The organism is Variovorax sp. LG9.2 (genome assembly GCF_035018885.1).
In the GTDB taxonomy this organism is placed as follows: domain Bacteria; phylum Pseudomonadota; class Gammaproteobacteria; order Burkholderiales; family Burkholderiaceae_C; genus Variovorax.
On the sequence record NZ_JASJXB010000013.1, the window covers coordinates 1 to 56,282 of the forward strand.

At 62.1% G+C, this 56,282-nt stretch carries 59 protein-coding genes and 1 other RNA gene (1 of these 60 running past the window's edge); 33 read left to right on the forward strand and 27 right to left on the reverse strand.

Translation table 11 applies throughout. From position 1 onward, the window contains the following. From QN413_RS14680 to QN413_RS14700, 5 genes are all read left to right on the forward strand, one after another. A partial coding sequence (locus QN413_RS14680) for an Hsp70 family protein (protein WP_323497326.1) occupies positions 1-1,053 on the forward strand: 1,053 nt, incomplete at its 5' end. A 116-nt stretch (positions 1,054-1,169) separates the two neighbouring features. Continuing rightward, complete coding sequence (gene dnaJ, locus QN413_RS14685; RefSeq protein ID WP_323497327.1) at positions 1,170-2,306, forward strand: molecular chaperone DnaJ; 1,137 nt, start codon at positions 1,170-1,172, stop codon at positions 2,304-2,306. A 309-nt stretch (positions 2,307-2,615) separates the two neighbouring features. Then, positions 2,616-4,538 (forward strand): PrkA family serine protein kinase, encoded by a 1,923-nt coding sequence (locus QN413_RS14690; protein WP_323497328.1) that lies wholly within the window; start codon positions 2,616-2,618, stop codon positions 4,536-4,538. Between the two features lie 36 nt (positions 4,539-4,574). Further along, the gene (locus tag QN413_RS14695) at positions 4,575-5,867 is read left to right on the forward strand and encodes a YeaH/YhbH family protein (RefSeq protein WP_323497329.1); all 1,293 of its coding nucleotides are present in this window, start codon (positions 4,575-4,577) and stop codon (positions 5,865-5,867) included. Then, positions 5,864-7,405, forward strand: a complete 1,542-nt coding sequence (locus QN413_RS14700; RefSeq protein ID WP_323497330.1) for a SpoVR family protein — start codon at positions 5,864-5,866, stop codon at positions 7,403-7,405. The genes QN413_RS14695 and QN413_RS14700 overlap by 4 nt, the downstream gene beginning before the upstream one ends. A 23-nt stretch (positions 7,406-7,428) precedes the next feature. Here QN413_RS14700 and QN413_RS14705 read toward each other — a convergent pair whose 3' ends face one another. From QN413_RS14705 to aroQ, 3 genes are all read right to left on the reverse strand, one after another. After that, the gene (locus QN413_RS14705) at positions 7,429-8,229 is read right to left on the reverse strand and encodes a hypothetical protein (protein ID WP_323497331.1); all 801 of its coding nucleotides are present in this window, start codon (positions 8,227-8,229) and stop codon (positions 7,429-7,431) included. Between the two features lie 114 nt (positions 8,230-8,343). Continuing rightward, positions 8,344-8,712: a hypothetical protein gene (locus QN413_RS14710; RefSeq protein WP_323497332.1), complete on the reverse strand. Its 369-nt coding sequence runs from the start codon at positions 8,710-8,712 to the stop codon at positions 8,344-8,346. Positions 8,713-8,832: 120 nt separating this feature from the next. Then, positions 8,833-9,282 (reverse strand): type II 3-dehydroquinate dehydratase, encoded by a 450-nt coding sequence (gene aroQ, locus QN413_RS14715; RefSeq protein ID WP_323497333.1) that lies wholly within the window; start codon positions 9,280-9,282, stop codon positions 8,833-8,835. A 99-nt stretch (positions 9,283-9,381) separates the two neighbouring features. Here aroQ and QN413_RS14720 point away from each other — a divergent pair, with 99 nt between their 5' ends. The 8 genes from QN413_RS14720 to QN413_RS14755 all read left to right on the forward strand — a co-directional run bounded on the left by QN413_RS14720 (position 9,382) and on the right by QN413_RS14755 (position 15,955). Next, a complete protein-coding gene (locus QN413_RS14720; RefSeq protein ID WP_323497334.1) occupies positions 9,382-10,500 on the forward strand; it encodes an S-(hydroxymethyl)glutathione dehydrogenase/class III alcohol dehydrogenase in 1,119 nt (372 codons plus the stop codon). A gap of 77 nt (positions 10,501-10,577) precedes the next feature. Beyond that, positions 10,578-11,480 (forward strand): alpha/beta hydrolase, encoded by a 903-nt coding sequence (locus tag QN413_RS14725; protein ID WP_323497440.1) that lies wholly within the window; start codon positions 10,578-10,580, stop codon positions 11,478-11,480. Next, the gene (fghA, locus tag QN413_RS14730; protein ID WP_323497335.1) at positions 11,477-12,364 is read left to right on the forward strand and encodes an S-formylglutathione hydrolase; all 888 of its coding nucleotides are present in this window, start codon (positions 11,477-11,479) and stop codon (positions 12,362-12,364) included. The genes QN413_RS14725 and fghA overlap by 4 nt, the downstream gene beginning before the upstream one ends. A 23-nt stretch (positions 12,365-12,387) precedes the next feature. Further along, on the forward strand, positions 12,388-12,885 hold the full coding sequence (locus QN413_RS14735; protein ID WP_323497336.1) for a GNAT family N-acetyltransferase: 498 nt from the start codon (positions 12,388-12,390) through the stop codon (positions 12,883-12,885). Between the two features lie 7 nt (positions 12,886-12,892). Beyond that, on the forward strand, positions 12,893-13,069 hold the full coding sequence (locus tag QN413_RS14740; protein ID WP_323497337.1) for a hypothetical protein: 177 nt from the start codon (positions 12,893-12,895) through the stop codon (positions 13,067-13,069). Next, positions 13,066-13,695, forward strand: a complete 630-nt coding sequence (locus tag QN413_RS14745) for a 3'-5' exonuclease (RefSeq protein ID WP_323497338.1) — start codon at positions 13,066-13,068, stop codon at positions 13,693-13,695. The genes QN413_RS14740 and QN413_RS14745 overlap by 4 nt, the downstream gene beginning before the upstream one ends. Positions 13,696-13,941: 246 nt before the next feature. Further along, positions 13,942-15,360: an NADP-dependent phosphogluconate dehydrogenase gene (gene gndA / locus QN413_RS14750; protein WP_416352190.1), complete on the forward strand. Its 1,419-nt coding sequence runs from the start codon at positions 13,942-13,944 to the stop codon at positions 15,358-15,360. Between the two features lie 43 nt (positions 15,361-15,403). Next, positions 15,404-15,955 (forward strand): GNAT family N-acetyltransferase, encoded by a 552-nt coding sequence (locus tag QN413_RS14755; protein WP_323497340.1) that lies wholly within the window; start codon positions 15,404-15,406, stop codon positions 15,953-15,955. Between the two features lies 1 nt (position 15,956). Here the strand turns inward: QN413_RS14755 and QN413_RS14760 are convergent, their stop codons facing one another. Together QN413_RS14760 and QN413_RS14765 are read right to left on the reverse strand one after the other, a co-directional pair. Next, entirely contained in the window at positions 15,957-17,045 is a 1,089-nt protein-coding gene (locus QN413_RS14760; protein WP_323497341.1) for a PA0069 family radical SAM protein, read from the reverse strand. Between the two features lie 95 nt (positions 17,046-17,140). Further along, positions 17,141-17,797: a glutathione S-transferase family protein gene (locus QN413_RS14765; protein WP_323497342.1), complete on the reverse strand. Its 657-nt coding sequence runs from the start codon at positions 17,795-17,797 to the stop codon at positions 17,141-17,143. A gap of 87 nt (positions 17,798-17,884) precedes the next feature. On the opposite strand from QN413_RS14765, the gene QN413_RS14770 reads away from it, so the two are divergent. Beyond that, on the forward strand, positions 17,885-19,102 hold the full coding sequence (locus QN413_RS14770) for a polyhydroxyalkanoate depolymerase (RefSeq protein WP_323497441.1): 1,218 nt from the start codon (positions 17,885-17,887) through the stop codon (positions 19,100-19,102). 30 nt (positions 19,103-19,132) lie between these two features. Here the strand turns inward: QN413_RS14770 and QN413_RS14775 are convergent, their stop codons facing one another. After that, a complete protein-coding gene (locus tag QN413_RS14775; protein ID WP_187051114.1) occupies positions 19,133-19,582 on the reverse strand; it encodes a CBS domain-containing protein in 450 nt (149 codons plus the stop codon). 98 nt (positions 19,583-19,680) lie between these two features. On the opposite strand from QN413_RS14775, the gene QN413_RS14780 reads away from it, so the two are divergent. Continuing rightward, a complete protein-coding gene (locus tag QN413_RS14780; protein ID WP_323497343.1) occupies positions 19,681-20,991 on the forward strand; it encodes an O-acetylhomoserine aminocarboxypropyltransferase in 1,311 nt (436 codons plus the stop codon). Between the two features lies 1 nt (position 20,992). After that, positions 20,993-21,799: an alpha/beta hydrolase gene (locus QN413_RS14785; protein ID WP_323497344.1), complete on the forward strand. Its 807-nt coding sequence runs from the start codon at positions 20,993-20,995 to the stop codon at positions 21,797-21,799. A 28-nt stretch (positions 21,800-21,827) separates the two neighbouring features. On the opposite strand, the gene QN413_RS14790 is transcribed toward QN413_RS14785, so the two are convergent. Both QN413_RS14790 and QN413_RS14795 read right to left on the reverse strand, forming a co-directional pair. Next, positions 21,828-22,220, reverse strand: coding sequence for a thioredoxin family protein (locus QN413_RS14790; protein WP_323497442.1), 393 nt, complete (start codon positions 22,218-22,220; stop codon positions 21,828-21,830). 19 nt (positions 22,221-22,239) lie between these two features. Then, positions 22,240-23,511: a YihY family inner membrane protein gene (locus tag QN413_RS14795; RefSeq protein WP_323497345.1), complete on the reverse strand. Its 1,272-nt coding sequence runs from the start codon at positions 23,509-23,511 to the stop codon at positions 22,240-22,242. 65 nt (positions 23,512-23,576) lie between these two features. Between QN413_RS14795 and QN413_RS14800 the strand changes: the two genes are divergently transcribed. Together QN413_RS14800 and QN413_RS14805 are read left to right on the forward strand one after the other, a co-directional pair. Continuing rightward, positions 23,577-24,038 carry a DUF2069 domain-containing protein gene (locus QN413_RS14800; RefSeq protein WP_323497346.1) on the forward strand — a complete coding sequence of 154 codons (462 nt, stop codon included), beginning with the start codon at positions 23,577-23,579 and terminating at the stop codon, positions 24,036-24,038. Further along, positions 24,035-25,453: an FAD-binding oxidoreductase gene (locus tag QN413_RS14805; protein ID WP_323497347.1), complete on the forward strand. Its 1,419-nt coding sequence runs from the start codon at positions 24,035-24,037 to the stop codon at positions 25,451-25,453. Before QN413_RS14800 ends, QN413_RS14805 begins: the two co-directional genes overlap by 4 nt. Positions 25,454-25,495: 42 nt before the next feature. Here QN413_RS14805 and QN413_RS14810 read toward each other — a convergent pair whose 3' ends face one another. From QN413_RS14810 to nthA, 3 genes are read right to left on the reverse strand one after another with little or no spacing between them, the layout of a single operon-like run. Beyond that, a complete protein-coding gene (locus QN413_RS14810) occupies positions 25,496-25,858 on the reverse strand; it encodes a nitrile hydratase accessory protein (protein WP_323497348.1) in 363 nt (120 codons plus the stop codon). Next, positions 25,855-26,562, reverse strand: a complete 708-nt coding sequence (nthB, locus tag QN413_RS14815; protein ID WP_323497349.1) for a nitrile hydratase subunit beta — start codon at positions 26,560-26,562, stop codon at positions 25,855-25,857. The genes QN413_RS14810 and nthB overlap by 4 nt, the downstream gene beginning before the upstream one ends. Then, a complete protein-coding gene (nthA, locus tag QN413_RS14820; RefSeq protein WP_323497350.1) occupies positions 26,559-27,203 on the reverse strand; it encodes a nitrile hydratase subunit alpha in 645 nt (214 codons plus the stop codon). The genes nthB and nthA overlap by 4 nt, the downstream gene beginning before the upstream one ends. A 110-nt stretch (positions 27,204-27,313) precedes the next feature. Here nthA and QN413_RS14825 point away from each other — a divergent pair, with 110 nt between their 5' ends. From QN413_RS14825 to QN413_RS14875, 11 genes are all read left to right on the forward strand, one after another. Beyond that, positions 27,314-27,583, forward strand: coding sequence for a type II toxin-antitoxin system CcdA family antitoxin (locus tag QN413_RS14825; protein ID WP_323497351.1), 270 nt, complete (start codon positions 27,314-27,316; stop codon positions 27,581-27,583). Further along, on the forward strand, positions 27,583-27,897 hold the full coding sequence (locus tag QN413_RS14830) for a CcdB family protein (RefSeq protein ID WP_323497352.1): 315 nt from the start codon (positions 27,583-27,585) through the stop codon (positions 27,895-27,897). Before QN413_RS14825 ends, QN413_RS14830 begins: the two co-directional genes overlap by 1 nt. A gap of 1 nt (position 27,898) precedes the next feature. Then, entirely contained in the window at positions 27,899-28,735 is an 837-nt protein-coding gene (locus QN413_RS14835; RefSeq protein ID WP_323497353.1) for a thymidylate synthase, read from the forward strand. Then, the gene (locus QN413_RS14840; RefSeq protein WP_323497443.1) at positions 28,735-29,226 is read left to right on the forward strand and encodes a dihydrofolate reductase; all 492 of its coding nucleotides are present in this window, start codon (positions 28,735-28,737) and stop codon (positions 29,224-29,226) included. The genes QN413_RS14835 and QN413_RS14840 overlap by 1 nt, the downstream gene beginning before the upstream one ends. Further along, complete coding sequence (gene xth, locus QN413_RS14845) at positions 29,223-30,002, forward strand: exodeoxyribonuclease III (protein ID WP_323497354.1); 780 nt, start codon at positions 29,223-29,225, stop codon at positions 30,000-30,002. Before QN413_RS14840 ends, xth begins: the two co-directional genes overlap by 4 nt. Continuing rightward, positions 29,995-30,528, forward strand: coding sequence for a hypothetical protein (locus QN413_RS14850; RefSeq protein ID WP_323497355.1), 534 nt, complete (start codon positions 29,995-29,997; stop codon positions 30,526-30,528). Before xth ends, QN413_RS14850 begins: the two co-directional genes overlap by 8 nt. A gap of 180 nt (positions 30,529-30,708) precedes the next feature. Further along, complete coding sequence (locus QN413_RS14855; protein WP_323497356.1) at positions 30,709-31,575, forward strand: branched-chain amino acid ABC transporter permease; 867 nt, start codon at positions 30,709-30,711, stop codon at positions 31,573-31,575. Then, positions 31,575-32,588: a branched-chain amino acid ABC transporter permease gene (locus QN413_RS14860; protein WP_323497357.1), complete on the forward strand. Its 1,014-nt coding sequence runs from the start codon at positions 31,575-31,577 to the stop codon at positions 32,586-32,588. The genes QN413_RS14855 and QN413_RS14860 overlap by 1 nt, the downstream gene beginning before the upstream one ends. Then, positions 32,581-33,369 carry an ABC transporter ATP-binding protein gene (locus QN413_RS14865; protein ID WP_187051093.1) on the forward strand — a complete coding sequence of 263 codons (789 nt, stop codon included), beginning with the start codon at positions 32,581-32,583 and terminating at the stop codon, positions 33,367-33,369. Before QN413_RS14860 ends, QN413_RS14865 begins: the two co-directional genes overlap by 8 nt. After that, positions 33,356-34,063, forward strand: coding sequence for an ABC transporter ATP-binding protein (locus QN413_RS14870; protein ID WP_187051092.1), 708 nt, complete (start codon positions 33,356-33,358; stop codon positions 34,061-34,063). The genes QN413_RS14865 and QN413_RS14870 overlap by 14 nt, the downstream gene beginning before the upstream one ends. 117 nt (positions 34,064-34,180) lie before the next feature. Then, complete coding sequence (locus QN413_RS14875) at positions 34,181-35,371, forward strand: ABC transporter substrate-binding protein (RefSeq protein ID WP_323497358.1); 1,191 nt, start codon at positions 34,181-34,183, stop codon at positions 35,369-35,371. Between the two features lie 39 nt (positions 35,372-35,410). Here the strand turns inward: QN413_RS14875 and ntrC are convergent, their stop codons facing one another. The 16 genes from ntrC to ompA all read right to left on the reverse strand — a co-directional run bounded on the left by ntrC (position 35,411) and on the right by ompA (position 51,643). Next, on the reverse strand, positions 35,411-36,931 hold the full coding sequence (gene ntrC, locus QN413_RS14880; protein WP_323497359.1) for a nitrogen regulation protein NR(I): 1,521 nt from the start codon (positions 36,929-36,931) through the stop codon (positions 35,411-35,413). A 25-nt stretch (positions 36,932-36,956) separates the two neighbouring features. Beyond that, a complete protein-coding gene (glnL, locus tag QN413_RS14885) occupies positions 36,957-38,033 on the reverse strand; it encodes a nitrogen regulation protein NR(II) (protein ID WP_323497360.1) in 1,077 nt (358 codons plus the stop codon). Between the two features lie 2 nt (positions 38,034-38,035). Further along, a complete protein-coding gene (locus tag QN413_RS14890; RefSeq protein WP_323497361.1) occupies positions 38,036-38,551 on the reverse strand; it encodes a hypothetical protein in 516 nt (171 codons plus the stop codon). A 132-nt stretch (positions 38,552-38,683) separates the two neighbouring features. Then, positions 38,684-40,099: a type I glutamate--ammonia ligase gene (gene glnA / locus QN413_RS14895; RefSeq protein WP_323497362.1), complete on the reverse strand. Its 1,416-nt coding sequence runs from the start codon at positions 40,097-40,099 to the stop codon at positions 38,684-38,686. Between the two features lie 142 nt (positions 40,100-40,241). Continuing rightward, entirely contained in the window at positions 40,242-41,066 is an 825-nt protein-coding gene (locus QN413_RS14900; protein ID WP_323497363.1) for a competence/damage-inducible protein A, read from the reverse strand. Next, positions 41,063-41,938, reverse strand: a complete 876-nt coding sequence (locus QN413_RS14905) for an EI24 domain-containing protein (protein ID WP_323497364.1) — start codon at positions 41,936-41,938, stop codon at positions 41,063-41,065. Before QN413_RS14905 ends, QN413_RS14900 begins: the two co-directional genes overlap by 4 nt. Positions 41,939-41,975: 37 nt before the next feature. Continuing rightward, positions 41,976-42,950, reverse strand: a complete 975-nt coding sequence (locus QN413_RS14910; RefSeq protein WP_323497366.1) for a sterol desaturase family protein — start codon at positions 42,948-42,950, stop codon at positions 41,976-41,978. A gap of 12 nt (positions 42,951-42,962) precedes the next feature. Then, positions 42,963-43,784, reverse strand: a complete 822-nt coding sequence (locus tag QN413_RS14915) for a polysaccharide deacetylase family protein (RefSeq protein ID WP_323497367.1) — start codon at positions 43,782-43,784, stop codon at positions 42,963-42,965. Next, positions 43,768-44,730, reverse strand: coding sequence for a YncE family protein (locus tag QN413_RS14920; RefSeq protein WP_323497444.1), 963 nt, complete (start codon positions 44,728-44,730; stop codon positions 43,768-43,770). Before QN413_RS14920 ends, QN413_RS14915 begins: the two co-directional genes overlap by 17 nt. A gap of 105 nt (positions 44,731-44,835) precedes the next feature. Then, positions 44,836-45,564: a 16S rRNA pseudouridine(516) synthase gene (locus QN413_RS14925; RefSeq protein ID WP_323497368.1), complete on the reverse strand. Its 729-nt coding sequence runs from the start codon at positions 45,562-45,564 to the stop codon at positions 44,836-44,838. A 3-nt stretch (positions 45,565-45,567) separates the two neighbouring features. After that, positions 45,568-47,343 carry a gamma-glutamyltransferase gene (gene ggt, locus QN413_RS14930; RefSeq protein WP_416352187.1) on the reverse strand — a complete coding sequence of 592 codons (1,776 nt, stop codon included), beginning with the start codon at positions 47,341-47,343 and terminating at the stop codon, positions 45,568-45,570. Next, the gene (locus tag QN413_RS14935; RefSeq protein ID WP_323497370.1) at positions 47,340-48,935 is read right to left on the reverse strand and encodes a class I SAM-dependent methyltransferase; all 1,596 of its coding nucleotides are present in this window, start codon (positions 48,933-48,935) and stop codon (positions 47,340-47,342) included. The genes ggt and QN413_RS14935 overlap by 4 nt, the downstream gene beginning before the upstream one ends. Positions 48,936-49,099: 164 nt before the next feature. Continuing rightward, positions 49,100-49,486, reverse strand: a transfer-messenger RNA (tmRNA) gene (gene ssrA, locus QN413_RS14940). 12 nt (positions 49,487-49,498) lie between these two features. Further along, on the reverse strand, positions 49,499-50,176 hold the full coding sequence (locus QN413_RS14945) for an HAD-IA family hydrolase (RefSeq protein WP_323497371.1): 678 nt from the start codon (positions 50,174-50,176) through the stop codon (positions 49,499-49,501). Further along, a complete protein-coding gene (ubiG, locus tag QN413_RS14950; protein WP_323497372.1) occupies positions 50,176-50,898 on the reverse strand; it encodes a bifunctional 2-polyprenyl-6-hydroxyphenol methylase/3-demethylubiquinol 3-O-methyltransferase UbiG in 723 nt (240 codons plus the stop codon). Before ubiG ends, QN413_RS14945 begins: the two co-directional genes overlap by 1 nt. Before the next feature lie 91 nt (positions 50,899-50,989). Beyond that, the gene (gene ompA, locus QN413_RS14955) at positions 50,990-51,643 is read right to left on the reverse strand and encodes an outer membrane protein OmpA (protein WP_323497373.1); all 654 of its coding nucleotides are present in this window, start codon (positions 51,641-51,643) and stop codon (positions 50,990-50,992) included. Between the two features lie 224 nt (positions 51,644-51,867). On the opposite strand from ompA, the gene gyrA reads away from it, so the two are divergent. The 4 genes in view from gyrA to pheA are tightly spaced (at most 21 nt apart) and all read left to right on the forward strand, a layout consistent with a single transcriptional unit that may run on beyond the window. Next, entirely contained in the window at positions 51,868-54,516 is a 2,649-nt protein-coding gene (gene gyrA, locus QN413_RS14960) for a DNA gyrase subunit A (protein WP_323497374.1), read from the forward strand. Continuing rightward, positions 54,509-55,096, forward strand: coding sequence for a hypothetical protein (locus QN413_RS14965; RefSeq protein WP_323497375.1), 588 nt, complete (start codon positions 54,509-54,511; stop codon positions 55,094-55,096). Before gyrA ends, QN413_RS14965 begins: the two co-directional genes overlap by 8 nt. A 20-nt stretch (positions 55,097-55,116) precedes the next feature. Further along, positions 55,117-56,223, forward strand: coding sequence for a 3-phosphoserine/phosphohydroxythreonine transaminase (serC, locus tag QN413_RS14970; RefSeq protein WP_323497376.1), 1,107 nt, complete (start codon positions 55,117-55,119; stop codon positions 56,221-56,223). Between the two features lie 21 nt (positions 56,224-56,244). After that, positions 56,245-56,282: the 5' end (the start) of a prephenate dehydratase gene (pheA, locus tag QN413_RS14975; protein WP_323497377.1), read on the forward strand. It continues 1,084 nt past the right edge of the window; only the first 38 of its 1,122 coding nucleotides appear in the window; it begins with the start codon at positions 56,245-56,247; its stop codon lies off the right edge, out of view.

Consider the following 56,282-nt stretch of genomic DNA (forward strand, 5'->3'; position numbering starts at 1 on the left):
CCAAAGCACCTGAACATCAAGCTCAGCCGTGCCAAGCTCGAAAGCCTGGTCGATGAGCTGATCGAACGCACCATCGCACCGTGCCGCCTTGCCATCAAGGACGCCGGCATCAGCGTGAGCGACATCAACGACGTGATTCTGGTCGGCGGCATGACCCGCATGCCGAAGGTGCAGGAGAAGGTCAAGGAGTTCTTCGGCAAGGAGCCGCGCAAGGACGTGAACCCCGATGAAGCCGTGGCCGTCGGCGCCGCCATTCAGGGCCAGGTGCTGTCCGGCGACCGCAAGGACGTGCTGCTGCTCGACGTGACCCCGCTGTCGCTCGGCATCGAAACCATGGGCGGTGTCATGACCAAGATGATCGTGAAGAACACGACCATCCCAACCAAGTTTGCGCAGACCTTCTCCACGGCAGAAGACAACCAGCCGGCAGTGACCATCAAGGTGTTCCAGGGCGAACGCGAGATCGCTTCGGGCAACAAGGCGCTGGGCGAGTTCAACCTCGAAGGCATCCCGTCCGCCGCACGCGGCACGCCGCAGATCGAGGTGAGCTTCGACATCGACGCCAACGGCATCCTGCATGTCGGCGCCAAGGACAAGGGCACCGGCAAGGAAAACAAGATCACCATCAAGGCGAACTCGGGCTTGAGCGAAGACGAGATCCAGAAGATGGTGAAGGACGCCGAGCTCAATGCGGCCGACGACAAGAAAAAGCTGGAGATCGTTCAGGCCCGCAACCAGGGCGAAGCGATGGCGCACAGCGTGAAGAAGTCGCTGGCCGAGCATGGCGACAAGCTCGAAGCCGGCGAAAAGGAATCGATCGAAGCTGCGATCAAGGACGTCGAAGAAGCGCTCAAGGGCGAAGACAAGACGTTGATCGAAGAGAAGACCAACACGCTGATGACCGTGAGCCAGAAGCTCGGTGAAAAGATGTACGCCGATGCGCAAGCCGCAGCCGGTGCTGCCGGCGGCGCAGCGGCTGGCCCGCAAGCGGCAAGCGCGCCGGCCGACGACAACGTCGTCGACGCCGAAGTCAAGGAAGTGAAGAAGGGCTGATCTTGTTGCCCTGATCTGCGCGGAAACCGGGCTGGATCACCTTTGCGGGTGGTCCAGCCTTTTCCGCTTCAAGCCGCCTGCACCGACCGAACCCGCGAACCCTGCGAACTCCGCCCATGGCCACCAAACGCGACTACTACGAAACCCTCGGCGTTCCCAAGAATGCCAGCGAGGAAGAAATCAAGAAGTCTTATCGCAAGCTTGCGATGAAGCACCACCCTGACCGAAATCACGGCGACACCACCAAGGCCGCCGAGGACAAGTTCAAGGAGGTCAAGGAAGCCTACGAAATGCTGTCGGACAGCCAGAAGCGCGCGGCCTACGACCAGCATGGTTTTGCCGGCGTCGACCCCAACATGCGCGGCGGTCCCGGCGCAGAAGGCTTCGGCGGCTTCGCAGAGGCCTTTGGCGACATCTTTGGCGACGTCTTCGGTGGTGCGCGTGGGCGCACCAGTGGCGGGCGCCAGGTATTCCGCGGCGGTGACTTGAGCTACGCCATGGAAGTCACTCTCGAAGAAGCAGCCGAAGGCAAGGAAGCCCAGATCCGCATCCCGAGCTGGGACGAGTGCGGCACTTGCCATGGCAGCGGCGCCAAGGCCGGCACCAAGCCGATCGTGTGCACAACCTGCCATGGAGCAGGCGCGGTGCAGATGCGGCAAGGCTTTTTCAGCGTGCAGCAAACCTGCCCGACCTGCCACGGCACGGGCAAGCTCATCCCGGAACCCTGTGCGGTGTGCCATGGCCAGGGCAAGATCAAGAACAACAAGACGCTCGAGGTCAAGATCCCTTCAGGGATCGATGACGGCATGCGCATCCGCAGTACCGGCAACGGCGAACCCGGCACCAACGGCGGTCCGCCAGGTGACCTGTACATCGAGATCCGCTTGAAGAAGCACGAGCTCTTCGAACGCGATGGCGATGACCTGCATTGCGTCGTGCCCGTTGCGGTGACCACGGCAGCGCTCGGCGGCGAGATCAAGGTGCCGACCTTGAAGGGTGCAGCCGCCATCGACATCCCCGACGGCACGCAAAGCGGCAAGCAGTTTCGGCTGCGCGGCAAGGGCATCAAGGGCGTGCGTTCCAGTTACCCGGGGGACTTGTACTGCCATGTGCGTGTCGAGACGCCGGTCAAGCTCACCGAGCACCAGCGCAAGTTGCTCAAGGAGCTCGACGAGTCGCTCAAAAACGGAGGCGACAAGCACAGCCCGACAGACAAGGGCTGGATCGACAAGGCAAAGGAGTTCTTTAGTTAATCGAGCGGAAGCAAGCGGCCCCAGAGGCCGCTTTTTTTATGTGCTCATAGCAAACTAGGCTGTCTCGTTTCAGAGACGCTCTCCTGCGCCAACGAGGAACTTTTCACAACACAGTACCTTCTTAAAAAGGGTGTCTGCGAAGGCCGCCTACTGCAGGCGCGCTCTTTGCTTTAAGCTAATTGAACGGATTTGGCGACGAAGTTTTTTCTGCGCAGCCCCGCATTTCGGACCACCGGTAGCCCGATTGACGCGTTATGTGCAGTACGGTAAGTCCGTGCAGTGTTTTCGCTCACTCGATGGAGGTGTTCTATGGATGTGATCAGCAGTTATGCCGCCCGCTACGAACGCACACGCGAGGAAGTCCTTTCGCTATCGGACTACCTCGACATATGCAAACGCGAGCCTGTTGCGTATGCCACCGCCGCAGAGCGGATGCTCAAGGCGATCGGCGAGCCCGAGATGGTCGACACGCGAAATGACTCGCGTCTGTCGCGGATCTTTGCCAACAAGGTTCTGAAGATATACCCGGCTTTCAAAGAGTTCTACGGCATGGAGGAGGCCATCGAGCAGGTGGTGTCGTACTTCCGCCATGCCGCACAAGGGCTCGAAGAAAAGAAGCAGATCCTGTACCTGCTCGGCCCCGTTGGCGGCGGCAAGAGTTCCATCGCAGAGCGGCTCAAGCAGCTCATGGAGCACGTGCCGTTCTATGCCATTCAAGGCTCGCCAGTCAACGAGACCCCGCTCGGCCTTTTCGATGCAGCCGAAGACGGCGAGATCCTCGAAAAAGAATACGGCATTCCGCGCCGCTACCTGAACCGCATCCTGTCGCCATGGGCTGTGAAGCGCCTCGAAGAATTCGGTGGCGACATCCGTAAGTTCAAGGTGGTCAAGCGGTACCCATCGGTGCTGAGGCAAGTGGCTGTTGCCAAGACCGAGCCAGGCGACGAAAACAACCAGGACATCTCGTCATTGGTGGGCAAGGTAGACATCCGCAAGCTCGAAACATTCGCGCAGGACGACACCGATGCGTACGCGTATTCAGGCGGCCTGTGCCTGGCCAACCAGGGCCTGCTCGAGTTCGTGGAAATGTTCAAGGCGCCCATCAAGGTGCTGCATCCGCTGCTCACCGCGACGCAAGAAGGCAACTTCAAGGGCACTGAAGGTTTCGGCGCTATTCCGTTCGACGGCATCGTGCTGGCGCACAGCAACGAGAGCGAGTGGAAGGCCTTCCGCAACAACAAGAACAACGAGGCTTTTCTCGACCGGATCTACATCGTCAAGGTGCCCTACTGCCTGCGCGCCTCCGAAGAAATCAAGATCTACGAAAAGCTCGTGCGCAACTCGTCGCTGGCTGCGGCGCCCTGCGCGCCCGGCACGCTTCGAATGATGGCGCAGCTGTCGGTGCTCACGCGCTTGAAAGAGCCCGAGAACTCCAGCATCTTCAGCAAGATGCAGATCTACGACGGCGACAACCTGAAGGACACCGATCCCAAGGCCAAGTCGTTGCAGGAGTACCGCGACTACGCCGGCGTCGACGAAGGCATGAGTGGCGTGTCGACACGTTTCGCCTTCAAGATCATCTCCAAGGTCTTCAATTTCGACAGCACCGAAGTCGCGGCCAACCCGGTGCACTTGATGTATGTGCTGGAGCAACAGATCGAGCGCGAACAGTTCGCACCCGAGGTCGAGCAAAAGTACATCAGCTATATCAAGGAGCTGTTGGCACCGCGCTATGCCGAGTTCATCGGCAAGGAAATCCAGACGGCGTACCTCGAGAGCTACAGCGAGTACGGGCAAAACATCTTCGACCGCTACGTGACTTACGCCGACTACTGGATTCAGGACCAGGAGTACCGCGACGTCGACACGGGCGAAGTGTTCGATCGTGCGTCGCTCAACGGCGAGCTCGAGAAGATCGAGCGGCCGGCCGGCATCGGCAACCCGAAAGATTTCCGCAACGAGATCGTCAACTTCGTGCTGCGTGCACGGGCCGGCAATGCAGGGCGCAATCCGGCATGGACCAGCTATGAAAAGCTGCGCGCGGTCATCGAGAAGAAGATGTTCTCCAACACCGAAGAACTCTTGCCCGTTATCAGCTTCAACACCAAGAGCAGTGCAGACGAGCAGAAGAAGCACGAGGACTTCGTCGATCGCATGGTGGCCAAGGGATACACCGCGAAGCAGGTCCGGCTGCTGTGCGAATGGTATTTAAGGGTACGCAAGAGTTCCTAGAGTCCCCGATTTCACCGCACAAGGAGTTGCGAAACAGTGGCCATCCTGCAGCAGATCATCGATCGGCGTTTGTCGGGAAAGAACAAGTCGATCGGCAATCGCGAGCGCTTCCTTCGGCGTTATCGCGGGCAAATCCAGGAGGCCGTGCGCAAGGCGGTCAGTGGCCGAAACATCCGCGATCTTGCGCAGGGTGAAGACGTCACCCTGCCGCGTCGCGACGTGTCCGAGCCGGCCTTCGGGCATGCGCCAGGCGGCAACCGCGAATACGTACACCCCGGCAATCAGGAGTACCTGAAGGGTGATCGCATCAAGCGGCCGCCGGGCCAATCGGGCGGCGGCAGTGGGAGCGGTGAAGCGGGCGACGGCGGCGAAGGCGAAGACGACTTCGTGTTCCGCCTTACCCGCGAAGAATTCATGCACGCATTCTTCGAAGACCTGGCGTTGCCGCACCTGATCCGAACGCAAATTGCCGAAGTGCCGGAGTGGAAGAGCCATCGCGCCGGCTTTACCAGCGACGGCTCACCGACCAACCTGCATGTCGTGCGCTCCATGCGCGGCGCCCTCGCCCGCCGCATCGCGCTCGGTGGCGAGCCACGCAAAGAGTTGCGCCGGCTCGAAGCGCACTTGTTGGCGTTGCGGGCGCATCCGCACGCGGTACCGTCCCTGGTGCAAAAAGAGATCGAAGAAACCGAAGCGCAAATCGAAGAGCTGCGCCGTACCGCGCGTCATGTGCCGTACATCGACCCGATCGACCTGCGTTACCGCAATCGCGTAAAGACGCCGGTGCCGAGTGCCAAAGCGGTCATGTTTTGTTTGATGGACGTTTCGGGCTCGATGGACGAATCGCGCAAGGACATGTCCAAGCGCTTCTTCATGCTGCTCTATTTGTTCCTGACCCGGCATTACGAAAAGATTGATCTGGTCTTTTTGCGGCATCACACGCAGGCCGAAGAAGTGTCCGAGGACGAGTTCTTTCATGCGACCGAAACGGGCGGTACGGTCGTATCGAGCGCTTTGGTGCTGATGGACGAAATCATTCGGGCGCGCTACCCGAGCGGCGAGTGGAATATCTATGGCGCGCAGGCAAGCGATGGCGACAACTGGCATCAGGACAGTGGGCGCTGCCGCCAATTGCTCGACGAAAAGATCTTGCCGATGGTGCGCTACTACGCCTACGTGCAAGTGGCACAGGCCGAGCAGAACCTGTGGCAGGAGTACACGCAGCTGCAAGGCATGCGGCCCAACTTCGCGATGCGCAAAGTGGCTGACGCGCAAGACATCTATCCCGTCTTTCGCGAACTGTTCAAGAAGGAAGGAATCGCCAGATGACCGACCTGCTGATCGAGCCCAACCTCGAACGCGCGGACCAGCCGCTGCCGAGCCCTTCTGACTGGACCTTCGAGCTCATCGAGCTCTATCACACCGAGATCGCGCGCACGGCGCGAGGCTACGGGCTCGACGTGTACCCCAACCAGCTCGAGGTGATCAGTTCAGAGCAGATGATGGACGCCTACTCCAGCGTCGGCATGCCGATGCTCTACCGGCACTGGTCGTACGGCAAGCAGTTCATCCTCACCGAGAAGAACTACCGCCGCGGCCACATGGGGCTGGCGTACGAAATCGTCATCAACTCCGACCCGTGCATTGCCTATCTCATGGAAGAGAACACCATGGCGATGCAAGCCCTGGTGATCGCGCACGCGGCATATGGACACAACAGCTTCTTCAAGGGCAACTACCTCTTCCGGATGTGGACCGACGCGTCGTCCATCATCGACTACCTTGTCTACGCGCGGCACTACATCGCCGAATGCGAGCAGCGTCATGGCGTCGACTCGGTCGAAGAGCTGCTCGACTCTTGCCATGCGCTGATGAACTACGGTGTGGATCGTTATCGCCGCCCGCAGCGCCGTTCGCTCGCGCAAGAGAGCCTGCAGCGCGCCGAGCGCGAGCAGCACATGCAGCAGCAGATCAACGACCTGTGGCGCACGCTGCCGCGCCGTGAAGGCCAGGCCGCGGAGGCGGCGGCCGCCAAGCGCTTCCCGGACGAGCCGCAAGAAAATCTGCTGTACTTCATCGAGAAAAACGCGGCGCTGCTGGAACCATGGCAACGCGAGGTCGTGCGCATCGTTCGCAAGGTTGCGCAGTATTTCTATCCGCAGCGTCAGACCCAGGTGATGAACGAGGGCTGGGCCACCTTCTGGCACTACACCCTGCTCAACACCATGTACGACCGCGGCTTGCTGGCCGACGGGTTCATGATCGAGTGGCTGAGTTCGCACACCGGCGTGATCTACCAACCGCCGGTCGGACACCGTGCGTACAGCGGGATCAACCCGTATGCACTCGGCTTCGCGATGTTTACAGACCTGCGGCGCATCTGCGAGAAGCCGACCGAAGAAGACCGTCGCTGGTTCCCCGACATCGCGGGCAGCGACTGGGTCAAGACGCTCGACTATGCGATGCGCAACTTCAAGGACGAGAGCTTCATCGGCCAGTTCTTGAGCCCGAAGGTGATGCGCGACTTTCGTCTCTTCGCGATTCGCGATCATGAGAAAGACAGCGAGCTCGAGGTCGCCGCGATCCACGACGACAGCGGCTACCAAGCGCTGCGTGAGTCGTTGGCGCGGCAGTACGACATCAGCTGCCGCGAGCCGGACATCCAGGTCTGGAACGTGAACACCCGCGGCGACCGGTCACTGACCCTGCGCCACACGCAGCGCAATGGCTTGCCGCTGAACGACGGAGCCGAAGAAGTGCTCAAGCACGTCGCGCGGCTGTGGGGTTTCGACGTCCAGTTGGAGAGCGTCGACGGCCAGGGCAAAGTGAGCCGCAGCTGGAAAGCCGTCGCGCCTCGCCAGACCTGAAAAGAAGCCCGCAGGCGGACCGCTCAGTTCGCCATCGTCGGGTTGCGCTTCTCTTCCATCAGACGTTGTTGCTGAAGCACCGCTGTACAGGCCGGGTGCGCGCTGTGCTCGGCCTTCGCACATTGCGCTGCCATGCACCTCGATGCTGCAAAAAAACCCAGGCCGGTGCACTGCGCCTTAGGGTCGGTTGCCGCGGTTGCGGTGGCTGCCCGACTGCCCGGCGCTGTCAATGACACGGACGCCTTGGCTGGTGTGCGGGTCGCCGCGGGCGCAACCGCTGTGGCTGGCGGCGTCGTGGTCACTGCTGATCTGGATGTTGCGCGGTTGCCCGAAGCGGCACCGACAGCGGAGGTCGGAGGTACGACCTGAGCGGAAGGAGTTGCGGTCGTTGGCTCCGTCTGAGTCAAGGGGTTGAACGGAGACAACGGAGACAACGGAGTCATCGGAGCCAGCGGCACAACCGGCGCAGTCGCTACCGCAACCTCTGGTTCTCCGCCCACGCCCGAATGCCCGAACGCGTAGATGTACAACCCACCCGCACCGGCGACCAGCCAGCCGGCGGCGCCGATGACGAGCGCGATCGCGAAGGCCGCCACGCTGACCCACAGGCCCTTGCGTCCTTCGACGGTGCGTCGCGGACCGCTCGACAGTGGAGGTGTCTGCGACGCTGATGCGTTGGCTGAGGTGGCGGAGGTGGCGGAGGCGGCCGGCGTGGCTGATATCGCACCGGTCGCTGCAACAAACCCGGAAGCCCGAGGCAGCGCAGTGTCGGCGCGAATGTCAGGCTCCCTAAGGAACGTGCCGCGATGCGCAGCGTGCGGCATATGCGGCAATATTTCAGTCGCCGCAAAAACCGTCGGCAGCGATTCGATGCACTCGATGCAGAATTTCGCGACCGAACGGTTTTCAGTCCCGCATGCGGGACAGGTCACGCCCATTCAGTGCGCCACCTGGCAGATGCGCGGAGTTTCGATAAAAACACCGCCGCTTTGGGCGGACGACAGGTTCTTCTCAGCAGACAACACCAACGCTGCCTGATGCGCCGAGCGGCTGGCGGTCTTGACGTGCGAGATCAGTACCCGCCACTCCTGGGTGAGCTGATCGGACGAATCGTCTTCGGGTGAGCGCAGCAGCGTCTGGCCGGCGTCGACCAAATTTGCAGCGGCTGTCAGGCAGATGGTCAGTGCTTGCTGGGCGGCAGTGGATGCCGGGCGGAGCGCGTCGGGCCCACCGTCTACACGTGCCAATACTTCTTCGATGGCGATCAGGGCGCGTTCGAGCAATGCACGGTCGGATAGGGTTGTCATCAATTTGTCCCGGAATGTTTCCGAATTCAAACTCGATGGTGCCAGCCCTCTCTCAAAACGCATGTGCACTTTGCCACAAGCAGATACAAAAGTTTCTAAATGTGTCGACGGTTCGATCGCTCAACTGTTCAGCCGGACCAACGCCTCGATCGCCAAGGGATACCCTTTCACGCCCAGCCCCACGATGATCCCGCGGGCGGCCGGTGAAATATAGGAGTGATGGCGAAATTCCTCGCGCGCATGCACGTTCGAAATATGCAGCTCGATCAAGGTCACGTTCGCGCCCTTGATGGCATCGTGCAGCGCGATCGATGTGTGCGTGTAAGCACCCGGATTCATCACCACGCCGATCATGTCGCCAGCAGAAATCTCGCGGCCGGCCTCGTGAATCCAGTCGATCAGCTGGCCCTCGTGATTGGACTGGCGGCACTCGACCGCCACGCCGAGCTTGTCGCCCGTTTCCTTGCACATGCGCTCGACATCGGCGAGCGTTTCATAGCCATATTGCGCGGGCTCTCGCGTGCCCAGCAAGTTGAGATTGGGGCCGTTCAAAACGAGGATTTTTTTCATGGGATGCAGCTCCGGTCGCGGGCATCTTATAGTGACCGGCTGCCTCATCGCATCCGCACGAATTCCTTCCTCAATCTCGATCACTTCTCTTCTTCTGACATGAAAACCAAAGCCGCCGTCGCCTGGAAATCCGGAGCCCCGCTCACCATCGAAACCGTCGACCTCGACGGCCCGAAATTCGGCGAAGTGCTGGTCGAGATCAAGGCCACCGGCATCTGCCACACCGACTACTACACGCTGTCGGGTGCCGACCCGGAAGGCATCTTCCCGGCAATCCTCGGCCATGAAGGCGCGGGCATCGTGGTCGACGTCGGCCCCGGCGTGACCACGCTCAAAAAGGGTGATCACGTCATCCCGCTCTACACGCCCGAGTGCCGCCACTGCAAGTTCTGCCTGTCGCGCAAGACCAACCTGTGCCAGCAGATCCGCACCACGCAGGGCAAGGGCCTGATGCCCGATGCGACGAGCCGCTTCAGCATGGACGGCAAGCCGATCTTTCACTACATGGGCACCTCGACCTTCAGCAACTACACGGTCGTGCCTGAGATTTCGTTGGCGAAGATCCGCGAAGACGCGCCGTTCGACAAGGTCTGCTACATCGGCTGCGGCGTGACCACCGGCATCGGCGCGGTGATCTTCACGGCCAAGGTGGAAGCTGGCGCCAATGTCGTCGTGTTCGGCTTGGGCGGCATCGGCCTGAACGTGATTCAGGGCGCAAGGATGGTGGGCGCCGACAAGATCATCGGCGTCGACCTGAACCCGGAGCGCGAGGCGATGGCTCGCAAGTTCGGCATGACTCACTTTCTGAACCCGAAAGACGTCGAAGCGGCCGGCGGCAACATCGTCGACGCCATCGTTCAGCTGACCGACGGCGGCGCGGACTACAGCTTCGAGTGCATCGGCAACACCAAGGTGATGCGTCAGGCGCTCGAGTGCACGCACAAAGGCTGGGGTCGCAGCATCATCATCGGCGTGGCCGAAGCGGGCGCCGAGATCAGCACGCGGCCGTTCCAGCTGGTCACCGGGCGCAAGTGGGAAGGCTCTGCCTTCGGCGGCGCGCGTGGACGGACAGACGTGCCGAAGATCGTCGACTGGTACATGGAGAACAAGATCAACATCGATGACCTGATCACTCACACCATGCCGCTCGAAGACATCAACAAGGGCTTCGAGTTGATGAAGAGCGGGGAGTCGATTCGGGGTGTGGTTCTGTACTAGCTCACCCATGTGTCCGCTTGGAAAGACAACTGGCACCCCGCCGCGACAAAAACGGAAATAACCCTGTGGCCCGACCCATGCATCCGTTGAAGCACATCGAGGCCGGAGTACTCGACATCGCCTACTTCGAAACCGGCCCTGCCGACGGACCGCCGGTGTTCCTGATGCACGGCTTTCCGTACGACATTCACACTTACGCCGAGGTCGCACCGTTGCTGGCCGACGCAGGTTGCCGCGTGATCGTTCCGTACCTGCGCGGCTACGGCGCCACGCGTTTTCTCGATGCGGCGACACCGCGATCGGGTGAGCAAGCCGCGTTAGGCGCCGACCTGCTGGCGCTGATGAACGCGTTGCACGTTCCACGCGCCGTGCTCGCTGGCTACGACTGGGGCGGCCGCGCTGCGTGCGTCGTCGCGGCGCTGTGGCCTGAGCGTTGCGCCGGCCTCGTCTCCTTCAACAGCTACAACATCCAGAACATTGCCAAAGGCATGGAGCCTGAGAAAGCGGAGAACGAACATCGGTATTGGTACCAGTACTACTTTCACAACGAGCGCGGTCGTGCCGGGCTTGAAAAAGACCGCCGCGGCATCACGCGGCTGTTGTGGAAGCTCTGGTCGCCGACCTGGACCTTCGACGATGCGACCTTCGAGCGCAGCGCGGCCGCGTTCGACCATCCTGATTTCATCGACGTCGTGGTCCACTCGTATCGGCATCGCTTCGGCCTGGTGCCGGGCGATCCGGCTTACGACTACATCGAACGCCAACTCGCAGCGCAGCCTCCGATCGCGGTGCCGACCATCACCTTCGACGGCATCGACGATGGCGTGCGTGAGCCCGCCGATGCCTCGGCGCACGCCGCCAAATTTACCGGGCAGCGCTCACACCGCTTGGTGCCGGGCGTCGGCCACAACATGCCGCAAGAAGTGCCGCGCTTATTCGCCGATGCGGTACTCGAACTGACGCCCAACCTCCATTCATGAACGACTCGACCCACTCTGCTTCAGCGCTGCGCAACCTGTCCGAACACCGCTGCTTCGGCGGCACACAGCGCTTCTATGAACACGCATCGACAGAAATCGGCTTGGCGATGCGTTTCTCGATCTTCCTGCCGCCGCATTCGAACCACGGCAAGGTGCCCGCGGTGATGTACCTCGCCGGCCTCACCTGCAATGAAGAAACATTCATGGTCAAGGCCGGCGCGCAGCGCATGGCAGCCGAACTCGGCATCGCATTGATCGCGCCCGACACCAGCCCGCGTGGCGCCAACGTCGAAGGTGATAGTGCAAGCTGGGACTTCGGCGTGGGCGCCGGCTTCTATCTCGATGCAACCGAAGCACCTTGGTCGACGCACTGGCGCATGGAGAGCTACCTCATCAACGAGCTGCTTCCACTCATCACCCTGACGCAGCCGATCGACGGCGAGCGCATCGGCATCTTCGGCCACTCGATGGGCGGCCATGGCGCACTCACGCTGGCATTGCGGCATCCGGGCGTGTTCAAGTCGCTGTCGGCGCTGGCACCGATCTGCGCGCCGAGCCGTTGCCCATGGGGCGAAAAGGCTTTCACAGGCTATCTCGGCAGCAGCCGCGAGACATGGTCTTCGCACGACGCTACCGAGCTGATGGAAGCGTTGGCCGGCGCAAAAGAGAAAGCGCCGTACCCGGACGGCATCCTGATCGACCAGGGCCTGGCAGACAAATTCCTGACTGATCAATTGCATCCGCACCTGTTCGAAGCCGCATGCGCCGATGCCGGGCAGCCGCTCGACCTGCGCCGCCACGAAGGCTACGACCATGGCTACTACTTCATTCAAAGCTTCATCGAAGACCACCTCGCGCACCACGCACGCAGCTTGCGGGCCTGAGCCGATTTGCTCTGACGTCACCCATGTCCACCTCAGAGACACCCACGCTCCGTCTTCGACCGCGCGACTACGCACCGGGTGAAAACGCAGTGCTCGCCGGCATCTGGCGGCGCGCGTGGATCTCGGCACAGCGTGGCGAAAAGACGGTGGCGCCGATCGGGCTTTGGCTGTCTCGCGTACAGGCCGAGTTCGTGCCGCCGGCCGATGTGCTGCTCGCCGAGCGCGACGAACAGATCATCGGCTTCATGATGGTGCTTACGCAGCGCAACTATGTGGCGCAACTGTTCATCGAGCCGCACCTGCAACGCGAAGGGCTGGGCCAGTCGCTGCTCGGTGAAGCATGCGTGCGCATGCCGACAGGCTGGAGGCTGCACGTCGCCACGGCCAACATTGCGGCGCAACGTTTCTACGAGCGCTACGGACTGGAGCGCGGCGTGGTCGACCGGCATCCGTCCAACGGCCGCGAGCGCGTGGTCTACCACTGGGCACCGCGCACTGGGCGCTCGATGAACCGGCCATGAACAGACCATGAGCGGTCTCGCCGAAAGCCTGCCCGAAGTGTTCGAAAAGCCCGGCCGCATCCAGGCGCGCCGTATGTTGCGCTGGGGGAGGCTCGGATGGGAGGCGGTCGTACGATCGGGCAAGCCATCCCGCATGAAATCAGCGCAGCCCCCGCCAAAGAAAAAGAAAGCACCCGCCCGTTGATCGACGCCCAACACCCTCACGTCCTGCCGATCTCGGAGTTGCCCGAGCGCGAGCAGATCGCGCTACTGGCGCCCTTCGACGGACTCGACCTGCAAGACATCGTGGTGGTCGGAACGGTCGACGATGCGGCCCGCGCAGCAGCAGATTTGCTGGCCGCGCGCATCGTCGGATTCGATACAGAATCCAAGCCCACCTTCGCCAAGAACGAAGTCAACACCGGCCCCCACCTCGTCCAGTTCTCGACGATGACGACCGCCTATCTGTTCCAGTTGCATCGCACCGATTGCATCCCGACCATACAGATGCTCATCGACTCAACGGCATTGCTGAAGGTCGGGTTCGGCCTGTCGACCGATCTCACACTGATCCGCAATCGCCTCGGCACCGAGCCGCGCGCAGTGTTCGACATCGACAACGAATTTCGGCGGCGAGGGTATAGGAAATCGGTTGGCGTGAAGACGGCTGTCGCGCTGGTGTTCGACCGACGCTTCATGAAGTCGCGCAAGGCGACGACGTCGAACTGGGCGAACAAGCAACTGACCGACTCGCAGATTCGCTACGCTGCGAACGACGCGTATGCATCGATCCGTGTGTACGACGCGCTGGGCTTGCGACAGCCCCCGTGACGGTGACGGTGACGGTGACGGTGCGATCGATGAACCGTTGCATGTGAATGTTCCCCTGTGAATTGCGACGACTGACAAGGCCGCAAGCCTTGCGCAGCGCATCGGCGTCCTACGTCAGCCATGCGCCGTTGCGGCGGCAGTGCGCGTTTTCTGCATGCGCGGCAAAATGGCCGACAGAACACCAACCGCCAAGCACCCTCCGTGCCCCGCATGAAAGACACCATGAGCAGCAGCACCTCCGCGGAAATCAAAAAGAGCGATTTCGGTTTGATCGGCTTGGCCGTGATGGGCCAGAACCTGGTGCTGAACGTCGAGAGCCGCGGTTTTCAGGTCAGCGTGTTCAATCGCACGACCGACAAGACCGACGAGTTCGTCGCGAAGAACCCGGGTAAGAAGCTGGTCGGCTGCGACACGCTAGAAGCTTTCGTGCAGAGCCTCGCGCTGCCGCGCAAGATTCAGATCATGGTGAAGGCTGGTGCGCCGGTCGACCAGGTGATCGAGCAGCTCATTCCCTTGCTCGCCAAGGACGACATCGTGATCGACGGGGGCAATAGCCTCTACACCGACACCGAGCGGCGCGATGCCTACCTGGCCGGCAAAGGCCTTCGCTTCGTCGGCGCGGGCGTGTCGGGTGGTGAAGAAGGCGCGCGCAAGGGCCCGGCCATCATGCCCGGCGGCCCCGCGTCGACTTGGGAAGTAATGAAGCCGATCTTCGAGAGCATCGCAGCCAAGGTCGATGGCGAGCCTTGCGTGATCCACATCGGCCCCGGCGGCGCCGGCCACTACGTGAAGATGATCCACAACGGCATTGAGTATGGCGACATGCAGCTGATCTGCGAGGCTTACAGCCTGTTCAAGGCGGCCGGTTTCACCACCGACGAGATGGCTGCGATCTTCACCGAGTGGAACGAAGGCGACCTGCAGAGCTACCTGATCCAGATCACCGGCAAGGCGCTCGAGCAGAAAGACCCCGAGACTGGCAACGCGCTGGTCGACATGATCCTCGACAAGGCCGGGCAAAAAGGCACCGGGCAATGGACGCTCATCAACGCGGCCGAGCAGGCGATCGTCATCAGCACCATCAACGCTGCCGTCGAGGCGCGCGTGCTGTCGTCGCAGAAAAAGCAGCGCGTGGTGGCGAGTAAGCTTTTGCAGGGGCCCAAGCCGGCCTTCAGCATCGAGAAGAAAGCGCTGGTCGACAAGGTGCACGACGCGCTCTATGCATCGAAAGTCGTGAGCTACACGCAGGGCTTCGACCTCATCAAGACGATGGGCGAGAAGAAGCAATGGGGGCTCGACCTCGGTGGCATCGCATCGATCTGGCGCGGCGGCTGCATCATTCGCGCGCGATTTTTGAACCGCATCACCGACGCCTATCGCACGGACAAGGCGCTCACCAATCTGATGCTCGACCCCTTCTTCAAGGACCTGCTCAACAGCACGCAGCAGAACTGGCGCGAAGTGGTTGCAATGGCGGTGAGCAACGGCATTCCGGTGCCGGCCTTCAGCGCGTCGCTGGCGTACTACGACAGCTACCGCGCCGAGCGTTTGCCGGCAAATTTGCTGCAGGCGCAGCGCGACTTTTTCGGGGCTCACACCTACGAGCGCGTCGACAAGCCCGAAGGCCAGTTCTTCCACACCGCCTGGCCTGAAGTCATCGGCTGAGCCCAGCGCACGCGTACTCCCGCGATACCAACGCGTCACGACAATGACCCAGCCTTTCAGCCGCTATCCCGCCCATCTGGTCGAGGACTGGCAGCTGAAAGATGGAACACCAGTGCGCATCCGGCCGATTCGGTCCGACGATCTGGCCATGCACACGCACTTCGTGCACGGCCTGTTACCGCACACCGGCTATGCGCGGCTGCTGTCTCCACGCATGCCGCAAGAGGCCGAGCTGCGGCACATGACCGACATCGACTACGAGCGCGAATTGGCGTTGATCGCCACGACGCCCGTCAACGGTCACGAGCATCAGATAGGTGTAGTGCGTTACGTGCGCGGCGATACGCCTGAAACCAGTGGCATCGCCGAGTTCGCGATCGTTATCGGCGATGCGTGGCAGCGCCGTGGACTGGCCGAGAAACTGTTGCAACGCCTGATCGATGCGGCGCGCAGCGCGGGTGTCAGCACGCTGGACGACATCACGCTCTACGACAACCGCGGCATGCTGATGCTGGCGCGCAAGCTGGGATTCACGCTGCAGCGCGATGCGGGCAACCCCAACGTGACGAAGCTGCGGCTGTCACTGACGGCATGACTTAGAACAGATCGCCCTGACCCACCACACCCGGCGGCCGGAACGCCGACAGATCGAGCTCGACGCGTTGCCGATTGAAGCCGATGCGGTTCGTCGCCTTCTCGAAGCGCTGGCGAATCAGGTCGGCCCACAAGCCAGTGCCTTTCATGCGCGTCGCGAAGTCGGCGTCGTAGTCCTTGCCGCCCCGCATCTCGCGGATGCGCGCCATGACGCGCGCGGCACGGTCCGGGTAATGCACTTCGAGCCATTGCTTGAAGAGCGGCGCGACTTCCCACGGCAACCGAATCACTGTGTAGAACGCGCTGCGTGCGCCCGCCTCCCAAGCGGCTTCGAGCACGTGCTCCATGTCTTCGTTGATGAACGGGATCTGCGGCGCTACGCTCACGCCCACCGGCACACCGGCATCGACCAAGGTCTTGATGGTGCGTAACCGCCGGTGCGGCGCGGCGGCGCGCGGCTCGAGCTTGCGCGCCAGTTCGCCATCGAGCGTCGTCACTGTGATGTACACCGCGGCCAGCCGATCGGCCGCCATCGGCGCGATCAAATCCAGGTCTTGCTCGACCGCGCTCGACTTGGTCACAAGGCCGAACGGATGCCGCGTTTCCTTGAACACTTCGATGGCCGAGCGCGTCAGCCGCAGCTCGCGTTCGATCGGTTGGTAGCAATCGGTCGCGGTGCCGATCGCGATGTGGCTCGGCTTGTAGCTCTTGCGGCCGAGCTCGGTGCGCAGCACCTCGGCGATGTTGCGCTTGGCGATGAGTTTGGTTTCGAAGTCGAGCCCCGGCGACAGGTTGAGGTAGCTGTGCGTCGGTCGTGCGAAGCAATAGATGCAGCCGTGCTCGCAGCCCCGATACGGATTGATGGAGCGATCGAACGGGATGTCCGGCGAGTCGTTCTGGTTGATGACCGACTTGACGTCTTCGAAGCGCACTTCGGTTTCGATGCGCGCCGGCGGCTCACCGTACTCTTCCTCAAGCGTACCCCACCCGTCGTCCCACGCTTCGCGCGTGTCGCGCTCGAAGCGGTGCGCGAGACGGCTGGCGGCGCCGCGGCCTTTGAGGGCGGAGAGGGGAATGAAGGCTTCGGACACGGTGGCCTCGGATACTGTGATTGCATCCAGTATTCCACCGACACGCGTTCAGCGCAACCTGTCATTCGGCTGCTCATTCGACCAGCGCGAAAACGTCAGAACTCGGCGTCCAGCTCGTCGATTTCTTCGGGCTCGAGCTTGGCGTCGGCCACCCACTCTTTCATCGCGGGCAGCTCCATCACGCGCTTGCAATACGACATGCAGGCGCTGTCGAGCGGCACGTCGTAGCTCAAAAAGCGCGTGACGACCGGCGCGTACATTGCGTCGGCGATGCACGGCTGCTTGCCGAAGAGAAACGGACCGCCATAAGACTTGAAGCACTCGCGCCAGATCGCGACCACGCGGTCGATGTCCGACTGCGCTCGCGACCACACCTTGAAGCCCTTGAAATGGGCCTTGATGTTCATCGGCAACGCGCCGCGCATCGAGGCGAAGCCAGAGTGCATTTCGCCGCAGATGGCGCGGCAGTGGGCGCGCGCCGCAGCGTCGGCAGGCAGCAGGCCGGCCTTGGGCTTGATCTCGTTCAAGTACTCGCCGATGGCCAGCGTGTCCCATACCTTGATGCCGCCATGTTGCAACGAAGGCACCAGCATCGACGACGAGAGCAGCAGCATCTCGGCCTTCATGGCCGGATCGTCCGGCGGGATGATCGTCTCGCTGAAATCGAGCCCGGCTAACTTGCACATGAGCCAGCCACGCAGAGACCACGCGCCGTAGTTTTTGCTGCTGATCGTGAGAACGGGTTTGGCCATGCGATGACACTCCTTGGGACTGTAGGACTTCGTTCTGCAAGGCCCATGCCACCACCGCATGGCCCGCAACTTGCCTGCAGCAGCGTCATGCTCTACCGGCTCTATCAAACCCAGGCCGACATGATGTCGCCCGCCCGTCTCTTCGCCCAGTTCACTGGAAGCGCGTTGTGGCAAGACGGCTCCGAGCGAACCATGGCCCGCAAGATGGCCGCCAAGCTCGAAGTCTTTTCGCGCATGCGCCTCACGCATTCGCGGCCCGACTACAACATCAAGAGTGTGCTGGTCGACGGCGTCGAAACGGCCGTCACCGAAGAGAAAACGCTGGTGGCAGACTTCGGCACGCTGCTGCACTTTCGCAAAGACACTAAAGCGGTGCACCCGCCTGTGTTGCTGGCCGCACCGTTGTCGGGCCATTTCGCGACACTGCTGCGTGAAACCGTGCGCACTCTGCTGCGCGACCACGACGTGTACATCACCGACTGGCACAACGCACGCGATGTGCCGCTGTACAAGGGCGGCTTCGGCCTCGACGAATACACGCTGCAGTTGATGAGCTTCATGGAAGCCATCGGCCCCGGCGCGCACATGGTGGCGGTGTGCCAGCCCTGCGTAGCCGCGCTCGCCGCTACGGCACTGATGTCTGAAGACGACAACCCCGCCACGCCGCGCAGTTTGACGCTGATGGCCGGCCCGGTCGATTGCCGCATCAACCCGACGGGCGTGAACACACTGGCGGTGAGCAAGCCGATCAAGTGGTTCAAGGACAACCTCATCAGCCGCGTTCCGTTTCCGCACCCCGGTATGGGGCGCAAGGTGTACCCCGGCTTTCTTCAGCTGTCGGCCTTCATGAGCATGAATCCGGAGCGGCACAAGAAGCAGTTTGAAGATCTGTACACCCATCTGGTCGAAGGCGAGACCGAAAAGGCCGACGCCATTCGCAATTTCTACGACGAGTATCTGGCGGTCAACGACTTGGCGGCGGAGTTTTATCTGGAGACGGTCGAGCGGGTGTTCCAGACTTACGACCTGCCGCGTGGCGAGCTCACCGTGGGCGATCGCAAGGTGAACCCGGCCGCCATCCGCAAGACGGCGTTGATCACGGTCGAAGGCGAGAGGGACGACATCTGCGCGGTCGGCCAGACAGTGGCTGCGCAGGACCTGTGCACCGGCGTTCGACCTTATCTACGGACCCACCATTTGCAGGCCGGCGTCGGGCACTACGGCGTGTTCAGTGGCAGCAAGTGGAATGCGCAGATTTATCCACGCGTGCGCGAGGCGATTCACGCGGCGGCCGACCTGCACTGAACCGACTCCCACTGAGCCGAATCGATCGGCTCAGTTGCCCGGCTCTTCTTCCGTGGGCCAGTCTCGGATATACGCCTTGAGCATCTTGTTCTCGAAATTCTGGCTGTCGACCACCGCCTTGGCGACGTCGTAGAAGCTGATCACGCCCATCAACACGCGTTTGTCCATGACGGGCATGTAGCGCGCGTGGCGCTCCAGCATGATGCGGCGGATTTCATCGAGGTCGGTCTCGACGGTGCAAGTGACGGGTGCATCGTCCATCGCCCGGCGAACCTGGCCGCCAACCTGGCCGCCATTGCTGACGATCGCCAGGATGACTTCGCGAAACGTGAGCATTCCGACGAGGTCGCCGTGTTCCATGACGACGAGCGAGCCGATGTCTTTCTCCGCCATGACCGAAACCGCGGTCGACAGGGGCTCATCGGGCGTAACGGTAAAGAGGGTGCTGCCCTTGACGCGCAGGATGTCGCTGACCTTCATCTTGATGCTCCTCGGCTCGGCGGAATGCCAAATTGAATATAGCCCACAATGACCGGCGATCAACAAGATCGGCCTCGCGTTTTTGCCCAAGGAGACCCATGCCCGGCTATTCAGACCCTGGTTTCGACACGCTCGCGCTGCACGCCGGCGCGTCGCCCGACCCCGCCACCGGTGCCCGCGCGACGCCGATCCATCTCACCACTTCGTTCGTCTTCGAGTCGAGCGACCATGCGGCCGCGCTCTTCAACCTGGAGCGCGCGGGCCATGTCTACTCGCGCATCAGCAACCCGACCAACGCGGTGCTCGAACAGCGCGTCGCGGCACTCGAAGGCGGCATCGGCGCCATTGCCACGGCCAGCGGACAGGCCGCGCTGCACCTGAGCATCGCGACGCTGATGGGCGCGGGCTCGCACATCGTCGCGAGCACGGCCCTCTATGGCGGCTCGCAGAACCTTTTGCACTACACGATGCGACGCTTCGGCATCGAGACGACCTTCGTGAAGCCGGGAGATTTCGACGGCTGGCGGGCCGCGATCCGGCCCGAGACCAAGCTGCTCTTCGGTGAAACCGTGGGCAACCCCGGCCTCGATGTGCTCGACATTCCGGCCGTGAGCGACATCGCGCACGCGGCCGGCGTGCCGCTGCTGGTCGACTCCACGCTGACGTCTCCGTACCTCATCAAACCCTTTGATTGGGGCGCCGATCTGGTCTACCACTCGGCCACGAAATTCCTTTCGGGGCACGGCACCGTGATCGGCGGCGTGGTGGTCGATGGTGGCAGTTTCGACTGGGAACGATCGGGCAAGTTCGCAGAGCTGACCGAGGCCTACGACGGCTTTCACAACATGGTCTTCAGCGAGGAAAGCACCGTCGGCGCCTTTTTGCTGCGGGCCCGCCGCGAGGGCCTGCGCGACTTCGGTGCATCGATGAGCCCGCACACCGCCTGGCTCATCCTGCAGGGCATCGAGACATTGCCTCTGCGGATGGAGCGGCACATCGACAACACGCAGAAGGTGGTCGAATTTCTGGCGGCGCATCCGTTCGTGTCACGTGTCGGCCATCCGCTGATCGAATCGCATCCGAGTCATGCGCTGGCGAAAAAGCTGTTGCGTCACGGCGCCAAGGGTGCCGGTGCAGTCTTCAGCTTCGACATCAAGGGCAGTCGCGAGCAGGGCAAGACTTTCATCGAAGCGCTGAAGCTCTTCAGTCATTTGGCCAACGTGGGTGACTGTCGCAGTCTGGTGATTCATCCGGCGAGCACCACGCACTTCCGGATGACCGACGAGGCGCTGGCGGGTGCGGGGATTTCTCAAGGGACGATCCGGCTGTCGATCGGGCTGGAAGACCCGGCTGACCTGATCGACGATTTGAAGCGGGCTTTGAAGGCAGCTGAAAAGACGGGGGCCTGATGTGAACTACACAGTCAACGGCCACACCACGTACGCCTACACCGGCGGCAAGCCCCTCGATGCGGCCAAGCCGACGGTCGTCTTCATCCACGGCGTGCTCAACGACCACAGCGTCTGGATTCTTCAGAGCCGTTACTTTGCCAACCATGGCTGGAACGTGCTGGCTGTCGACCTGCCCGGCCACTGCCGCAGCGCAGGCGCGCCGCCAGCGAGCGTCGAAGAGGCCGCGCAATTCATCGTTGCTCTACTCGACGCAGCCGGCATCGAGAAAGCCGCGCTGGTCGGCCACAGTTTTGGTTCGCTGATCGCGCTTGAAGCGGCTGCCCGCGCACCAACCCGCGTAACGCACCTTGCGATGGTGGGTACGGCCTACCCGATGGTCGTGTCACCGGCACTGCTCGAAAGCTCGCTCAACCAGCCGCTGCGCGCGATCGACATGGTCAACAACTTCTCGCATTCGATGTTGGCACCGCCGCCCTCCTCACTCGGCCCCGGTACCTGGCTCTACGGCAGCTCGCGCGCGCTGATGCGCCGGGTTCTGTCGAGCAACCGCGACGTCAACGTCTTCCACGTCGGCTTCAAGGCGTGCAACGACTACGCGGGCGGTGAGTCGGCGATTTCGGCGGTGCGATGTCCTGTCCTGTTCCTGCTTGGCGATGCCGATCAGATGACGCAGCCGCGCGCCACAAAGACGCTGACGAGCAAGACGCCGAATGCCAAGGTGGTGATGGTGCACGCCGGCCACGCGCTGATGAGCGAGGCGCCGGACGATGTGCTGTTCGCGTTGCGGGATTTTTTGCGCGGTTGACCGGTTCAAGCTCGGGGCATCGGCACCTTCACGGTGTACCCACCGAAAAAGTTGCCGGCGAGGCTTCGAGTGCCTTCAGCAGCGCGGTCACCTCTGGCGCCGCAGGCTGGGGCGATTGCAACGCAGACAACAACCGGCTCAACGTTTCGGCGTGCGGCAACAACGGGCCGGCGAAACGCGTGCCGTCTGCACCAGCGACCAGCAGCGTCGGAAAAGTCTCGACATCGAAATCGTCGGCGATGTCGGCGTGGTCTTCGATGTCGACCCACGCGAATCGGAGCGAAGGATGCGCACGCGCGACCTGCTCGAACAGCGGCCGGTATTCGCGACACGCGCCGCACCATTCGGCGCACAAGCAGACGACCCACGGCACGCTGGCAATGGCCGGTGCCTGCGCAGGCGCGCCAGGGATGGCGAGCACGGCAGGGGCATCGAGTGCGTCAGGCGAAGCGGTCACGCGGGGGGAGCTTGGCAATTTCGGGTTTGACAGGCAATGCATTCGCCAGAACATCTCGCAAGCGCAGCGAACGCAGCGGCCCTTTTTGCCACAGATTCTCTAGCGGCGCAGCACTCGGCATCAAAAGCTCCTCGAGCAAGGGCTCGAGCGGCGTGGCTGGGTCGGCCAACAAGACGTAGCGCGCGTCGCCAGTGCCGAGTTCTTCGGCAATCGGCGCGATCCAGTCGAGCGCGACCAGCGTTTCGAGCACCGGCGCCAACTGCAGCGGGTCGACCTTCATCGTCGCGACCAGAGCTTCGGCGCTCAGGCCCCGCCGCGCCGTCCCTTGCGCCCGCGACAGATGCTGCAGCGATTCGACCGCGAGCTGCAGCGGCCAGCCGGCCGTGTTGCCGCGCCGCGAGACACCGGCGATCAGGCTCGGCAGGTAGGCCGCGATCACCGCGCCGAGCAGCACGATGACCCACGCGACGTAGATCCACACGAGCAGGATCGGAAGGGTCGCGAAGGCGCCGTACACCATCGAGTAGCTCGGCACCAGTCGCAGGTAGTAGCCGAGCACGCGCTTGGCGATTTCGATGGCGGCCGCCACGAAGAAGCCGCCGACCCAAGCGTGCGACCAGCGCACGTTGGTGTTGGGCACGTAGTGATAGAGCGACGCGATGCCGGCGGCCAGCAAGACGAATTCGAAGGTGTCGAACAGCAGCTTGAGGATGCCGCCACTGTCCCCGACGACTCCCCGCGACGCCGCGAAGACATACGACGTCGTCGACAGGCTGATGGCGAGGATCAACGGCCCCAACGTGATGGCCGCCCAATAGATCAGCACGCGCTGAGCGAACGGTCGCGGAGACCGCACGCGCCAGATGTTGTTGAGCGTCTTGTCGATTGTCAGGAAGAGAGCGATGGCCGTGACCAGCAGCACGAGCAGCCCGGCGATGCCGAGCCCGCTGGCCTTGCTGGAGAACTGATTGAGATAGCCCAGCACCTGTCGCGCGATGTTGTCCGGGATCAGGCTTTGGATGAACCAGCGCTGGAGGCGTCCCTCCAGCGTCGAGAACATCGGAAACACGGTGAAGAGCGCCAGCGCAACGGTAAAGAACGGGACCATCGCGATGGTCGTGGTAAAGGTCAGGCTGCTCGCGGTGAGCCCCAGCCGGTCTTCGCGAAAGCGCTCACCCAGCACCGCGGCGGTGTTGCGCCACGGAAAGCGGGCAAAGCCTTTCCAGAGCTGCTGTCGATCCATGGTCGGTATCATAGGAGTGAACCCTTGCGCGGCCCGAGGAACGCCGCTGGCGCCATGCACGAGGGGAGATCTCGAACATGAAAACCACCTCCCCGCAGCCCTCTTCAGCCGCCGCTTCCACCGCCGCTGTCCCCGCAGCACCGGTCAGTTCCAGCGTGGTCGCAACGCGCCGGCTCGCTGTCGGCAGCCTCGTGGGACTCATCTTGCTCGGCCTTGTGTGGGAGCTGTGGCTTGCGCCGATCCGGCCTGGCGGATCGCTGCTCGCGCTCAAGGTGCTGCCGTTGGTCGTGCCGCTCGCCGGGCTGCTCAAAAACCGCATGTACACCTACCGCTGGGTCAGCCTGATGATCTGGCTTTATTTCATCGAGGGCGTGGTGCGCGCCTGGAGCGACCGCAATGGCGTGGGTCAGATACTCGCGCTGATCGAAGTCGGCCTGTGCCTCTCTCTTTTCGTGGCCTGTGCCTGGCACGTGCGCACGCGCTTGAGCCAGGCCGCCGCTCTTCGAAACGTTGGCAATCTGGAGGGTTCAGCGCCTTGACCGCACTCATCGAACAACTGCGCGCCATCGTCGGCGCTGGCAACGTCCTTACAGAAGGCGACCTCACCGTATGGGAGCAAGACTGGCGCAAGCGCGAACGCGGCAAGGCGCTGGCCGTTGTCCGCCCGGCCAACACGCAGCAGGTTGCCGCAGTCGTCAAGGCCTGCGCCGCAGTCGGCACGTCGATCGTGCCGCAGGGCGGCAACACCGGCCTCGCGGTCGGGTCGACGCCCGATGCCAGCGGCACGCAGGTGCTGCTGAGCCTGCAGCGCATGAATGCGATTCGCGCCACCGACGCGGCCAATCTGACGATGACAGTGGAAGCCGGTTGCATCCTGCAAACGCTGCAAGAGGCGGCCGAGAAGGCCGGGTTTCTGTTCCCGCTGAGCCTCGCCGCCGAAGGCAGCTGCACCATCGGCGGCAACCTGGCGACCAACGCTGGCGGCACGCAGGTCGTGCGCTACGGCAACACGCGGGACCTCTGCCTCGGGCTTGAAGTCGTCACGCCGCAAGGCGAGATCTGGGAGGGCACCAGTGGCCTCCGCAAAGACAACACCGGCTACGACCTGCGCGATCTGATGATCGGCAGCGAAGGCACCCTCTGCATCATCACGGCCGCCACGATGAAGCTGTACCCACTGCCCGCCGCACGCCTCACAGCTTGGGCAGCCGTGCCCTCGCTCGAACACGCGGTGACCTTGCTGGGCCTCGCGCACAAGCACCTCGGTTCCGGCTTGACCGGCTTCGAAGTGATGGGCAAGTTCGCACTCAGCCTGGTAGCCAAGCACATGCCGCAACTGCGCGTGCCCTTCGTCGACGATGCCGCCGTGCCGTGGTGTGTACTGCTGGAAAACTCGGACAGCGAGTCCGAGGAGCATGCGCGTGCGCGCTTCGAAGCGCTGCTCGAAACGGCCTTCGAAGACGGCTGCGTGACCGATGCGGTCGTTGCCGAGAACCTGACGCAGGTGCACCAGCTCTGGCACATCCGCGAGAACATTCCGCTGGCGCAGGCCGAAGAAGGCTTGAACATCAAGCATGACATCTCGATCGCGGTGTCGCGCATTCCGGCCTTCGTGGCGGCGACCGATGCGCTGCTCCAGCGTGAGATTCCGGGTGTGCGACTGGTCAATTTTGGCCACCTCGGCGATGGCAACCTTCACTACAACGTGCAGGCGCCGATCGACGGCGATCCGAAGGCTTTTCTCAACGAGCAAGAAGGGCGGGTCAATACGCTGGTGTACGACGCGGTCGCTGAATTCGGCGGCTCGTTCTCGGCCGAGCATGGTATCGGCGGGCTCAAGGTCGACAAGCTCGAAAAGCACAAGTCGCCGGTCGCGCTCGGCATGATGCGCGCGATCAAGCGCGGGCTCGACCCGCAGAACATCTTGAATCCTGGACGTGTGATCCGCGTCTGAAGCGCTGGGCGACGAGCGGAGCTGCGCCGACCCTCCGAGGTTTCAGCCGAAATCGGTTGCGCGCAATTCGATCGATTGCCCGTGCGGTGTCCGGTCGGCCGCGTGGTCCCAGGCGTGGCGGTAGGTCGCCAACTCATCGGTCGAACTCGCGCCTTTTTCGGCGACCAGGCTTTCGAGTGCCGCCAGCCAGTGACGGTAGTAGGTATCGCCGGTGTCCGGATCGCCTGCAGCTTGCGCAGCTGCGATCTGCCGCGACAACGCGTCGGCCCACTCCACCCATGTAAATAGTCCGCGCTCGTGCAGCGCCAATGCCATTGCGAATGCTTGCGCCTCCCACGGCTCGCGGAAGACGGGTCCCTCGGCGTCGCGCGGCAGTCCCGGAGACGACGCGAACAGATCGCTCATGCGGCCTCGTGCAAGTAGCACTCCCAGGCGTCGACCGATACGTCGGAGCCTCCACCGTGCTCCAGCGTCTGATCGGACCAAAGCTCCGCCGCGTCGAAGACCACCGTGTAAAGCCATTGCGGCGCTTCGCCCAGGCCCTGCGCATGGCTGTCAGCGAAGACATGCGTGCCGAGCACGCGGTCGATGCGGCCGCGCTTGCCGCGCACGTAGCACGGCAAGCGGGTGTGGTGATCGACGGCCTCCGCGCGGGTGCGAACCCACTGCCCGACCGCGAAGCGCGCAGACGTTGTGGCAGGGCGTTCGGTCGGCGTGCCTTTGGCCAACGCGGCGGTGACGCTGAAAGCCTGCAATGTGCGCAACACCGGTGCGGGGTCGTGCAGCATGCGGCCTGCAGCCATTTCGTCGGCAAACAACTGGCCGCGCTGAAGCATGAGCTTTTCAAGCGCGGCGCACCAGATGCGGTAGTAGTCGAGCTGCGAGTAGTCGGACAGGGTTTCGCGTACTGCCCGGCTGGTGTCGATGTTCCAGCTGCCGGTTGCGCCCATCGCCAGCGTCATGGCCAACACGCGTGGCTCCCAATCGGCATGAAAGAGTTCGCCTTCGGGCTCGGGCAGCACTGCGCCGTGACCGGCCTGTCCGCCGAGATCGGCATGGCTGACGTACGGCGTCGTTTGCGGCATCGTGCCCATTGTTGCGCCGCTCATGCCGACGTTCCCGGCGCGGGGGCCTGCGTGTGCGCATGCACGAGGGCGGTGCCGATCATCGAGTCGCGCGACACCAGCGCGGCGAGTTGCGCTTCGTCCAACGCCTCGGTGCCCGCGGGCCGCTCGGGGATCACAAGGTAACGCACCTCGGCCGTCGAATCCCAAATGCGAATGCGCGCGGCCTCGGGCAACGTCACGCCAAAATCAGCCAACACGCCGCGCGGATCCTTGACGGCCCGCGCGCGGTAGGCGGCGCTTTTGTACCAGGTGGGCGGCAGGCCCAGCACCGGCCACGGATAGCAACTGCACAGCGTGCACACCACCATGTTGTGCAGCGCTGGTGTGTTCTCGACCGCGACCATGTGCTCACCCTGCCGACCGCTGTAGCCGAGCGACGCGATGGCCGCACTCGCATCGGCCCGGAGCCAGTCGCGATACGCGGGGTCGACCCACGACCGCGCCACGACGAGCGCGCCATTGCGCGGACCGATGCGGGTCTGATAGGTATCGATCAATACGTCTAGCGCTGCCGGGTCGATGTAGCCCTTTTGCGTGAGCACGGTCTCGAGAGCACGCACCCGCAAATCCATGTCGCTCAGCTCGCTGTGCGCATGACCATGATCGTCGTGGTTTTGAGTCATGGGGCGATGCTACGCCGGGCACCAGAAATTTAAAACGCCTGCCTCGCTACCGCTCTCACGCGGCAAGTGCGCGTAAACTATGCGCATAAATCATCCACGAAAAGAAGCACATGCTCCACTTCGATAACGCACCCAAGAAGGCAACCAACCTTTCGCTGAACAGCAAGGTGCTGGAAATGGCGCGCGAGCTCGGCATGAATGTTTCGCAAACCGTCGATGGCTTGCTGGCGGAAGAGGTGAAGCGCCGTTACTGGGAAAAGTGGGCTGAAGAGAGCCAACAAGGCGTCGCGGCGCACAACGCACGAATCGCCAAAGAAGGTCTGCCTTTGGCCAAATACAGAACCTTTGCGCGCAGCCTCGGCGATGGGAAGAAAGCCTGATGGCACGCTTCGATGTCTACGCGAACCCTGAAGCGGCCGGCCGCACCGCGATTCCTTTCATACTTGACGTGCAGAGCGACTACCTTGCTGGCTTTGAAACGCGCGTGGTCGTGCCACTTTTCGCTGCCGGTCGATACAGTACCCCGGTGCGCGGGTTGAACCCTCAGTTTGAAGTTGCGGGGAAATCCGTCGTCATGGACACGGCCTCGATCGGTGCTATTCCCATAGGAGAGTTGCGTCGACCCGTCGTCAACATTGCTACCCACCAACTTCAAATCCAGGATGCCCTCGACGCATTGTTCGGAGGCTATTGAAATGACAAGTCCTTATCCCGTTCGTTCCCAATACGAAGACTTCATGCGCCACGTCGACACGCACGGCGTGCACAAGAGTGACCGCACCGGCACCGGCACGAAGAGCGTGTTCGGCTACCAGATGCGCCTCGACTTGAACGAGGGCTTTCCGCTGATCACGACGAAGAAGGTGCACGTCAAGTCGATCATTCAGGAACTGCTGTGGTTTCTCACCGGCTCCAGCGACAACAACTGGCTGACCGAGCGCGGCGTCACGATCTGGAACGAGTGGGCACGCGAGGACGGCGACCTCGGCCCGGTGTATGGCGTGCAGTGGAGGAGCTGGCCGACGCCGGACGGCGGCCACATCGACCAGATCTCCGACGTCATCAAGACGCTCAAGACCAATCCGGATTCGCGCCGCATCATCGTGAGTGCATGGAACGTGGCCGAGCTGTCGAAGATGGCGTTGATGCCATGTCACGCCTTCTTCCAGTTCTACGTGGCACCGCCGCAAAACGAAGGTGAGCGCGGCAAGCTGAGCTGCCAGCTCTATCAGCGCAGCGCCGACATCTTCCTGGGCGTTCCTTTCAACATCGCGAGCTACGCACTGCTCACGCACATGGTCGCGCAGCAGTGCGATCTCGATGTCGGCGACTTCGTCTGGACCGGCGGCGACTGCCACATCTACAGCAACCACGCGGAGCAAGTCGCGCTCCAACTAAGCCGCACGCCGCACCCGTATCCGACGCTGGTGATCAAGCGCAAGCCCGAGTCGATCTTCGACTACCAGTACGAAGACTTCGCGTTCGAAGGCTACGACCCGCATCCGGCCATCAAGGCACCGGTCGCTGTGTGATGCGCATCAACCTCATCTTCGCGCGTGCGGCCAATGGCGTCATTGGCGCGAACGGCACCTTGCCTTGGCACTTGCCGGAAGACATGGCGCACTTCAAGGCGCAGACTGCCAAGGCGCCGGTGATCATGGGTCGCAAGACCTGGGACTCACTGCCACCCAGATTCCGGCCGCTGCCGGGCCGCACCAACATAGTCGTGACGCGTCAGCAAGCCTGGCACGAAGAAGGCGCGCAAACCGCATCGAGCCTTCTCGATGCGCTGGCCCACGCCAAACAGACGCAAGCACCCGAAGTTTGGGTGATCGGCGGCGCGGAGATCTATGCGGAGGCCGAACCGCTGGCGCAGCGCGCAGTCATCACCGAGATTCATCGCGATTACGAGGGCGATGCGTTTGCGCCTGCAATGGCGGCTGGCTGGCACGAGACCTCCCGCACTCCCCACACCTCGACGAACGGACTGCGGTTCAGCTTCGTCACGATGGAACGACCATGAAGATCGCCACCTGGAACGTAAATTCCCTGACCGCTCGCCTGCAGCACGTGCTCGACTGGCTTGCCGCCAATCCCATCGATGTGCTGTGCCTGCAAGAGCTCAAGATGAGCGACGAAAAGTTTCCGCTCGATGTACTCAAGGCGGCCGGCTACGACGCTGCGGTGTTCGGCCAGAAGACGTACAACGGCGTCGCGATCCTGAGCCGCCTGCCGATGCGCGACGTCGCGAAAAACATCGGTGGATTCGTCGACGAACATTCGCGCGTAATCAGCGCCACGCTCGAAACGCCGATTGGCGATGTGCGCGTCGTCAACGGCTACTTCGTCAACGGGCAGGCGCCGGGCAGCGACAAGTTCGCCTACAAGATGCGCTGGCTCGATGGCTTGCGCGAGTGGCTTCGCGCGGAAATGGCCGCACACCCGAAGCTGGTGCTGCTCGGCGATTTCAACATCGTGCTGGAAGACCGCGACAGCTTCGACCCTATCGGGCTGGCCGAGACCATTCATCACACGACTGAAGAGCGCGACCACTTCAAGGCCTTGCTGGCGCTCGGCTTGACCGACAGCTTCCGGCTTTTCGAGCAGCCAGAAAAGAGCTACTCGTGGTGGGACTACCGGATGCTGGGGTACCAGAAAAACCGTGGCCTGCGCATCGACCACATCCTTGTCAGTGGGCCATTGGTACCACTCGCAAAGAGCTGCACGGTCGATCGCGTCCCCCGCAAATGGGAGAAGCCGAGCGACCATGCGCCGGTGACACTCGCGCTCGGTGGCTGAACCGATGCGTCGCTATTGCCTTCTTTCAGGCCTCGTCCTGTCGCTCGCGCTGTCGTCCCTGCTCGCGGGATGTGGTCTCTTCAAGTCGGACGAGAAAGAAGCGGCCAAAGAATCTGCAGCAACCGCATCGGAAAAGGCGGCTGAAGCCAATTCGGATGTACCGACGGTGCGACTCATTAGTGCGCAGACACCAGCTGTCAAAAGCTATCGCAAGATTGCCGCAGCGCACATCTACAAGATCTACCCAAAGCGCATCTTCAAGGGCAAGATTCCGCCGCTGGTTTACGCAGTCGTCGTAGTCGAGACTGATGTCGATGCGAACGGCAAGGTGATCAACGTTTTCTACAGCCGCGTGCCGAGTCACGCACCTGAGGTGCCCCCGAAGATCGCCGAACTCATCAAGGAGGCGTCGCCGTTACCGAGTCCCGGCAAGCTCGGCGCCCACACCTATGTCGAGACCTGGCTTTGGGACAAGGGCGGCAACTTCCAGCTTGATTCGTTGACGCTCGGCCAGCGCTCGCGCTAGCTTTCCATGGACCTCGTTTCCCTGGACCTCGCGACCAACGTTGCACCGATCAGTCACTGAGGCGACAGCGAGTCTTCGGGCAAACCTCAGTCGACGAGAGCGACCCCAGCTTCCACAATCGCGGGCCTGCGTTGTAGACGTGCTTTCGAGCGTCGCGCAGGAGTTGTGCAGGGGATCGATTTGGAACTTTTTTTTCAGCAATTGCTCAACGGCCTGACCGTGGGCGGCGTGTACAGCCTGGTGGCGCTCGGCCTCACGCTGGTGTACGGCATTCTTCACGTCCCTAACTTCGCGCACGGCACGTTCTACATGGCCGGTGCGTTCGTCGGCTACTACCTGATGACGGCGCTCGGGCTCAATTACTGGATCGCCATGCTCGGTGCCGCCGCGGCCGTGGCGGTGCTGGCAATGCTGGCCGACCGACTCGTGTTTCACCCGCTGCGCAACGCGCCAGAACTGCACGACATGATCGCGGCCATCGGCATCCTGCTGTTCCTCGAAGCCGGCGCGCAGGCCGTGTTCGGCGCCGAGTTTCATCGCATGCCAACGCCTTATGGACAGGTCGTTGAAATCTTTGGATTGACCGCGCCGCTGCAGCGTCTGCTGATCATCGCGGGCGCGTTCAGCCTGATGATCTTGCTGCACCTGTTCCTGAACTACACCGTGATCGGCTCGACCATCATTGCGATGGCGCAAAACCGCGATGGCGCCGCGCTGGTCGGCATCGACGCCACGCGCGTAACGCTGCTGGTATTCGCAATTTCAGGGGCGCTCGCCGCTATCGCTGCGGTGCTCTATGCGCCCATCAACCTGGTGTATCCGGCGATGGGAAACCTGGTGATCACCAAGGCCTTCGTCATCATCATCCTCGGCGGCATGGGCAGCTTTCCGGGTGCCATCGTGGGCGGCCTGATCATCGGCATGGCGGAGAGCTTTGGCGGCTTCTATTTCTCGACCGACTACAAGGACATCATCGCCTTCGTTCTGTTGGTGGTGATCCTGTCGTTCAGACCGCAGGGCCTCTTCACCCCCAAGGGAGCGCGCTGATGAAGCTGCTCGAAGGCAAAGCCGGCTGGGCCCTGCTGGCGGTCGTTGCGCTGATCTTTCCGCTCTTCGCGCAGAACAACTACCTGCTCTCTGTCGCAACGCAAGCCTTCATCATGGCGATCGCGGCACTGGGGCTCAACCTCATCACCGGCTACACCGGCCAGTTCAACCTGGCGCACGGCGCTTTCATGGCGGTCGGCGCGTACACGGTAGGCATCCTGACGGTCGATCACCAGGTGCCATTCTGGGTCGCATTTGTGCTCGCCGGCTTGGTGACGGCCAGCATCGGCTTCTTCGTCGGGCTGCTGTCGCTGCGGCTCAAGGGCCATTATTTTTCGATCTTCACGCTGTGCATCAGCTACATCATGTTTTTGCTGATCGAAAAGTGGGAGAGCCTGACACACGGGCCGGTCGGCATCATGGGCATTCCGGCGCCGAGCGGCATCGGCCCGCTGCAGTTCGGCACGCCGCTGTCGCAGTACTACCTGGTGCTTGCCTTCCTGGCACTGGCCATCTGGATCATGGCGCGCATCGTGCGCTCGCTGCTCGGGCGCAGCTTCATGGCGGTGCGCAACAGCGACGAACTGGCCGAGGCGCTGGGCATCAACCTGATGCGCACCAAGACGCTGTCGTTCGTGCTGTCGGTGACGTACGCCGGTTTTGCCGGCGCGCTCTACGCCGGGCAGGTGCGCTTTCTCGGTCCCGATCTCGCAAGCGAAACCGTGACCTTCGACCTCGTGATGTTCATACTGGTCGGCGGCATCGGCACGCTGCTCGGACCACTGGTCGGCACCTTCCTGGTCACCTGGCTCACACAGAGCTTGCAGTTCCTGCAGGACTACCGCATGGTCGTCTTCGGTCCAGTGCTGATCGCGCTCATCATCTTCTTGCCCAACGGCATCGTCGGCACCTACCTGAAGCGGCGTGCGCGGCGCGCCGATGCAGCGGAGTCTGCTGCGGCCGAAACCACGCAGTTCATCGAAACGACGGCGAAGGCAAAGCACCATGCTTGAGATCACCGACCTGACCAAGCACTTCTTCGGCCTCACCGCCGTCGACCACGTCACCACGCGCTTCGAGCGCGGCCAGGTCAGCGCCATCATCGGCCCCAACGGCGCCGGCAAGACCACCTTCTTCAACCTGGTGGCGGGCACGCACAAGCCGACGTCCGGACGCATCGAATTCAAGGGACAAGACGTCACGGGCTTGCGGCCCGATCAGGTGGCAGGTCTCGGCATTGCACGTACTTTTCAGTCGACTCACCTGTTCGACAACGCAACGGTGCTCGACAACCTGATCGTCGGCTATCGGTTGCGCACGCAGTCGGGTCTGTGGGATGTCGTGGTCAACAGCAAGAGGCTCCAAGGCGAAGAGCGCCTGTGCCGCGAGAAGGCACGGGAGTCGCTCGACTTCGTCGGCCTCTCCCATATCGCGAACCGCATCGCCGCCGACATCACGCAAGAGGAGCGCAAGCGCGTCGCCTTTGCGCTGGCACTGGCAACCGACCCCGAGTTGCTATTGCTCGACGAACCCGCCGGTGGCGTCAATCCAGAAGAAACCGTGGGACTTGCGGCACTGATTCGAAAGCTGGTCGACCATGGCAAGACCGTGTGTCTGATCGAACACAAGATGGACATGATCATGCGGCTGGCCGACAAGATCGTCGTGCTCAACAACGGCGCCAAGATCGCCGAAGGAACGCCGGCCGAAATCCGCCGCGATCCGCAAGTCATCGAAGCCTACCTCGGGACCGATGCGGGAACCCATGCCGGAGCCGACCATGCTGCGGTTTGAAAACGTCGACCTTCACTACGGCAGCTTTCGCGCGCTGAGCGGCGTCACGATGCATGCGTCTGCCGGCGAACTCGTGGTTCTGCTAGGCGCCAACGGTGCGGGCAAGACATCGATCTTCATGGCGGCCAGCGGCATTCAAAAAGCGAGTGCCGGCAGCATTCGATTCGCCGACAGCGAGTTGGTCGGCAAGCGACCGGCGCAGATCGTCGGAGCCGGTGTTGTTCACTGCCCCGAAGGACGGAAGCTCTTTCCGATGATGTCGGTCAAAAAGAATCTGGTGCTCGGCGCCTATGTCCACCGCAGCGACAAAGCCGGCATCAAGCGTTCGCTCGACGAGGTGTTCGGCCTGTTTCCAATTCTCGAAAAAAAGCAGAACGACCCGGCCGGCTCGCTGTCCGGCGGGCAGCAGCAAATGGTGGCGATCGGCCGCGCAATCCTCGGACGACCCAAGGTGTTGCTGCTCGACGAGCCGTCGCTCGGCTTGGCGCCGCTGGTCGTGAAGCAGGTGTTCGAGGTCATCCAGCGGATCAACCGTGCGGGCACCACGGTGCTGCTGGCAGAACAGAACGCGTACTCGGCGCTGGCGATCGCGCATCGCGCCTACGTCATCGAACGTGGCCGCATCACGCTCGAAGGCGATCGTGATTCATTGCTCAACAACGAGGCGGTGCGCGCTGCCTACATCGGCGCCTGATCGCATGACCAACGTACGGCCCAACAATCACCTGCGCATGACCGCACGCGACAACGAGCCTCACCGCCTCGCTGCTACTTTCCTTCCATTCGTTTCAACCCTCAGGAGACTCTGACCATGAAGACCACGACCCTCCGCCGCCGCCTGGCCCTGTTGCCCATCGCTACGACCCTGCTCGGGGCGATAGGCGCCATGGGTGCCGGCTCTGCCTTGGCGCAAGACCTCGTCAAGATCGGCTACACCGGCCCGTTGAGCGGCGGTGCCGCGCTGTATGGCAAGAACGTGGTCAACGGCATAGAGATGGCGATCAAGGAGATCAACGCCGCCGGGCTCGAGGTGGCCGGCAAGAAGGTCAAGCTCGAACTCGTGTCGCTGGACGACAAGTACTCCCCGGCTGAAGCAGCCATCAACGCGCGTCGGCTGGTGCAGCAATACCAGACGGCGGCAGTGTTCGTGCCGCATTCCGGCGGCATCTACGCCATGCAGGCCTTCAACGAGCAAGAGAAGTTCATCGTGATGGCGTACTCGAGCACGCCCAAGATCACAGAAACCGGCAACAAGCTGACCATCCGCATTCCTCCGACGTTCAATTCGTACATCGAGCCGTTCACCAAATACGAGATGAAGAAGTACGGCAAGAAGGTCGGCATGCTGCCGGGTGACCACGACTACGCCAAGAACTGGAGCGCATTGTTCGAGCCAGCGTGGATCAAGGCCGGCGGCACGGTGGTTTCCAACAACCCCATGTCGTACAACCGCTCGGCCGACTTCTACAGCGGCGTGAGCCGGGTGCTGGCCGAGAAGCCCGACGTGCTCTTCATAGGCGGCCCTTCGGAGCCAACCGCGCTGGTCGCCAAACAGGCGCGCGAGCTCGGGTTCAAGGGCGGTTTTTTAATCATGGACCAGGCCAAGCTCGATGAGATGTCCAAGGTCACCGGTGGGCTGGCCATGCTCGAAGGCTCCATTGGTGTGATGCCGGTTTCATACGACGAACGCACGGGGCCCAAGGCCTTTGCCGCGGCATACCGCAAGGCGTACGGCGCCGACAAAGACCCGACCACCGAATCTTCGTACAACTACGCCATGACGCACGCGCTGGCCGCGGCCATGAAAGCAGCGGGTACGACCACCGATGCGGCCGCCATTCGCGCACAGATGAACGACGCGCTGATGAAGATGCCGAAAGAGCAGAACGCCGGCGAATTCAAGGGCGTCGATGCGGTGGGCGGCACCATCGTCGATCCGGTGGTCGTGACTGTCGAAGGCGGCAAGATCAAGCCGGTGAGCTTGAGCGAACTGCTGAAGTAAGGCACCCCGCCGCACACACCGGCATGCAGCAGGCCGGCATCACTCGATGCCGAGCTCCTGGATCTTGCGCGTGATCGTATTGCGTCCGATGCCGAGCTTTTGTGCAGCCTCGATGCGCCGGCCGCGCGTGTTCGCCAGCGCCGTGAGAATCAAACGAGACTCGAAGCGTTTCGACAAGACATCCCAGACATCGTTCCGCCCGGCTTCGAGCAGAGCCTGCGCCTCGCCTTCGAGCCCGGATTCCCAGCCTGCAGAACCCGCGGAGGTAGAAGCTTCTGTCATGGCGGTCAACACTGGCGCCGGCACAGCGATGTGCTCGACCGAATGGGAAGGCGCAACCGCCGCAACCTGCGGCTGGGCATGCGAAAGCATCGGCGCTTCGACCGGCACCACCGCCAGCACCTCGGGCGGCAAGTCTTTGGTTTCGACCAGCTGCGCGGGCGCCATGACGGTCAGCCAGTGGCAAATATTCTCGAGCTGACGCACGTTGCCCGGAAACGCGAAGGTCGCAAGCTGCGTCAGCGCGGCATCCGAGATGCGCTTGGGCTCGACGCCGAGTTGCTTGGCGCTCTGCTGCAGGAAGTGCCGAGTGAGCGCGGGCACATCTTCACCGCGCTCGCGCAAAGCCGGCAGGCGCAGACGAATCACGTTGAGCCGGTGAAACAAGTCTTCGCGAAAGCCACCGATCTTGACGCGCTGTTCCAGGTCTTGATGGGTTGCGGCGATGACGCGCACGTTCGCCTTGACAGAGTTGTGGCCACCGACCCGATAGAAGTGACCGTCGCTCAGCACGCGCAATAAACGCGTCTGCAGGTCGAACGGCATGTCGCCGATTTCATCGAGAAACAGCGTCCCGCCTTCGGCCTGTTCGAAGCGGCCGCGTCGCATGGTCTGCGCTCCGGTGAAGGCGCCGCGCTCGTGACCGAACAATTCGCTCTCGAGCAAATCCTTGGGAATGGCGGCGGTGTTGATAGCGACAAACGGGCCATTGGTGCGCGGCGAATGCTTGTGCAACGCGCGCGCCACCAGCTCTTTGCCGGAACCCGATTCACCGGTGATCAGCACCGTCACGTTGCTCTGCGACAGCCGGCCGATGGCACGGAACACGTCCTGCATGGCAGGTGCCTGGCCGAGCATTTCGGGGGCGGCGGCCATGCGCTCTTCGGCCACTTCTTCGCGCTGGCTTTCGTCGACGGCCCGACGGATCAACTCGACTGCGCGCGGCAAATCGAAAGGCTTGGGCAGGTATTCGAAAGCGCCTCCCTGGAACGCGGAAACGGCGCTATCGAGGTCGGAGAACGCCGTCATGATGATGACGGGCAGGCCGGGGTGCTTGGCCTTGATCTTGTCGAGCAAGTCGAGCCCGGAGCCGCCGGGCATGCGGATGTCGCTCACCAGGACTTGAGGGCCCTGCGTTTCATCGTCGGCTGCCAGCTCAAGTGCGGCGAGCACTTCGCGGGTGTTGGTGAAGCTGCGTGTCGGCAGGTCTTCGCGCAGCAGCGCTTTTTCCAGCACGAAGCGGATCGACTGGTCGTCGTCCACTATCCAAATCGGCTTCATGCAGCTCCTTGTTGCCATCGCTGCGCTATGGCAGCGGTATCAGTATTTTGAAATCGGTTCGGCCCGGTACGCTGTCGCACTCGATCAGGCCGTGGTGCTGCTGCACAAATGTCTGCGCTAGCGTCAGCCCCAGCCCGGTTCCACCTTCCCTTCCGGAGACGAGTGGGTAAAAGATGCGGTCCTTGATCGCATCCGGCACACCCGGTCCGTTGTCGATGACATGCAATTCCAGTGCCAATCGATACCACTGCTTATTGAAGATCACTTGTCGGGCAACGCGCGTCTTGAGCGTGATGCGCGCGTCGCCGGCCGCGCGTCGCTCGGCCAACGCCTGCGCCGCGTTGTGAACGATGTTGAGCGTGGCCTGAATCAGCTGCTCACGATCGCCGCGAAACTCCGGCAGTGACGGGTCGAAATCGCGCTCGATGTCGAGGTCGCGCGGGAACTCCGCCAAGATCACCGAGCGTACCCGCTCGCACACTTCATGGATGTTGACGTCACCCACCACATGCGGCCGCCGATGGGGCGCCAGCAGCCGATCTACCAGCGTCTGCAGCCGGTCGGCCTCATGAATGATGACCTGCGTGTACTCGACAAGATCACGCGACTCCACCTCCATCTGAAGCAGCTGCGCAGCGCCACGGATGCCGCCGAGCGGGTTCTTGATTTCGTGCGCCAGATTGCGAATCAGTTCCTTGTTGGCCTGCGCCTGGTCGAGCAAACGCTCTTCGCGGTCTTGCCGCACTTGCTGCTCGATGGGAATCAGCTCGATGATGAGTTCGCCCGGCTTGTCGCCTTGCGCCAGGGTCACCTGCACCGGCATCATTTCGTGGCTGCCGCGGCGCAGCAGCGCTTCGTAGCGCAGCGTCGCAAAGTCGTTGCTGCGCGCACCATCGATAGCAGTGCGGAAGACGTTCGGCTCATTGAAACAGTTGCCGAACGGTGAACCTTCAAGCGTTCGACGCGACGTACCTAGCGCGTCTTCAAGCGCGGCGTTGGCGAACGAAACCGCGCCGTCCATGCGGACGACGGCGATCAATGTAGAGAGAAGATCGAAGGTTTGAAAACGCTTGCCGGTGCCGGCGGGCTTGCCGAAAACCATCCTCAGTTTCTAGCCGGCAAGCGGCCTATTTCGCGCCGGATGCCGGCGATGTCGCTTTCGTTGCGGGCAATCTCGGCCTTCATTTCGGCGACCCGATCGAGATATTTCTGGTAATTGCGACTCTCCGCGCCCTGCTTCTCGGGCTCGCCATTGTTGAAGTCCTTCAACAATTCGGCTTGCCGGGACTCGGCCTTTTTGAGTTCGGACTCGAGCACCGAGCGGGCCTCACCATCGCGTGCGCGCTGGTCGGAGCCCTCGACGCGCGGGCTGCCGGCCGGTGCCTTTGCGGCCGAAGAGCCACCGGCGCTACTGCCAACCGAAGCGCCACGCGGCGTCGTGCCTTGCACAATCGTCAGGTTGCCGCCTTCCATCACCTTGCAGCCGCGCTTGGCCGCGTCGGCTGCGTTGTTGGTGTATTCGTTGCCACAGCGAAAAACTTTCTCCTGCGCGAAGGCAGATACGCCGGCCAGAGATGCGACGAACGAGGCGGCCATCAATAGAAAAGAAGCAGTCTTCATGGGGGTGGAGGTAGTGCGCATCAAGCTGACATTTTCGTGCAATTCGACAATACGACCTTCGGCTTGTTCCCCACAAAAAGAAAAGGACGGCCTAGGCCGTCCTTTTTTAACGCGTGAACCGGGTAAGCCGGTTTACAGCGAGTAGTACATGTCGAATTCGACCGGGTGCGTCGCCATGCGGAAGCGCGTGACTTCGGTCATCTTCAAATCGATGTACGCATCGATGTACGAATCGGTGAACACGCCGCCCTTGGTGAGGAAGGCGCGGTCTTTGTCGAGATGCTCCAGCGCCTGGTCGAGGCTGTGGCACACGGTCGGGATCAGCGCGTCTTCTTCCGGCGGCAGATGGTACAGATCCTTGGTGGCGGCTTCGCCCGGATGGATTTTGTTTTCAACGCCGTCGAGGCCGGCCATCAGCAATGCGGCAAAACCCAGGTACGGGTTCATCAGTGGATCAGGGAAGCGCGCTTCGACGCGGCGGCCCTTGGGGTTTGCGACGAACGGAATACGGATCGAAGCCGAGCGATTTTTGGCCGAGTACGCCAGCTTCACCGGAGCCTCGAATCCGGGGACCAGGCGCTTGTAGCTGTTGGTTCCAGGATTGGTGATGGCGTTCAACGCGCGGGCGTGCTTGATGATGCCGCCGATGTAGAACAGCGCGAATTCCGACAGGCCTGCATAGCCGTCGCCCGCAAACAGGTTCTTGCCGTCTTTCCAGACCGACTGGTGCACGTGCATGCCGGAACCGTTGTCGCCAACGATCGGCTTGGGCATGAAGGTAGCGGTCTTGCCGTAGGCGTGGGCCACGTTCTGGATCACGTACTTCTGCAACTGGACCCAGTCGGCGCGCTGTGTCAGCGTGCTGAACTTGGTGCCGAGTTCCATCTGGCCCGCATTCGCGACTTCGTGATGATGCACTTCGACCGGAATGCCCAATGCTTCGAGCACCAGGCACATTTCGGAGCGCATGTCCTGGAAACTGTCGACTGGCGGAACCGGAAAGTAGCCGCCCTTGGTTGCGGGGCGATGGCCGGTGTTGCCGTGTTCGTATTCCTTGTCGGTGTTCCACGAAGCCTCTTCGGAATCGATCTTCACGAAGCAGCCCGACATGTCGTTCTTCCAGCGAACGCTGTCGAACACGAAGAATTCTGGTTCCGGTCCGAAGTAGGCCGTATCGCCCAGGCCGGAGGCCTTCATGTAAGCCTCGGCACGCTTGGCCAGCGAACGCGGATCGCGCTCGTAAGGCTTGCCGTCGACCGGGTCGATGACGTCGCAGGTGAGGATCAGCGTCGTTTCTTCAAAAAACGGATCGATGTTGGCGGTGTTCGGGTCGGGCATGAGCTGCATGTCCGACGCTTCGATGCCCTTCCAGCCGGCGATCGACGAGCCGTCGAACGCGTGGCCCGAAGTGAACTTGTCTTCATCGAAAGCGGATACCGGCACGGTCACGTGCTGCTCCTTGCCTCGCGTGTCGGTGAATCGGAAGTCGATGAACTTGACCTCGCTTTCCTTGACGAGTTTGAGTACATCGGCGACGGTCTTTGACATCAGGTTCTCCTGTTGGGATAGTGGTTGGAAACGCGGAAGAAATGAATGCAGGTTTTGTGCCATTGTCCCCTGAGCCTGGCTGGGTTCTGCGGCCCATGAGTCCAAAAGAAGGCGGTCGCTCGCCTTCTTGGTGCAATCGCAATTAACGCACCAATTCAGGGCCAAGACGCGCATCAAAGGTGCGCAACCCTTCCAGAAGCTGTGAATACGCAGCCTCGATCTCGCCGGGATCGCCCTTGACGCCCAATTCGATGTGCCGCCCGTAGGTCGGATGGTCGACGCTGGGCAGGCTGAACACCTTGATGCCCGCGTGTGTGCGCTCGATCTCTTCCATCAGCGGGGTGAGGGTGGCTTCCATCGCACCGAAGACGATGACTGATTTTTCAGCCGCCGAGCCGTGCGCAAAAAGCCCAGCGTAGCGACTGTCGAGCACCGATTCGATCATCGGCCAAGCCATCACCGGGAAGCCAGGAACGAAGTGCACGTCGGCCACGCTGAAGCCCGGAATCTTGTTGTACGGGTTGACGATGATGTTCGAGCCGAGCGGGAACACACCCATGTTCAAACGGTGCACGTTGTCGGGGCGATCGGGCTCGTAAGGTACGCCCGACTCACGGGCCGTGTCTTGCATCCGCTCGCGGATCAGCACCTCGGCCTCCGGGTGCAGCGCGAGCGGCACGCCGAGCGCCGCAGCAGCGCACTGGCGCGTATGGTCGTCGGGCGTGGCGCCGATGCCCCCGGTAGAAAAGACGATATCGCCGGAAGCGAAAGCCCGGGCCAGCGCCGCCGTGATGCGCAGTGGCTCGTCGCCGACGTATTCCGCCCAAGCCAGCGGCAGGCCGCGCGCGGCAAGCAGTTCTATGACTTTGGGCATGTGCTTGTCGACACGTTTGCCCGACAGGATCTCGTCGCCGACGATGATGAGGCCGAAGGCGCGCTTGGCCCCGGGACTGGATTGACGGGTCATGGGGAACTCCATTGGGAAGCCGATGCATCGGGAATCGAAGGAAGCGGAACAGCCGCAGTGTTGGCAGCCAGCGCCCCTCGCTGTGCCCGCAGCTGGTTGAGCGCATCGAGACAGTAATGTGCGAACCAGAGAGCAGAAAACGCAAACACGAGGGTATAGATCCAGATCGCGATCGGCACCAGCACGAAAAAAGCGGCCGCGAAAAGAATGCTGGACGCCCACACGATGCTCGGCGCCGCGCCGAGGTAACCGCATAGCACGCCGATGCCGAGCAACGGAAGCCGATGGGTACGCAGCAAGGTGGCCCGTTCTTCGGCACTGGCGTGTTCGGCCAGCGCGTCGAAGCTCATGACGCGGTAGGTGAGCCAGCCCCAGATCAACGGAGGCAGGATCAATACGAGCGGCGGAATCAGCCAAAGCGGCATCGACACGATAAGCGCGACCAGCGCCAATAAAGTGACGCCGATGGAGCGCGCGATGCTGCCGAGCATCGAGGCGCCCTTCTTCTGCTCCAGCGCCGGGAAGCGACGCTCCGCCACGAGGCGTGTCAAAGCCGGCGCCATGAAGGCGGCCACGACGATGAGCGACACGAGGACCAGCAACGGCGTGCTGGCGAGCACCACGGCAAGCGGCGCGAGGAACGTACGCGGGTCTGCCGAAAAGAGCCCGCCGATCCAGCCCCATACGCTGGACAACAGTGGCCAGGCGTCGAGCGCTTCACGCGTCCACGCAACGGCAGGCGCCCAGTAGAAATAGCCGATGCCGCCCGCCAGCACCGCCATCACGACAAGCGGCAGAAAGGACAGCAGCATCACGCGAGGCCGCAGGCAGTAAGCTACAGCGCGCCAAAAGGAATCGAGGAGTAAACGCATCGGCCGAGAGGATAACGCTGGCCAACGACCGCCAGCGTCAGCCGCGGCCCACCATGCGCTTCAGCGCGAACAATTGCTGCGCCCAGAAGCCGCGGCCGTAGTCGCGCAGCCGCCCGGATGCGTCAGGCTCGATCTGATCGCGAATGCCTGTCGCGTCGTAGCGCGGCTCGAAGTTGACGGTGCGAAATAGCATGTCCCACCACGGGAGCAGCACGCCGAAGTTGTGCCCGCCCAAAGTCTTTGCTCCGCCAGACTCGTGCCCGAGACCGATGCTGTGATGGAGCCGGTGAAAGCGTGGGCTGATCCACAGCCGCTCGCCGATGGCGCCGAAGCTCAATCTCAAGTTGGCATGTTGCAGGCTCTCGCTCAGCTGTGTGAAAGCGACCACGGCAATGAACTGGCCCGGCGCCACACCGATCAGCTGCGCCACGACCACGATGATGATGTCGTGGATCACGTCGTCGAGCAGGTGGTTGCGGTTGTCGCTCCACATCGTCATCTGCCGCTGCGAGTGGTGCAGCGAATGCAGGCCCCACCACCAAGTGAAGCCATGTTGACCGCGATGGATCAGGTATTCGACGAAGTCCAGCACCACGAGGTACATCGCAAAAGCGATCCACGGCACGTCGGTAACGCCCGGCCACAGTTCATCGAGATGCAGCGTGCCCCAGCCGGACCCACGCAGGCTGCCGAGTGCATCGTCGAACACCGGCTGCAGCAAGAAGAAGATCGCGAGCCTGAAAAACCCGAGGCGGTGGATCAACGTGTACAGGATGTCGGTGCGAATGGCGCGCTTGTCGACCACCAGCTCGGCCGGCCGCCAGCGTTGCAGTGGCCCGATGACTGCCAGCAGCACCAGAATCTGGATCAGCCCGACCAGCAGCCAACCCGTTGCGTCGAAAGCGTCTTCGGTCCAGCCACCGAGACCGACGGCATAAACGAGTGGCTGCACGGCCGACTCGAAGAACCAGCCCTGCAGCGCCGAAAAGTGATCTGTCAGCCACTCGACCATGATGTCACCTGGTCAAGGATGGGCCGCGATCCAGGCGCGGTAATCCGGATGCTGGCGCAGCGTTTCGAAGCAGAAGCCCTTGGCCTTGAGACCGGCGATGAGCGGCTCCAGATCGGCCGGCGCCCACGGGTCCTTGCGCGACCAGATGCCCAGGTGCGCGAGCAGGATATCGCCCGGCTTGATCGTGGCGAGCGACTGCGCGAGCAGTTTCTCGTTGCTGAACGTTTCGCTCGGCAGTTCGTCACCGAGGAAGCCTTCTGGCGCCCAGCCGACATGAGCGAAGCCGCAAGCGCGGGCGGCGGCGAGCAACTTCGGAGAGGTCTTGCCACCCGGTGCGCGAAACAACGGCAGCGGCTTCTTTCCCGTGATCAACGCCAATCGCTCCGACGACTTCGCGATGTTCTCGCAGTACTCCGCCGCGCTCCATGTGAACTCACGCCCGGCGAATGCGCCGGCCGAGGGCCGCACGCGAAAACGCGGCTCGACGCTTTTCTCGTCGCTGCGCCAATAGACATGGTCATAGGTGTGCGAGCCGAACTCGTTGCCTTCGGCCGCCCTCGCCTTCCACCATGCGGCCCAATGGTTGTCGAGGCTGTCGCCATCGGTCTGCGTGCGTTCGGCCGCGGCGAAGAACGTGACCCGCACGTTTTGGCGCTTAAGCACGTCGGCTACCAGTGGGGCGATGCCCATGTGACCGGTGTCGAGGGTCAGGTAGACGGGTTTTTCGCAGGGGTTCTGGGTGCCTGGAGTGCCCTGCGCTACTGCACTCACCGGCACCGCGCAGGCAACGATGAGTGCGACGAAAACACGCGCGAACTTAGTAGAGCTTGGCATGGTCCAGCGTCCAGACACCGTGAGGCGAACGCCCCACGTTGATTTGCCGAATCACCTTGTGGCTCGCCAAATCGACGATGCTGAGTTTCTTGGCCCAGCGCGAAGTCACATACAAAGTCTTGCCGTCGGCGGACACGTCCATGCAATCCGGGCCGCCAGGCACGGGATATTCGTCGGTCACCTTGAGCGTTTGAATGTCGATACGGCTGATCGTGTTGGCCACGCGGTTGCTGATGAAAACACTTCGTCCGTCGCCAGCCGCGCGGAAGGCATGCGCGCCCTTGCCGGTCGGGATCTTGCCAACCAGCTTGGGTTCCGCACCCGCCACGTCGAACACCTGAACGCTATCGCCTCCGGTAAGCCCCACCAGCAGCGTCTTACCGCCATGGATGCCGAAGATATCGGCCGGCATCGCGCCCGTGGGTGTACGCCAGCGGATGGCCTGCGTGGCGAGGTCTATCGAGATCAACTCGTCGCTGTCCTGCATCGTCACATAGGCGATCGTGCTGGTGCCGTCGATCCAGATGTGGCTCGGCGTCTTGCCGGTCGGGATGCGCTTGGCAAGCTTCAGGTCCTTGCCGTCCCAGCGGTAGATATCGACGTGATTGAGGCGGTTACCGGCTGTGACGAACCACTTCATGTCGCGCGAGAACTGCAGCTGGTACGGATCGATGATGCCGTAGACCACACGTTGCACTTCAGCTGTGTGCGGGTTCAAAAACGTCAGGGAATCACCCGCCGAATTCGCCACGATGACCGACTTCTCGTCTGGCGTCATGTAGATGTGATGCGGCTCCTTGCCGGTGGTGATGCGCTGCTTCTCGGTCCAGTCGTCGGGACTGATGACGCTGACGCTGGCGTCGAGCGAATTCAGAACAAAGATCGGAGGAAGCTCGGCGGCGACGGCCGGCCGAAAGAGGGGTGCCACGACAATGGCACACAGCAACAAAAAGCCCGCGAAGCGGCCGGTCGGCAGGACAAGAGAGCGCAAAAGAATGAGTCCGAAAGAAAGTTTTTCATTTTAACGGTCGACCCTGCCCATTGGCTGACGTCAGCGTGAGCTTCGAAGTGCCTCGACCTCGTCGGCGGCGAGCCAGCGCCACTGGCCCGCCGGCAAGGCGTCGGTCAACACGAGCGAGCCGATTCGCGAACGGTGCAATGCCTCGACGCGGTTGCCCACGGCAGCGACCATTCGCTTGACCTGGTGGTACTTGCCTTCGGTCAATGTCAGGCGCAATTGCAGCTCGCCGGTGGCTTCACACGCGGCCGCGCGCACGGGCTTGGGATCGTCGTCGAGTACAACGCCAGCCAGCAACTTGTCGACCTGGGCGGCATCGACGGGATGCTTGGTCGTCACCTCGTAAACCTTGGGCACATGGTGCTTGGGTGAACCCATGCGATGGATGAAATGGCCGTCGTCGGTCATCAGCAGCAGCCCGGTCGTATCCTGGTCGAGCCGCCCGACAGCCTGTACGCCCTGCACTGCGCCTTTATTGGGCCGAAGCCTCAAGGGCGAAGGCAGCAATGTGTAGATGCTCGGGTATGTCGAAGGCTTTTGCGAACACTCGGTGCCGCTCGGCTTGTGAAGCATGAGGTAAGCCTTGTCGTGGTACTCCCACGCCTTGCCCTGCACCGTGAATTGAAGGCCGGCGACGTCGATGTCGGCTGAAGGATCGGCGATCACGGCGCCGCCGATGATGACGTAGCCCTGCTGGACCAGCCCTGCGCAAACGCGCCGCGTGCCGAAGCCCTGGGTGTAGAGAATTTCTTGCAGTTGCACTTGTCAGTATCCGAGGGCCAGACCCGTGTTTCGTCGCGGGTCGTTGGCGCCATAAAAGCGGTTGTTGCCAACCGGTTTGCCGCCAAGCGACGGTGCCCCGACGAGGATGGCAGCCATGTGATTGGCAGGTTGCGGGGTGGTGAAACGGTGACCCATCTCGGTCAGCAATTTCAGGGTGTCCGGACTGAAGACGTAAGGTTCGGCGCTGGTCTCGTCGGGCATCCACTGCTGATGAAAGCGCGGGGCATCGACGGCTTCCTGCACGTTCATGCCGTAGTCGATGATGTTCACGATCGTCAGCAGTACCGCCGTGATGATCCGGCTGCCGCCCGGCGTGCCGAGCACCAGCACCGGCTTGCCGTCTTTGCTGACGATGGTCGGGCTCATAGAACTCAGCGGACGCTTGCCAGGCGCGATCGCATTGGCTTCGCCCTGTACCAGCCCGTACATGTTGGGCACACCAACTTTCGAGGTGAAGTCGTCCATTTCGTTGTTCAGCAAGACGCCGGTCTTCGCGGCCGTGACCTTGGCACCGAACCAGTCGTTCAGCGTGTAGGTCACCGACACCGCGTTGCCCCACCGGTCCATGATGGAGTAGTGGGTGGTGTTGCTGCCTTCGTGCGGCGCCACGCCGTGCTTGATGTCTTGCGAAATGCCGGCCTTCTTCGGGTCGATCGCAGCGCGGATCTTCACGGCATAAGCCTTGTCGAGCAACCGGTCGAGCGGGTTTTTCACGAAGTCCGGGTCGCCGAGGTAACTATTGCGGTCGACGTAGGCATGCCGCATCGCCTCGATCTGGTAGTGCACGGCCTGCGCAGAGCGGTAGCCCAACTCTTTCAGCGGATAGCCTTCGAGCACGTTCAGCATCTCGCAGATGATGACGCCGCCGGAACTCGGTGGCGGCGCCGATAGCACGTGGTAGCCGCGGTAGTCGCACTCGATGGGCGCCAGCTCGCGCGTCTGGTATTGGTCGAGATCGGCCTGTGTGATGAGCCCCTTGCCTGCCAGGCTCGACGCAACGATGGCGGCCGCGACAGGACCCTTGTAAAACCCGTTAGTGCCGTTGCGACTGATGGCTTTGAGCGTCGTCGCCAGATCTTTTTGCACGATCTTCTGGCCGACCGCAAAGGGCTCGCCGTGGTTGAGAAATATGGCGGCCGACGCGGCGTCTTTTCTGAAGGCATCGGTAGCCGTCCGAAGCATGTCGATGTCGCCCTGCCCCAGTGCGAAACCACGCTCCGCCAGCGCGATCGCCGGCGCGATCAGGGCGCCGCGCGGCATGGTGCCGTACTTCGAGCGCGCGAACTCGAGCCCCGACACGGTACCGGGAATGGCGACCGCCAAATGGCCGCGCGTGCTCAGCCCGTCGACAACGTTACCAGCGCGGTCCAGGTACATGTCTGCGGTTGCGGCCAAGGGTGCTTTTTCGCGAAAGTCCAGAAAGGTCTTGCGACCGTCCGCCAGCTCCAATGTCATGAAGCCGCCACCCCCCAGGTTGCCGGCCGCCGGATAGACCACCGCCAGTGCATAGCCGACCGCGACCGAAGCATCGACAGCATTGCCGCCGCGCTTCAGCACATCGACGCCGACCTTCGTCGCCAGGTGCTGCGCCGAAACGATCATGCCGTTTTGGGCGGCTACCGGCGCTTGCGACGCCGCATCGGCTTGCTGCGCTGTTGCGCTCCAAAAGACAAGGACGGCGGCAACTGCACATCGCCATCTCGATCGCCTCAAGTCGCCTGTCGTCCCCGTTCGAGACACGGTACCGCTAACGCTCATGCAACGAGCAACGCCTTGCGTCGCAAATCCGCCAGCGCCAGCTCGACCTGCTTCAGCGTGAACTCCTTGAGAGCATTGGCATCGGTGATCGGCTTGTCATCCTTGATGAAGCGAAGCCTTTCGGCCCGCGCTTCGCTGGCGAGATGCTCGGCCAATGCTTCATGAGAATGCGAGCCATCGAGCAGCGGCAACAGGCAGCGCTCTAGCAACGACAGCGCCACGGGTTCATGCCATTGGTTGCAGACGCTGGCAGCAGGTCCGGCGGTCAGCGCCAAGCCGGGTGCACGACGAATTGCCGCCAACGCGACAGGATGATCCGAAACGGCCATGGCCGCCGTCTTGGAGCCTCGCCGTATCCGCACCGCACCGAGGATCAGCAACTCTTCGAGCATGGCCGCGACAAGGGGCTCAACAGAGGTTCGCAGATCACCTGTGCGCTCGGCTACCGCAGCGATGAGCGCGTCGGTCGACACCGTGGCGGGATAGCTTTCATCGAGCACTTGCGCGACCGCCTTGTGCACTGGCAGGCGCAACGTCACCTTCAGGTTGCGCATCGCATTGCAGGGTTGCTCGCGGTTGTCGAGGGTCAGCGGCGTGCCGTCTTGCGCGCTGAAGGTCCCCGCATATTCGAGCTTGTCGTTGCGTTCGGGATCGAGGCGGTAGCGAATATCGCCGGCCCGTTCCTGCTTGACCAGCAGTGTCTGCCTGAACGTCCGGTTGACCAGAAAGTCGAGGTACTGCTCCATCAGAACCTGGCTGCCGCCGCACTCGCGCAGCAGCGGATCGCGAACCTTCTCGCCGTAGTTCTGGACGAACATCGACGAGGGTTCGGCATCGGCCAGGTAAGCCAGACCGTGGGCACCGGCACGCTCGACGAACTGCTTGAAATAGCACGGCGCATTGCAGGGCTCGAGAAACTCGTGCAGCAGATACGAGCTGTTCGCGCTGCGAACGATCGGCATCGTCTCTTCGAGCGTCTTCTTGAGCACGCTGTCGGGCCGAGCCGATTGCTCCAGAAACTCCAGCATGCCGCGCGCATAAGAGAGCTTCTCGTCGGGCTCGTCACGCGGCGCGCCGCGCAGAATCATCGCGTCGCGCACGATCTCACGCGCCTTCCAGCCCGGATAAACGTTGTAGCTGATGTATGCGACGCCATTCGGCGCGAGATTCTCTGAGCAGACGCGAAGAATGGCGTCCTGCACTTCGGGCGGTACCCAGCTGTAGACGCCGTGGCAGACGATGTAATCGAACTGCCCGAACGAAGCATCAATTGCAGCGATGTCGAAGGCACGCAGCGTGACATTGGCAAGGCCCGACAGCCGGATCGCGTCGACACCCTGCGAGATCTGCACCGTCGACAGGTCGATGCCCAGCGCAGTGGCTTCCGAATGCCTGGAAGCGAAAGGGATGAGGTTGCCGCCCGAGGCACAACCGAGTTCGAGCACGCGCGCGTGCTCCGGCCGCGGTGCATCGAGTCCGAACATGTACGCCAGCGCTTCGAGGTGTTCCACCGCCGTTTGGGGAAACGGGTGGGAGTCGTACGGCACCGAGTCGTAGTACCGGGTGAGTGCGGAGGTCAGTGTTTCCGACATGGCGATCCTGGTCATCGAGGTTGGCGAGGAACCCCGCCGAAACCCGACCGACTATAGCCGCGCTAAACCGCGGCTCATCGAGCTATGGAGGACGCGGTATCAACGGATCCCCAGCCGCGCCACGAGAAAGGGCCAACCGGTAAGAGTTGGCCCATCAAGGAAAGTGGTGGAGCTGGGGGGATTTGAACCCCCGTCCGCAAGCCTTCATCGCGCAGATCTACATGTTTAGCGATCTGATTTAAGTCTCGCCACCGATGTCGCGCAGTCGCACGCTACACCGGCCGCCAGCACCCTATTTTCTTGCCCCAACCCAAGGTACCCGGATCGGAGCCAGCCCATGTAATTATCTTTGCAGCCGGGAGGCTCTAGATTGCTCTAAAGCCCCCTTGCCCAGCCCATCGGCCTGCTGTTGCAAAGCTCACCGGCAATTAAGCGGCGAGTGCGAAACGTTCGTCGTTTGCAGTTAGTTTGTTTGAATCTGTTTTACGAGCGCATTCAGCTCGACATGCACCACTGCGATTCCGAACCCACGTCGAAACCAGTGCAGCCCCAAGTATTGTATTTTAGGCCTTATTCGCCCGCTGCAAGAGCGCCAGGAGCGCCATTGGAAAAGAGATGGTGGCATCGGCCTGCCAAAGCGTCACGTCAGCTTGCGCGCCCATATAACCGTACGTCGCCGCTACCGTCCACATTCCCGCAGCGCGGCCTGCGACGATGTCGCGCTCATCGTCGCCCACATACACGCATGCAGCCGGGTCTACCCCCAATCGACGGGCCGCTTCGAACAATGGCTCCGGATGCGGCTTGGAGAACGGCGTGGTGTCACCGCTGACGACAGCACCCGCAGTTGCGAACAATGGCATCGCGCCGGTGAGAGGACCGGTAAAGCGCGCCGACTTGTTGGTCACGACGCCCCAGGGAACGCCTCCAAATGTCAGCGCTGCGATGAGCTCGGGCACCCCGTCGAAAGCCAGCGTGTTCCTCAGCATCCGGTTTTCGTACTTGACGAAAAACTCTTCCCTCAAGGTAAGAAACTCCATCGCGTCCGGTGTGATGTCGAAGGCCACACCGAGCATGCCGCGGGCACCGGCGCCCGCCATTGGGCGGTATCGCTCCAATGGGATCGATGCCATGCCGCGGTCGGTGCGCATCTCATCAGCGGCAGCACCGAGATCAGGCGCGCTGTCGATCAACGTGCCGTCCAGGTCGAACAAAACGGCCTGGATATCGCTGGTCAACATCAGGCTGCAACCGCCAACGGCTTTTGCGTAGCGAACATGTAGTTCACGCTTGTGTCGGCGCTGAGCCAATAGCGACGGGTCAGCGGGTTGTGTTCCATGCCGCGCGTCTGCCGGAGATCCAACCCGGCCGCCCTGCAATGTGCCGCCAACTCGCTGGGGCGGATCATCTTCTGGTACTCGTGCGTGCCGCGGGGAAGCAAACCCAGCAAATATTCGGCTCCTACGATGGCGAACAGGAAAGACTTCGGACTGCGGTTGATCGTAGAGAAAAAGACCCAGCCGCCCGGCTTTACCAAGTTGGCGCAGGCTTGCACGACCGAGCCGGGTTCAGGCACATGCTCCAGCATTTCCATGCACGTCACGACATCGAAGGCGCCCGGCTGTTCTGCCGCGAGCGCCTCGGCGCTGACTTCCCGGTACTGGACGCTTCGGGTACCGGCTTCCAACGCATGCAATTGGGCGACTTTGAGTGCCTTTTCGGCAAGATCGACGCCAAGCACATCCGCCCCTTTGCGGGCCATCGAGTCGGCAAGAATTCCACCTCCACAGCCGACATCCAGGACTCGCTTGCCGCCAACGGGCACGATTGCATCGATCCATTCGAGTCGCAATGGATTGATTTCGTGAAGCGGTTTGAATTCGCTCTCCAAATCCCACCAACGGTGCGCGAGCTCCGAGAATTTGGCGAGTTCGGCGGGATCGGCATTCACTGTTTCGGTCATAACCAGATTATGAAGCGGCACAAACGTGTGGCCGTCAGGCATAAAAAAAACCCCGCCAAGGCGGGGTTCGTTTTCAGCCGATTCTTTCGAATCAGTTGGCGCGGGTACCGACCACTTCGATTTCCACGCGGCGGTTCTTGGCGCGACCTTCTTTGGTCTTGTTGTCAGCAACAGGTTGCGACTCGCCCTTGCCTTCGGTGTAAACGCGGTTGCGTTCGATACCTTGGGAGACCAGGAATGCCTTGACAGCTTCGGCGCGGCGAACCGACAGACGCTGGTTGTAAGGCACGGTGCCGATCGAGTCGGTGTGACCGACAGCGATGATCACTTCGAGATTGACGCCACGGATCTTGGAGACCAGGTCGGTCAGCTTGGCGCGACCTTCAGGCTTCAGGACCGACTTGTCGAAGTCGAAGAATGCATCAGCAGCGAAGGTAACCTTCGATGCGGCAACGGCCGGCGGAGCCGGAGCTGCGCCAGGCGCTGCGGGCACGACGCCAGCAACAGGAGGGGCAGCGGGGACGAGCGCGCCATCGCAACCCTCGGCAGCCGTTGCGGGCGTCCAGTTGGCATCGCGCCAGCAGAGTTCGTTGGTGCCGTTCTTCCACACCAGTTCGTTCGTGCTGTTTTGCCAGTTGTCGATCACGGCACCACCATCAGCAGCGGTAACACGCGTCTGCGCGCCGGCGGCCGTGGCGAGCGCAGCGACTGCAAACGTCATCGCCACTTTATTCAGTTTCTTCATGGTTCTCCTCTTGGGGAAAAAGCCGCAGCCGCGCTGCGAATCAAGGACGTTTTAAGTGACCACCACCCAAAACGTTGAGGCGATTGTGCCATAGGGTCTTTGGCAAACAGCTCGCTGGCGCCCTTGGAATCGTAGGACAGAGGCCGAATAGCCGCCTTGTGTTGCGGCGGTGCGACACCCCTTGAAGCGTAAAATTTCGCCTCCTTGCTGTCTGCGTGCCACCCATGACCTCGTTCGCCAAAGAAACCTTACCTATTAGTCTCGAAGAGGAGATGCGCCGCAGCTACCTGGATTACGCGATGAGCGTGATCGTCGGTCGCGCACTGCCCGATGCGCGCGACGGCCTCAAACCAGTGCATCGACGCGTGCTCTTCGCGATGCACGAACTCAACAACGACTGGAACCGGCCGTACAAGAAGTCGGCCCGTATCGTCGGCGACGTCATCGGCAAGTACCATCCGCATGGCGACCAGTCGGTCTACGACACCATCGTTCGCATGGCGCAGAACTTTTCGATGCGCCACATGCTGGTCGACGGCCAAGGTAATTTCGGATCGGTCGACGGCGATATGGCCGCGGCAATGCGATATACCGAAATTCGGCTCGCAAAAATTGCGCACGAAATGCTGGCCGATATCGACAAGGAAACGATCGATTTTCAGGACAATTACGATGGCTCCGAAAGAGAGCCTGCTGTTCTGCCGAGCAAGCTACCCAATTTGCTGGTCAATGGCGCCGGCGGAATTGCAGTGGGTATGGCCACCAACATCCCTCCGCATAACCTGAACGAAGTGGTCGACGCCTGCCTGCATTTGCTGCGCAATCCGACCGCCTCGATCGACGAACTGATGGAGATCATTCCGGGACCCGACTTCCCTACCGCCGGGATCATCTACGGCATCAACGGCATCAAGGACGGGTACCGCACCGGACGCGGCAAGGTCGTGATGCGCGCCCGCTGCCACTTCGAGGACATCGACCGCGGTCAGCGGCAGTCGATCATCGTCGACGAGCTGCCTTACCAAGTGAACAAGAAGACGCTTCAGGAGCGCATGGCCGAGCTGGTCCACGAGAAGAAGATCGAAGGCATCAGCCACATCCAGGACGAATCCGACAAGTCGGGCATGCGGCTGGTGATCGAGCTCAAGCGGGGTGAAGTGCCGGAGGTCGTGCTGAACAACCTCTACAAGCAGACCCAGCTACAGGACACTTTCGGGATCAACATGGTCGCGCTGATCGACGGTCAGCCCAAGCTGTGCAGCTTGAAGGATTTGATCGAGGTCTTCCTGACGCACCGCCGCGAAGTGGTAACGCGCCGCACCGTCTACACCTTGCGCAAAGCCCGCGAACGCGGCCATGTGCTGGAAGGCCTTGCCGTCGCACTCGCGAACATCGACGAATTTATTGCGATCATCCGCAATGCGCCAACGCCGCCGGTGGCCAAGTCCGAGCTGATGGCGCGCCCGTGGGACAGCAAGCTCGTGCGCGAAATGCTCACCCGCACACGCGCCGACGGCGGTGTGATCAACGCCGACGACTATCGGCCTGACGGGCTGGAGGCCGAGTTCGGCATGGGCGGCGACGGTCTGTACCGGCTGTCTGAAACGCAGGCCCAGGAAATCCTGCAAATGCGCCTGCAGCGCCTGACCGGCCTCGAGCAGGACAAGATCGTCTCCGAGTACAAAGAAGTGATGTCCGAGATTGACGACCTGCTCGACATTCTGGCCAAGCCAGAACGCGTTTCGACCATCATTGGCGACGAACTGGCGACCATCAAACAGGAATTCGGACAGACCAAGCTCGGCGCGCGCCGCAGCCAGATCGAGCACAGCGCTTTCGACCTGTCGACCGAAGACCTGATCACGCCCACCGACATGGTGGTTACGCTTTCGCACAGCGGCTATATAAAGAGCCAGCCTCTCGGCGAGTACCGGGCCCAGAAGCGTGGCGGCCGCGGCAAGCAGGCCACGGCGACGAAAGAGGACGACTGGATCGACCAGCTCTTCATCGCCAACACACACGACTACATCCTGTGCTTCTCGAACCGCGGCCGACTGTACTGGCTCAAGGTCTGGGAAGTCCCGGCAGGTTCACGCGGGTCGCGCGGACGACCGATCGTCAACATGTTCCCGCTGCAAGAAGGCGAAAAAATCAACGTCGTGCTGGCGCTGACCGGCGAAAAGCGCACCTTCCCTGCCGATCAATACGTCTTTATGTCGACCTCGATGGGAACGGTCAAGAAGACAACGCTCGACGAGTTCAGCAACCCGCGCAAGGCCGGCATCATTGCCGTCGACCTCGATCCGGGCGACTATCTGGTCGGCGCCGCACTGACAGACGGCAAGCACGACGTCATGCTTTTCTCAGACGGCGGCAAAGCGGTTCGCTTCGACGAAAACGACGTGCGCCCGATGGGCCGCAATGCACGCGGTGTGCGCGGCATGATGCTCGAAGACGGCCAGGGCGTTATCGCCATGTTGGTGGCGGAAGACGAGCAACAAAGCGTGCTGACGGCAACAGCGAATGGTTACGGAAAGCGCACAAGCATTACCGAATACACGCGTCATGGTCGCGGAACCAAAGGCATGATTGCGATTCAACAGAGCGAGCGCAACGGCAAGGTGGTTGCCGCCACTCTGGTGCACGCGGACGACGAAATCATGCTCATTACCGACAAGGGCGTGCTCGTTCGCACCCGTGTCGCCGAAATTCGCGAACTCGGTCGCGCGACGCAAGGCGTCACGCTGATCGGCCTCGATGAAGGCGCCAAACTCAGCGGTCTACAACGCATCGTCGAAAACGATGCCGTGGCCGAGCTCGAGCCCGGCACCGACGACACTTCCTCATCTTCAACGGAGAATCCCAGTGAATAAATTCAAACTTGCGCTGCTGACCACGGCGCTGGCCGCCAGTTCCATGGCCATGGCCCAGGACAAGGCGCCGCTCATTAAGCAGTTCATCGAGCTGCAACGCCCCGGAATCGAATCGCTTGCGCGCGGTTTGGTCGAACAGTCGAGTGCCCCAATCGCTCAGGCCGGTTCCGCTTACCTTCAAACTCAGGTGCCCGCCGACAAGCGCGAGGCTGCCGCAAAGGCTGCCGATGCCGAGCTCAAAAAGTATTTCGACGAGTCGTACCCCATCGTGCGCGACAAGGCCGTCGCACTCGCCCCTGACGCGCTCGGCCCCCTCATGGACCAGAGTTTTACCGCCGACGAGCTGAAGCAACTGGTCGCCTGGATCAGCTCGCCGTTGAGCAAGAAGTACCAGGAACTGAATCCGAAGATGCAGACCGCGCTGACCGAAAAGCTGGTTGCAGAAACGCGTTCGACCATCGAGCCGAAGATGAAGACGCTCGACGAGAACGTCGCCAAGGCTCTGGGTGCTCCGGTCGGAGGCGCTGCACCGGCCGCCAGCCGCCCTGCGCCACCCGCCAAAGCGCCTGCCAAGAAGTAATCAGGACCCGCTCGATAGCGATGACGCGCCCCTATAACTTCTCCGCGGGTCCGGCCGCGATGCCGGAGACGGTGCTCCAGCGCGCCGCCGAAGAAATGCTCGATTGGCACGGCAGTGGCATGGGCGTGATGGAGATGAGCCATCGCGGCAAGGAGTTTGGTTTGATCGCGATGCAGGCGGAGGCGGACTTCCGCACGCTGCTCGCGGTGCCCTCCAACTTCCACGTCCTATTCATGCAAGGTGGCGGTTTGGGTGAAAACGCGATCGTTCCTCTGAACCTTTCGCGTGGTACGACGGCCGACTTCGTGGTTACTGGCAGTTGGAGCGTGAAGTCGCACAAAGAGGCGCAGCGCTACTGCAATGCGAACATCGCTGCCAGCAACGCCGCGGACGGCCACACGCGACTTCCCGAGCCATCGACCTGGAAGCTCACAAGCGACACTTCGTACGTGCACGTGTGCACCAACGAAACGATCAATGGCGTCGAGTTTCAGGAATTGCCCGACTTGGCGGCACTCGGTTGCAAGGCGCCGCTCGTCATCGACTTTTCATCGCACGTCGCGTCGCGCAGCGTCGACTGGAGTCGCGTCGGCCTCGCGTTTGGCGGTGCGCAAAAGAACCTCGGTCCGGCCGGCCTGACGATCGTCGTGGTGCGCGATGACTTGCTCGATCGCGCGCTGAATATCTGCCCGAGCGCATTCAACTACAAGACGGTTGCCGACAACCATTCGATGTACAACACGCCACCGACCTGGGGCATCTATGTCGCGGGGCTCACGTTTCAATGGCTGCTGCATCAAACCGAGGGCGAGTTGTCGGGCGTTGCAGCGATGGAGCAACGTAACGCTACCAAAGCCAGCTTGCTCTATAACTTTGTCGACGGCTCGGCGTTCTACGACAACAAGGTCGACGCGAGCTGCCGTTCGCGCATGAATGTGCCTTTCTTCCTGCGCGACGAAAACCGCAACGAGGCGTTCCTGGCAGGCGCTCGCGACGCCGGATTGCTGCAGTTGAAGGGCCACAAATCGGTCGGCGGAATGCGCGCCAGTATCTACAACGCCATGCCGCTCGCGGGCGTGCAGGCGCTGGTGGGCTACATGCGAGAATTCGAGCGAACGCACGCCTGATTCAGCTGCGAATTCGATTTGATGACCGCCTCTGCTCCACCGTCCGACCCCTCCGTTCC

What these genes read in the sequence shown, in the direction of transcription:
- dnaJ (WP_323497327.1), top strand. Translation starts at nt 1,170, where the DNA reads ATGGCCACCAAACGCGACTACTACGAAACCCTCGGCGTTCCCAAGAAT.
- QN413_RS14690 (WP_323497328.1), top strand. Translation starts at nt 2,616, where the DNA reads ATGGATGTGATCAGCAGTTATGCCGCCCGCTACGAACGCACACGCGAG.
- QN413_RS14700 (WP_323497330.1), top strand. Translation starts at nt 5,864, where the DNA reads ATGACCGACCTGCTGATCGAGCCCAACCTCGAACGCGCGGACCAGCCG.
- QN413_RS14705 (WP_323497331.1), bottom strand. Translation starts at nt 8,229, where the DNA reads ATGCCGCACGCTGCGCATCGCGGCACGTTCCTTAGGGAGCCTGACATT.
- QN413_RS14710 (WP_323497332.1), bottom strand. Translation starts at nt 8,712, where the DNA reads ATGACAACCCTATCCGACCGTGCATTGCTCGAACGCGCCCTGATCGCC.
- aroQ (WP_323497333.1), bottom strand. Translation starts at nt 9,282, where the DNA reads ATGAAAAAAATCCTCGTTTTGAACGGCCCCAATCTCAACTTGCTGGGC.
- QN413_RS14720 (WP_323497334.1), top strand. Translation starts at nt 9,382, where the DNA reads ATGAAAACCAAAGCCGCCGTCGCCTGGAAATCCGGAGCCCCGCTCACC.
- QN413_RS14725 (WP_323497440.1), top strand. Translation starts at nt 10,578, where the DNA reads ATGCATCCGTTGAAGCACATCGAGGCCGGAGTACTCGACATCGCCTAC.
- fghA (WP_323497335.1), top strand. Translation starts at nt 11,477, where the DNA reads ATGAACGACTCGACCCACTCTGCTTCAGCGCTGCGCAACCTGTCCGAA.
- QN413_RS14735 (WP_323497336.1), top strand. Translation starts at nt 12,388, where the DNA reads ATGTCCACCTCAGAGACACCCACGCTCCGTCTTCGACCGCGCGACTAC.
- QN413_RS14740 (WP_323497337.1), top strand. Translation starts at nt 12,893, where the DNA reads ATGAGCGGTCTCGCCGAAAGCCTGCCCGAAGTGTTCGAAAAGCCCGGC.
- QN413_RS14755 (WP_323497340.1), top strand. Translation starts at nt 15,404, where the DNA reads ATGACCCAGCCTTTCAGCCGCTATCCCGCCCATCTGGTCGAGGACTGG.
- QN413_RS14765 (WP_323497342.1), bottom strand. Translation starts at nt 17,797, where the DNA reads ATGGCCAAACCCGTTCTCACGATCAGCAGCAAAAACTACGGCGCGTGG.
- QN413_RS14770 (WP_323497441.1), top strand. Translation starts at nt 17,885, where the DNA reads ATGCTCTACCGGCTCTATCAAACCCAGGCCGACATGATGTCGCCCGCC.
- QN413_RS14775 (WP_187051114.1), bottom strand. Translation starts at nt 19,582, where the DNA reads ATGAAGGTCAGCGACATCCTGCGCGTCAAGGGCAGCACCCTCTTTACC.
- QN413_RS14780 (WP_323497343.1), top strand. Translation starts at nt 19,681, where the DNA reads ATGCCCGGCTATTCAGACCCTGGTTTCGACACGCTCGCGCTGCACGCC.
- QN413_RS14795 (WP_323497345.1), bottom strand. Translation starts at nt 23,511, where the DNA reads ATGATACCGACCATGGATCGACAGCAGCTCTGGAAAGGCTTTGCCCGC.
- QN413_RS14800 (WP_323497346.1), top strand. Translation starts at nt 23,577, where the DNA reads ATGAAAACCACCTCCCCGCAGCCCTCTTCAGCCGCCGCTTCCACCGCC.
- QN413_RS14810 (WP_323497348.1), bottom strand. Translation starts at nt 25,858, where the DNA reads ATGAGCGATCTGTTCGCGTCGTCTCCGGGACTGCCGCGCGACGCCGAG.
- nthB (WP_323497349.1), bottom strand. Translation starts at nt 26,562, where the DNA reads ATGAGCGGCGCAACAATGGGCACGATGCCGCAAACGACGCCGTACGTC.
- nthA (WP_323497350.1), bottom strand. Translation starts at nt 27,203, where the DNA reads ATGACTCAAAACCACGACGATCATGGTCATGCGCACAGCGAGCTGAGC.
- QN413_RS14825 (WP_323497351.1), top strand. Translation starts at nt 27,314, where the DNA reads ATGCTCCACTTCGATAACGCACCCAAGAAGGCAACCAACCTTTCGCTG.
- QN413_RS14830 (WP_323497352.1), top strand. Translation starts at nt 27,583, where the DNA reads ATGGCACGCTTCGATGTCTACGCGAACCCTGAAGCGGCCGGCCGCACC.
- QN413_RS14835 (WP_323497353.1), top strand. Translation starts at nt 27,899, where the DNA reads ATGACAAGTCCTTATCCCGTTCGTTCCCAATACGAAGACTTCATGCGC.
- QN413_RS14840 (WP_323497443.1), top strand. Translation starts at nt 28,735, where the DNA reads ATGCGCATCAACCTCATCTTCGCGCGTGCGGCCAATGGCGTCATTGGC.
- xth (WP_323497354.1), top strand. Translation starts at nt 29,223, where the DNA reads ATGAAGATCGCCACCTGGAACGTAAATTCCCTGACCGCTCGCCTGCAG.
- QN413_RS14860 (WP_323497357.1), top strand. Translation starts at nt 31,575, where the DNA reads ATGAAGCTGCTCGAAGGCAAAGCCGGCTGGGCCCTGCTGGCGGTCGTT.
- QN413_RS14865 (WP_187051093.1), top strand. Translation starts at nt 32,581, where the DNA reads ATGCTTGAGATCACCGACCTGACCAAGCACTTCTTCGGCCTCACCGCC.
- QN413_RS14870 (WP_187051092.1), top strand. Translation starts at nt 33,356, where the DNA reads ATGCTGCGGTTTGAAAACGTCGACCTTCACTACGGCAGCTTTCGCGCG.
- QN413_RS14875 (WP_323497358.1), top strand. Translation starts at nt 34,181, where the DNA reads ATGAAGACCACGACCCTCCGCCGCCGCCTGGCCCTGTTGCCCATCGCT.
- ntrC (WP_323497359.1), bottom strand. Translation starts at nt 36,931, where the DNA reads ATGAAGCCGATTTGGATAGTGGACGACGACCAGTCGATCCGCTTCGTG.
- glnL (WP_323497360.1), bottom strand. Translation starts at nt 38,033, where the DNA reads ATGGTTTTCGGCAAGCCCGCCGGCACCGGCAAGCGTTTTCAAACCTTC.
- QN413_RS14890 (WP_323497361.1), bottom strand. Translation starts at nt 38,551, where the DNA reads ATGAAGACTGCTTCTTTTCTATTGATGGCCGCCTCGTTCGTCGCATCT.
- glnA (WP_323497362.1), bottom strand. Translation starts at nt 40,099, where the DNA reads ATGTCAAAGACCGTCGCCGATGTACTCAAACTCGTCAAGGAAAGCGAG.
- QN413_RS14900 (WP_323497363.1), bottom strand. Translation starts at nt 41,066, where the DNA reads ATGACCCGTCAATCCAGTCCCGGGGCCAAGCGCGCCTTCGGCCTCATC.
- QN413_RS14905 (WP_323497364.1), bottom strand. Translation starts at nt 41,938, where the DNA reads ATGCGTTTACTCCTCGATTCCTTTTGGCGCGCTGTAGCTTACTGCCTG.
- QN413_RS14910 (WP_323497366.1), bottom strand. Translation starts at nt 42,950, where the DNA reads ATGGTCGAGTGGCTGACAGATCACTTTTCGGCGCTGCAGGGCTGGTTC.
- QN413_RS14915 (WP_323497367.1), bottom strand. Translation starts at nt 43,784, where the DNA reads ATGCCAAGCTCTACTAAGTTCGCGCGTGTTTTCGTCGCACTCATCGTT.
- ggt (WP_416352187.1), bottom strand. Translation starts at nt 47,343, where the DNA reads ATGAGCGTTAGCGGTACCGTGTCTCGAACGGGGACGACAGGCGACTTG.
- QN413_RS14935 (WP_323497370.1), bottom strand. Translation starts at nt 48,935, where the DNA reads ATGTCGGAAACACTGACCTCCGCACTCACCCGGTACTACGACTCGGTG.
- QN413_RS14945 (WP_323497371.1), bottom strand. Translation starts at nt 50,176, where the DNA reads ATGTTGACCAGCGATATCCAGGCCGTTTTGTTCGACCTGGACGGCACG.
- ubiG (WP_323497372.1), bottom strand. Translation starts at nt 50,898, where the DNA reads ATGACCGAAACAGTGAATGCCGATCCCGCCGAACTCGCCAAATTCTCG.
- ompA (WP_323497373.1), bottom strand. Translation starts at nt 51,643, where the DNA reads ATGAAGAAACTGAATAAAGTGGCGATGACGTTTGCAGTCGCTGCGCTC.
- gyrA (WP_323497374.1), top strand. Translation starts at nt 51,868, where the DNA reads ATGACCTCGTTCGCCAAAGAAACCTTACCTATTAGTCTCGAAGAGGAG.
- serC (WP_323497376.1), top strand. Translation starts at nt 55,117, where the DNA reads ATGACGCGCCCCTATAACTTCTCCGCGGGTCCGGCCGCGATGCCGGAG.